The sequence below is a fragment of the Acidovorax sp. 56 genome (assembly GCF_002749705.1).
In the GTDB taxonomy this organism is placed as follows: Bacteria; Pseudomonadota; Gammaproteobacteria; order Burkholderiales; family Burkholderiaceae_C; genus Acidovorax.
This window is the reverse complement of the sequence record NZ_PEEV01000001.1, coordinates 799,583-857,253: the sequence shown is the minus strand read 5'-3', so window position 1 is coordinate 857,253 and position 57,671 is coordinate 799,583. Positions and strand designations below refer to the sequence as shown.

At 62.4% G+C, this 57,671-nt stretch carries 48 protein-coding genes, 2 tRNA genes and 1 pseudogene (2 of these 51 running past the window's edge); 16 read left to right on the top strand and 35 right to left on the bottom strand.

Annotated features, from left to right (window positions below):
* A protein-coding gene (locus CLU88_RS03660) for a DeoR/GlpR family DNA-binding transcription regulator (protein ID WP_099655434.1) crosses the window boundary here: on the top strand, nt 1–594 show its 3' portion. It extends 168 nt beyond the left edge of the window; the window shows 594 of its 762 coding nt (coding positions 169–762); the start codon falls outside the window, past its left edge; it ends in the stop codon at nt 592–594.
* On the opposite strand, the gene CLU88_RS03655 is transcribed toward CLU88_RS03660, so the two are convergent.
* Entirely contained in the window at nt 595–1,497 is a 903-nt protein-coding gene (locus CLU88_RS03655) for a LysR family transcriptional regulator (protein WP_099658626.1), read from the bottom strand.
* A gap of 184 nt (nt 1,498–1,681) precedes the next feature.
* Between CLU88_RS03655 and CLU88_RS03650 the strand changes: the two genes are divergently transcribed.
* Nucleotides 1,682–2,659 carry a DMT family transporter gene (locus CLU88_RS03650; RefSeq protein WP_099655433.1) on the top strand — a complete coding sequence of 326 codons (978 nt, stop codon included), beginning with the start codon at nt 1,682–1,684 and terminating at the stop codon, nt 2,657–2,659.
* A 99-nt stretch (nt 2,660–2,758) separates the two neighbouring features.
* On the opposite strand, the gene CLU88_RS03645 is transcribed toward CLU88_RS03650, so the two are convergent.
* The 7 genes from CLU88_RS03645 to aceE form a co-directional block, all read right to left on the bottom strand.
* Nucleotides 2,759–3,907, bottom strand: a complete 1,149-nt coding sequence (locus CLU88_RS03645; protein WP_099655432.1) for an ATP-binding protein — start codon at nt 3,905–3,907, stop codon at nt 2,759–2,761.
* 151 nt (nt 3,908–4,058) lie between these two features.
* The gene (locus CLU88_RS03640; protein WP_099655431.1) at nt 4,059–5,480 is read right to left on the bottom strand and encodes an aspartate kinase; all 1,422 of its coding nucleotides are present in this window, start codon (nt 5,478–5,480) and stop codon (nt 4,059–4,061) included.
* Between the two features lie 152 nt (nt 5,481–5,632).
* Nucleotides 5,633–9,190, bottom strand: a complete 3,558-nt coding sequence (locus tag CLU88_RS03635; RefSeq protein WP_158235573.1) for a M48 family metallopeptidase — start codon at nt 9,188–9,190, stop codon at nt 5,633–5,635.
* Nucleotides 9,191–9,624: 434 nt separating this feature from the next.
* Nucleotides 9,625–9,852 carry a DUF3079 domain-containing protein gene (locus tag CLU88_RS03630; protein ID WP_099655429.1) on the bottom strand — a complete coding sequence of 76 codons (228 nt, stop codon included), beginning with the start codon at nt 9,850–9,852 and terminating at the stop codon, nt 9,625–9,627.
* A gap of 56 nt (nt 9,853–9,908) precedes the next feature.
* Nucleotides 9,909–11,768 (bottom strand): dihydrolipoyl dehydrogenase, encoded by a 1,860-nt coding sequence (gene lpdA, locus CLU88_RS03625; protein ID WP_099655428.1) that lies wholly within the window; start codon nt 11,766–11,768, stop codon nt 9,909–9,911.
* Between the two features lie 16 nt (nt 11,769–11,784).
* Nucleotides 11,785–13,464: a dihydrolipoyllysine-residue acetyltransferase gene (gene aceF, locus CLU88_RS03620; protein WP_099655427.1), complete on the bottom strand. Its 1,680-nt coding sequence runs from the start codon at nt 13,462–13,464 to the stop codon at nt 11,785–11,787.
* An 18-nt stretch (nt 13,465–13,482) separates the two neighbouring features.
* On the bottom strand, nt 13,483–16,191 hold the full coding sequence (aceE, locus tag CLU88_RS03615) for a pyruvate dehydrogenase (acetyl-transferring), homodimeric type (RefSeq protein ID WP_099655426.1): 2,709 nt from the start codon (nt 16,189–16,191) through the stop codon (nt 13,483–13,485).
* Nucleotides 16,192–16,354: 163 nt separating this feature from the next.
* On the opposite strand from aceE, the gene CLU88_RS03610 reads away from it, so the two are divergent.
* From CLU88_RS03610 to CLU88_RS03590, 5 genes are all read left to right on the top strand, one after another.
* A complete protein-coding gene (locus tag CLU88_RS03610; RefSeq protein ID WP_099658625.1) occupies nt 16,355–18,913 on the top strand; it encodes a PAS domain S-box protein in 2,559 nt (852 codons plus the stop codon).
* Nucleotides 18,910–19,536: a response regulator transcription factor gene (locus CLU88_RS03605; protein ID WP_099655425.1), complete on the top strand. Its 627-nt coding sequence runs from the start codon at nt 18,910–18,912 to the stop codon at nt 19,534–19,536. Before CLU88_RS03610 ends, CLU88_RS03605 begins: the two co-directional genes overlap by 4 nt.
* A 71-nt stretch (nt 19,537–19,607) precedes the next feature.
* Nucleotides 19,608–20,459: a bifunctional methylenetetrahydrofolate dehydrogenase/methenyltetrahydrofolate cyclohydrolase FolD gene (gene folD / locus CLU88_RS03600; RefSeq protein ID WP_099655424.1), complete on the top strand. Its 852-nt coding sequence runs from the start codon at nt 19,608–19,610 to the stop codon at nt 20,457–20,459.
* Nucleotides 20,460–20,531: 72 nt separating this feature from the next.
* Nucleotides 20,532–22,595 (top strand): M3 family metallopeptidase, encoded by a 2,064-nt coding sequence (locus CLU88_RS03595; RefSeq protein WP_099655423.1) that lies wholly within the window; start codon nt 20,532–20,534, stop codon nt 22,593–22,595.
* Nucleotides 22,596–22,642: 47 nt separating this feature from the next.
* Complete coding sequence (locus CLU88_RS03590; RefSeq protein ID WP_099655422.1) at nt 22,643–23,296, top strand: glutaredoxin family protein; 654 nt, start codon at nt 22,643–22,645, stop codon at nt 23,294–23,296.
* 64 nt (nt 23,297–23,360) lie between these two features.
* On the opposite strand, the gene rpiA is transcribed toward CLU88_RS03590, so the two are convergent.
* Nucleotides 23,361–24,050 carry a ribose-5-phosphate isomerase RpiA gene (gene rpiA, locus CLU88_RS03585; protein ID WP_099655421.1) on the bottom strand — a complete coding sequence of 230 codons (690 nt, stop codon included), beginning with the start codon at nt 24,048–24,050 and terminating at the stop codon, nt 23,361–23,363.
* A gap of 37 nt (nt 24,051–24,087) precedes the next feature.
* Here rpiA and CLU88_RS03580 point away from each other — a divergent pair, with 37 nt between their 5' ends.
* Entirely contained in the window at nt 24,088–25,179 is a 1,092-nt protein-coding gene (locus tag CLU88_RS03580) for a quinone-dependent dihydroorotate dehydrogenase (RefSeq protein WP_099655420.1), read from the top strand.
* A gap of 73 nt (nt 25,180–25,252) precedes the next feature.
* On the opposite strand, the gene CLU88_RS03575 is transcribed toward CLU88_RS03580, so the two are convergent.
* The 16 genes from CLU88_RS03575 to uvrB form a co-directional block, all read right to left on the bottom strand.
* Nucleotides 25,253–25,585, bottom strand: a complete 333-nt coding sequence (locus CLU88_RS03575) for a hypothetical protein (protein WP_099655419.1) — start codon at nt 25,583–25,585, stop codon at nt 25,253–25,255.
* Complete coding sequence (locus CLU88_RS03570; protein WP_099655418.1) at nt 25,582–25,977, bottom strand: phage holin family protein; 396 nt, start codon at nt 25,975–25,977, stop codon at nt 25,582–25,584. The genes CLU88_RS03575 and CLU88_RS03570 overlap by 4 nt, the downstream gene beginning before the upstream one ends.
* A 39-nt stretch (nt 25,978–26,016) precedes the next feature.
* The gene (locus tag CLU88_RS03565; RefSeq protein ID WP_099655417.1) at nt 26,017–26,319 is read right to left on the bottom strand and encodes a DUF883 family protein; all 303 of its coding nucleotides are present in this window, start codon (nt 26,317–26,319) and stop codon (nt 26,017–26,019) included.
* Nucleotides 26,320–26,462: 143 nt separating this feature from the next.
* Complete coding sequence (locus tag CLU88_RS03560; RefSeq protein ID WP_099658624.1) at nt 26,463–27,581, bottom strand: NAD(P)/FAD-dependent oxidoreductase; 1,119 nt, start codon at nt 27,579–27,581, stop codon at nt 26,463–26,465.
* A gap of 35 nt (nt 27,582–27,616) precedes the next feature.
* Nucleotides 27,617–28,660 carry a histone deacetylase family protein gene (locus tag CLU88_RS03555; RefSeq protein ID WP_099655416.1) on the bottom strand — a complete coding sequence of 348 codons (1,044 nt, stop codon included), beginning with the start codon at nt 28,658–28,660 and terminating at the stop codon, nt 27,617–27,619.
* Nucleotides 28,661–28,851: 191 nt separating this feature from the next.
* Nucleotides 28,852–28,926 (bottom strand) — tRNA-Val (locus CLU88_RS03550).
* A 41-nt stretch (nt 28,927–28,967) separates the two neighbouring features.
* Nucleotides 28,968–29,042, bottom strand: a tRNA-Val gene (locus tag CLU88_RS03545).
* Between the two features lie 31 nt (nt 29,043–29,073).
* Entirely contained in the window at nt 29,074–29,790 is a 717-nt protein-coding gene (gene dnaQ / locus CLU88_RS03540; protein ID WP_099655415.1) for a DNA polymerase III subunit epsilon, read from the bottom strand.
* Nucleotides 29,790–30,128: an ISC system 2Fe-2S type ferredoxin gene (gene fdx / locus CLU88_RS03535; protein WP_099655414.1), complete on the bottom strand. Its 339-nt coding sequence runs from the start codon at nt 30,126–30,128 to the stop codon at nt 29,790–29,792. The genes dnaQ and fdx overlap by 1 nt, the downstream gene beginning before the upstream one ends.
* Nucleotides 30,129–30,174: 46 nt before the next feature.
* The gene (gene hscA, locus CLU88_RS03530) at nt 30,175–32,046 is read right to left on the bottom strand and encodes a Fe-S protein assembly chaperone HscA (protein WP_099655413.1); all 1,872 of its coding nucleotides are present in this window, start codon (nt 32,044–32,046) and stop codon (nt 30,175–30,177) included.
* A gap of 67 nt (nt 32,047–32,113) precedes the next feature.
* Nucleotides 32,114–32,632: a Fe-S protein assembly co-chaperone HscB gene (hscB, locus tag CLU88_RS03525; RefSeq protein WP_099655412.1), complete on the bottom strand. Its 519-nt coding sequence runs from the start codon at nt 32,630–32,632 to the stop codon at nt 32,114–32,116.
* A gap of 103 nt (nt 32,633–32,735) precedes the next feature.
* Complete coding sequence (iscA, locus tag CLU88_RS03520) at nt 32,736–33,059, bottom strand: iron-sulfur cluster assembly protein IscA (RefSeq protein WP_099655411.1); 324 nt, start codon at nt 33,057–33,059, stop codon at nt 32,736–32,738.
* A 4-nt stretch (nt 33,060–33,063) separates the two neighbouring features.
* Nucleotides 33,064–33,459 (bottom strand): Fe-S cluster assembly scaffold IscU, encoded by a 396-nt coding sequence (gene iscU, locus CLU88_RS03515; RefSeq protein WP_099655410.1) that lies wholly within the window; start codon nt 33,457–33,459, stop codon nt 33,064–33,066.
* A gap of 27 nt (nt 33,460–33,486) precedes the next feature.
* Nucleotides 33,487–34,707 (bottom strand): IscS subfamily cysteine desulfurase, encoded by a 1,221-nt coding sequence (locus CLU88_RS03510; RefSeq protein WP_099655409.1) that lies wholly within the window; start codon nt 34,705–34,707, stop codon nt 33,487–33,489.
* A 112-nt stretch (nt 34,708–34,819) separates the two neighbouring features.
* On the bottom strand, nt 34,820–35,356 hold the full coding sequence (gene iscR, locus CLU88_RS03505; protein WP_099655408.1) for a Fe-S cluster assembly transcriptional regulator IscR: 537 nt from the start codon (nt 35,354–35,356) through the stop codon (nt 34,820–34,822).
* Nucleotides 35,357–35,601: 245 nt separating this feature from the next.
* The gene (gene uvrB, locus CLU88_RS03500) at nt 35,602–37,692 is read right to left on the bottom strand and encodes an excinuclease ABC subunit UvrB (RefSeq protein WP_099655407.1); all 2,091 of its coding nucleotides are present in this window, start codon (nt 37,690–37,692) and stop codon (nt 35,602–35,604) included.
* Between the two features lie 105 nt (nt 37,693–37,797).
* Between uvrB and CLU88_RS03495 the strand changes: the two genes are divergently transcribed.
* Together CLU88_RS03495 and CLU88_RS03490 are read left to right on the top strand one after the other, a co-directional pair.
* A complete protein-coding gene (locus CLU88_RS03495; protein ID WP_099655406.1) occupies nt 37,798–39,006 on the top strand; it encodes an amino acid aminotransferase in 1,209 nt (402 codons plus the stop codon).
* Entirely contained in the window at nt 38,990–39,625 is a 636-nt protein-coding gene (locus tag CLU88_RS03490; protein WP_099655405.1) for a nucleotidyltransferase family protein, read from the top strand. The genes CLU88_RS03495 and CLU88_RS03490 overlap by 17 nt, the downstream gene beginning before the upstream one ends.
* 66 nt (nt 39,626–39,691) lie before the next feature.
* On the opposite strand, the gene ygiD is transcribed toward CLU88_RS03490, so the two are convergent.
* Nucleotides 39,692–40,594: a 4,5-DOPA dioxygenase extradiol gene (gene ygiD, locus CLU88_RS03485; protein ID WP_099655404.1), complete on the bottom strand. Its 903-nt coding sequence runs from the start codon at nt 40,592–40,594 to the stop codon at nt 39,692–39,694.
* A gap of 148 nt (nt 40,595–40,742) precedes the next feature.
* Here ygiD and CLU88_RS03480 point away from each other — a divergent pair, with 148 nt between their 5' ends.
* The 4 genes from CLU88_RS03480 (at nt 40,743) to CLU88_RS03465 (ending at nt 45,521) form a co-directional block, all read left to right on the top strand.
* On the top strand, nt 40,743–41,633 hold the full coding sequence (locus CLU88_RS03480; RefSeq protein ID WP_099655403.1) for a CoA transferase: 891 nt from the start codon (nt 40,743–40,745) through the stop codon (nt 41,631–41,633).
* Between the two features lie 323 nt (nt 41,634–41,956).
* Nucleotides 41,957–43,816 carry a hypothetical protein gene (locus tag CLU88_RS03475; protein WP_099655402.1) on the top strand — a complete coding sequence of 620 codons (1,860 nt, stop codon included), beginning with the start codon at nt 41,957–41,959 and terminating at the stop codon, nt 43,814–43,816.
* Nucleotides 43,817–44,079: 263 nt separating this feature from the next.
* Nucleotides 44,080–44,682 carry a DUF1294 domain-containing protein gene (locus CLU88_RS03470; RefSeq protein ID WP_233205362.1) on the top strand — a complete coding sequence of 201 codons (603 nt, stop codon included), beginning with the start codon at nt 44,080–44,082 and terminating at the stop codon, nt 44,680–44,682.
* Between the two features lie 392 nt (nt 44,683–45,074).
* The gene (locus CLU88_RS03465) at nt 45,075–45,521 is read left to right on the top strand and encodes a hypothetical protein (RefSeq protein ID WP_099655401.1); all 447 of its coding nucleotides are present in this window, start codon (nt 45,075–45,077) and stop codon (nt 45,519–45,521) included.
* Nucleotides 45,522–45,659: 138 nt separating this feature from the next.
* On the opposite strand, the gene CLU88_RS03460 is transcribed toward CLU88_RS03465, so the two are convergent.
* The gene (locus CLU88_RS03460; protein ID WP_099655400.1) at nt 45,660–48,065 is read right to left on the bottom strand and encodes a YgiQ family radical SAM protein; all 2,406 of its coding nucleotides are present in this window, start codon (nt 48,063–48,065) and stop codon (nt 45,660–45,662) included.
* A gap of 197 nt (nt 48,066–48,262) precedes the next feature.
* Here CLU88_RS03460 and CLU88_RS03455 point away from each other — a divergent pair.
* Both CLU88_RS03455 and CLU88_RS03450 read left to right on the top strand, forming a co-directional pair.
* Nucleotides 48,263–48,730: pseudogene (locus CLU88_RS03455) on the top strand (GNAT family N-acetyltransferase); the annotation flags it as partial.
* An 18-nt stretch (nt 48,731–48,748) separates the two neighbouring features.
* Nucleotides 48,749–49,261 (top strand): GNAT family N-acetyltransferase, encoded by a 513-nt coding sequence (locus CLU88_RS03450; RefSeq protein WP_099658623.1) that lies wholly within the window; start codon nt 48,749–48,751, stop codon nt 49,259–49,261.
* Nucleotides 49,262–49,310: 49 nt separating this feature from the next.
* Here the strand turns inward: CLU88_RS03450 and CLU88_RS03445 are convergent, their stop codons facing one another.
* From CLU88_RS03445 to CLU88_RS03410, 8 genes are all read right to left on the bottom strand, one after another.
* Nucleotides 49,311–49,499: a hypothetical protein gene (locus CLU88_RS03445; RefSeq protein ID WP_143225937.1), complete on the bottom strand. Its 189-nt coding sequence runs from the start codon at nt 49,497–49,499 to the stop codon at nt 49,311–49,313.
* 473 nt (nt 49,500–49,972) lie between these two features.
* Nucleotides 49,973–51,178, bottom strand: a complete 1,206-nt coding sequence (locus tag CLU88_RS03440) for a peroxidase-related enzyme (RefSeq protein ID WP_099658622.1) — start codon at nt 51,176–51,178, stop codon at nt 49,973–49,975.
* Nucleotides 51,179–51,235: 57 nt separating this feature from the next.
* A complete protein-coding gene (locus tag CLU88_RS03435) occupies nt 51,236–52,555 on the bottom strand; it encodes an acyl-CoA thioesterase/bile acid-CoA:amino acid N-acyltransferase family protein (protein ID WP_099655398.1) in 1,320 nt (439 codons plus the stop codon).
* 40 nt (nt 52,556–52,595) lie between these two features.
* The gene (locus CLU88_RS03430; RefSeq protein ID WP_099658621.1) at nt 52,596–54,164 is read right to left on the bottom strand and encodes an ABC transporter substrate-binding protein; all 1,569 of its coding nucleotides are present in this window, start codon (nt 54,162–54,164) and stop codon (nt 52,596–52,598) included.
* Nucleotides 54,165–54,228: 64 nt separating this feature from the next.
* Nucleotides 54,229–55,239: an ABC transporter ATP-binding protein gene (locus tag CLU88_RS03425; RefSeq protein ID WP_099655397.1), complete on the bottom strand. Its 1,011-nt coding sequence runs from the start codon at nt 55,237–55,239 to the stop codon at nt 54,229–54,231.
* Nucleotides 55,236–56,255, bottom strand: a complete 1,020-nt coding sequence (locus tag CLU88_RS03420) for an ABC transporter ATP-binding protein (protein WP_099655396.1) — start codon at nt 56,253–56,255, stop codon at nt 55,236–55,238. Before CLU88_RS03420 ends, CLU88_RS03425 begins: the two co-directional genes overlap by 4 nt.
* Complete coding sequence (locus tag CLU88_RS03415) at nt 56,252–57,160, bottom strand: ABC transporter permease (RefSeq protein WP_099655395.1); 909 nt, start codon at nt 57,158–57,160, stop codon at nt 56,252–56,254. Before CLU88_RS03415 ends, CLU88_RS03420 begins: the two co-directional genes overlap by 4 nt.
* On the bottom strand, nt 57,157–57,671 hold the 3' portion of the coding sequence (locus CLU88_RS03410) for an ABC transporter permease (protein WP_099655394.1). It continues 463 nt past the right edge of the window; 515 of the gene's 978 nt are visible here — the last part of the coding sequence; the start codon falls outside the window, past its right edge; the stop codon is at nt 57,157–57,159. Before CLU88_RS03410 ends, CLU88_RS03415 begins: the two co-directional genes overlap by 4 nt.

Here is a 57,671-nt window from a genome sequence, read left to right as displayed (position 1 = left end):
CTGCCCGCTTCTGCCGCCATCGGTGATATGCAGGTGCGCGCTGCTTTGGCCCCCGACGAAAAACGGGCCCTGGGCCGCGCTGGCGCAGCGCTGGTGCAACCAGGCCAGGTGGTGATCCTGGACGGCGGCACCACGTCGCTGCAAGTGGTGCAGCACCTGCCGCTCACCCTGCGCGCCACGGTGGTCACCCACAGCCCCACCATTGCGGTAGCACTGGCTGGCCATGCGCAGATCGAGGTGCTGATGTTGGGCGGCCGCTTGTTTCGGCATTCCATGGTGAACGTGGGCGCCAGCGTGGTGGAAGCCGCCGCCCGGCTTCGCGCGGATCTGTACCTCATGGGGGTGACTGGCGTGCACGCCCAGGCAGGGTTGACCACGGGCGATTTTGAAGAGGCCGCCGTCAAGCGGGCACTGCACGAGCGCGCGGCCGAGACCGTGGTGCTGGCCTCTGCGGACAAGCTGGGCGCGGCGTCACCCTTCACGATTGCCCCCCTCAGCGAACTTGCGGCCCTGGTGGTGCCCGCCTCCACCCCAGCCCCCTTGCGCAAAAAGCTTCAGGCGGGCGGCGTGAAGGTCAGCACCGCCATGGCCTGATCAGCTGGCAGACGCTGCGCTCTGGCGCAAATGGGCCACCAGCGCTTGTGCAAAGCCGGACAACACCGCGCCCTTGCGCACGCAAATCTGCAGATCGCGCTGTGCCCAGGGCTCGTTCATCTCCAGCACCACGGGCGGCTCGCTCAAGCCCGCCACCTGCAAGGCGGCACCCCGTGGCACCAGGCCAATGCCCACGCCTGCCCCAACCATGCGGCACACGGCCTCAAAACTGCGCACCTGGATGCGTACATCGAGGTGGCGCCCCAGTGCGGCTGCGGCGTTCATCGTGAAAGTGTGGATGGCAGAGCCCGCGTGCAACATGACGAAGGCATGGTCGATCACCTCGGCAAACCCCACCTGCGAGCGCCCTGCCAGCCCATGGCCTGCAGGCACGATGAGCACCAGACGGTCCTGCCGGTACGGAACCAGCTCCACCCCCACGCCCGAGCCGCTGTCTGCCAGCACGCCCACTTCAATCTCACCACCGGCCACCGCCACCACAATTTCTGCGCTGGTGCGCTCCTCCAGCGTCACGCTCACCTGCGGGTTCTGCTTCAAAAAACCAGCCAGATCGTCGGGCAAAAAGGTGTGCGTGGCGTGCGTGTTGGCCCACAGGCTGACATGGCCGCGAATGCCCGATGCAAACGGCTGCAGGTTGGCGTGCATTTGCTCGATGCGCGCAAACACCTCGCGGGCGTTGCGCAGCAGGGCCTCGCCCGCAGGCGTGAGGGCCAGGCCCCGGGTCTGGCGTTCAAACAGCGGCGTGTTCAGGGCATCTTCCAGCCGCCGTAGCCGGTGGCTGGCCGACGAAGGTGCGAGGCAAGCCCGCGCGGCGCCGCGCGTGAGGTTGCGCTCCTCGGCCATGGCCACAAACAGGCGCAAATCCACAAGGTCGTAGTTCACAAACGGGCTCCTGGCTGGGGTGGCAGACTGTGCGCTGCGTTCGTATTTAACGAACGCATGCTTGGGGAATGGGCAATTGTGCCGCCAGTGCACCTCAGGGATCATCGCCCATCGTTGAACCCTTGCCACGGCAAGCGTTCGCCCTGTTCGCATCACTTACCCATTCTGGACGCTACCCCTTCCCATGCCCTGGAAACACTGGTCCGCCGAACGCCTCGGCATTGTTCTGGCCGTTTTGGCTGCCCTGGGCTTTTCCTTTAAAGCCATTTTTGTGAAGCTGGCCTACGCGGTGCCGCAAGCCGTGCCGGTGGATTCGGTCACCCTGCTGGCCCTGCGCATGGCGTTTTCCGTGCCCGTGTTTGCCTGGGTGGGTTGGCGCGCCAGCCGCGCCCTGTCCCCGCTGCCCCGGCGCGACTGGTTGGCGGTCATCGCGCTGGGCTTGCTGGGGTACTACGGCTCCAGCATCCTCGACTTCATGGGCCTGCAGTACATCACCGCTAGCCTGGAGCGGCTGATTTTGTTCACCTACCCCACCCTCACCATCCTGATTGGCGTGTTGTTCATGGGCAAGCGGGCCTCACGGCGCGAGGTGGGGGCGCTGCTGCTGTCCTATGCGGGCATTGGCCTGGCCTTTGCGCACGACCTGCACATTGCGGGCGACACGCGCGCCGTGCTCATCGGCGCGGGCTTTGTGTTTGGCTCGGCGGTGTCTTACGCGTTCTACCAAGCGGGCAGCGAGCCCGCCATCCGCAGGTTGGGCGCAGCGCGCTTCACCGCCTTGGCCATGTTGGTCTCCACGGGTGCCACGCTGCTGCACTTTGGGGTGTCGCAGCCTGTGGACGCGTTTGTGCAGCCCACCCCGGTCTATTTGCACGCGCTGGGCATGGCCCTTTTCTCGACCGTGCTGCCCGTGTTCATGACCTCGGCCGCCATCCGTCGCATCGGCGCCGCCAAAACCGCGCTGATCGGCACGCTGGGGCCGGTGCTCACGATCTTTTTTGGCTGCTGGTTGCTGGACGAGCCCTTGTCCTGGCCGCAGATGGCAGGGGCCGCGCTGGTGCTGGCGGGGGTGTTGTTGATCAGCAAGCGGGGGGCCTCTGCGGTGAGCCCATCCCCGAGTGTTGCTCATCCTTCAGCCAAACCGCACACGACATCAGCCTGAGCTTGTGCTGCAATATTGAAGAGAAAATAGCTGCTAGCGCTTACCAAGAAAGCGCTAGCAGCTATTAATTTTGAAGCAAGGCAGGTGTCGCCAGCGGTATCAACGCTGCAGCAACCGCCGCCGCTCCAGCCACACTTTGCGCACAAACGGGTCGGCCACGGTGTAGATGCCGTGGCCGGGGCGGGCGATCAGGTTGGCGCTGATCATCTTTTCGGCCAGCTTTTGCACCTGCGATGTGGGCACCTTGCCCCCCGTGCGGGCGGTGTAGCTGGCCATGGCTTCTTCGCCAAACAGGCCCGATACGCCGGTCTCGCTGCCCTGAGCGATGTAGTCGAAAACCGCCTGGCCCAGCTCGCCAAATTCTTCGATGGCGCGCAGCTCTACATCGGCAGCGGCCGATGCCAGCGTGGCGCAGATGATGGGGAACGCCTGGTCTGCCGGGGCCTGGGCGCTTTGCAGTTGCACCAGGGCTTTGAGCATTTCTTCAGGGCGGTGGCCCAGCGACTGAAAGCCTGCCCAAGCCACTTCGGTGCTGGGCAGCACCACGCCTGGGCTGCCTGCAATGCGCTGCAGTTGCCATTGCACAAAGTCTTGCCCCAGCGGCTCGTAGGCCGTGGTCAGGGCGCCCGTAAAGGGCTGCGAGTGGCGCGTGGCCATATCGGTGATGAGCGACTTGTGCGAGCCCGTGCCCAGAAACAAAAAGTACCCCGGCGTACCCGGCTGGGCGTTGACGGCATCCCGCGCCGCTTTGAGGGCGTGCAGCAAGCTGGTGCCGTCTTCGGTGCCCAGGGCTTGCTGCACTTCGTCCACGATCAGCACCACATCCACCTTGGCCTTGGCCACCAGCTCTGAAAACGCCTGCGCCAGTGTGGTGCCGCCCGGCGCGCCCAAATGCTCCACCTGAAAACCCAGCGTAATGCCCGCCGCGCCCAGGTTCAGCCCCTTGAAGCGCTGCAGCAAGCCCGAGCCTGGGGTTTGCATTTGCAACAGCGTGGCGCGCACAGCATCGAGCACCAGCACGGCCGGGCTTTTGCTGCGGTCGGCCCACAGGTCCACGTAAATCACCAGCGCCCCCCGCGCCTCCAGCGCAGGCACCAGGTCCTGGCGCAAAAAGGTGGTTTTGCCTACGCGGCGTATGCCCGACAGCAGCACGCCCGAGCGCACGTTCATGTGCAAGGGCGATGGCTGCAGCAACTGCTGGGCCATCTGCTCTGCGTAGGCGGTGCGGTGGAACACATCGGGGGCCATGGTTATCTCCACTTATCTGAATATGGTTAATTATCTGATTTTGATAAAAAAAGATAAAGACCTGCAAAACCCGCTAAGGCCACATCTGCGTGGCTCACCCTGCCCACAAAAAAGCCCGCACGGGGCGGGCTTTTTGAAAGGCGGCTTCGTGTCAGACGCGGGGCACGGGCGTGCCGGAGTTGACGCACAAGGCCATGTTCAGTGCCTTGATGGCGGTCTTGTAGTCTTCGCGCTCAATCACGAATTGCATGTTCACCTGGCGCAAAGTCTGCGACACGCAGTTCACGTTGACTTGCGCGTCGGCCAGTGCCTGGGCCGCCTTGGCCAGCACACCGGGGATGCCGATGTTGGAGCCGATGGTGCACACGATGGCGCTGGGCTTGATGGTGACGACCTGGTAAGCCTCTTGCAGCTCTGCCACCAAGTCAGGGGTTACCTGGTTGTCCCACACCAGATGGGCGATGGAGTTGGCGTTGGTGGCCTTCAGGATGTAGCTCACGTCGTGCTTGCAGAACACTTCCATCAGCCCTGCATCAAAGCCCACGGTGCCCACCATGCTCGGGTCGTGGATCTCGATCAGGGTGACCTTGTCGGTGCCGGTCACGATCTCCACGCGGGCGCGCTCACCCACAAAGTCCTTCGTGATGAGCGTGCCGGGGTGGTCAGGCTCAAACGTGTTTTTCAGGCGGATGGGGATCCCCGCCAACTCCATGGGCTTGGCGGCCTTGGGATGGATGGCTTCCATGCCCACGTCGGCCAGCTGGTCGGCCACGTCGTAGTTGGTGGCACCCACCACGATGGCGTTTTCCAGGCCCACCAGATTGGGGTCTGCTGACGAGAGGTGGAATTCCTTGTGGATCACGGCCTCGGCGGGGCGCACTTCCACGGCGATCTTGCTGAAGGTGACTTCGGAGTAACCTCGGTCAAACTCGCGCATGATGCCTTCGGTGCCCTTGGTGTAGCCCGTGGCCACCACCACTTTGTCGCTCAGGTCGATGCCCTTGAAGCTGTGGGCAATGCGCTCGTCAATCGTCCAGGCTTCGTTGTCGTCAAAACCGGCCAGATCCATCAGGATGGCATTGACGCCATTGGCCTTGAGGATCTCGACCGAGTTGAACGCGCTGTGCGACTCGCCAATCGAGGCCAGAACTTCGCGCGCGGCCAACAGCACATCCTTGCGGCTCAAGTAGCCGCTGGCCAGCACATGGTGCATGGCGCCCAGGTACTCACGCGCCTGGCCAATGCGCTGGTCGATAAAGGCATCGGCCACAGCCAGCGGCAGGCCGATGTCGGCATAACCTGCGTTGAGCTTTTTCAGGCTGGCAGCCAGGCCCGTCAAGGCATCCTGGTAACCCTTGCCTTCTGCAAACAAGGCATAGATGCCGCGCTCGCCCGTCTTCTTGTGCTCCAGCAACTGGTTCGTCACGCCCGAGTAGGCAGACACCACGTAAATGCGGCCGTAAATGCGTTTGGGGTCGTGCAGCACGATATGGCGCAGCACATCGCCAAAAGCGGTCATGGAAGTGCCGCCGATTTTCTCGACAGAGATCTTGGAGGAGTTGACGTCTGACATGGACAGGCTCAGGGGAGCAAAAGGGTTAGAAGGCCAAGTGGGCTTCTTGTCGTGATTGTCGACAGAAAGCCCTCCATTTTCTCTCACTTTGGCGATGCCTCGGCTCTGGGACCGATTCTGATGCGCCAGCGTGATGCAAGGCCGCTTTGGAGTTACCCCAGATAGGGGCGTTCAGTGACCAGCAAGGCCCGCTTGGCAAATTCGCGCCACGCAGGCGGCGCCTGCTTGCCCAGCACGATCAAGCCGACGACGTAGGCTTGCGCGCGACGTTGTGGCGGCTCGTTTTGCAGCGCCTTCTCGGCCTGCGCGGCATTGCGCGTCGTCTGCATGATGGCAACGAATTTGCGCAGCGCAAGGGACTCGTCACTGCTGCTGGCATTGAGCTTGGCCAGCAACGGTTCGACATTGCGCTGGTGGCGCAATGCCAACCCCAGGGCGCTCCAATACACGTCGCTGTCAATGCCTTGGTCGGGCGACAGCTTCAAGCTGCGTTCGATGATTTCGGCGGGAGCACCATCCGATGCCGCAATCAGTCGCAAGGCACGCTCGCCACCCTTGTTGGCGTTCCAGCGCCTGGCGGCAGACTCCACCTGACCCCGATGGAGATCAAAATAGATTTTTGCTTGCGCGCTGTCGGAGATGTCTTTGCCTGTTTCAAGGCTGTAATTGCTGCGCAAAGTCTCTGACTTGGGCAACAAGTCTTGCACGTTGGCGTCTACGCCCTGCATCAGGCGCCGCATGCGGGCCATGTCAACCACGACAAACTCTCTCAATGCAGGGTGATTGCTGGCCACACCATAGGCGGTGTATGCATTCCCCCATCGGCCCGCCACAGCGGCATCGTAAGCACTGACCAAGGCGAACCAAGGGTTGTTCGGGTACTTTTTGTACCCTGCTGCAAACGCGGCATCGCGCGCAGCGCCCTCTTCCATGCAGCGCACTGCCAGGTACTGCATGTCGGGGTTGCTCGCATTCTGGGCGAGCAGTGTTGCCTGCCGTTTGCACACCACCTGCCGGTTAGGGGCCACATCTTGCTCGATGCGCAGTGTCATGACATCCAGCGGGTTGATCTCCAATCGGCGCTGCAAGACCGTCGGGTACTCCGGCAAATCAGATGCCTGCATCAACCAGTCCCTCAGACTGACGGAGTCAGCCGTGTCCCACTGGGCGTGTGCAAGCACCACGGCCTTTCGGGTGCTGTCTTTTTCAGCCATCCCCAGATTGGATCGCCATGAGTTGGCCTGCGCCGCGCTGAGCACCGACCGCGTACCGCCGCCACCTTTGGTTTGAATGTTGGCTGGCGGCTCAGACAGCACATGGTCAACCGATGTCGAAACCCACCGACTGCCCGCAACTTCGTGCGGAGGCGATCCATTCTGGTTTCCGTACCCCGCGCTCCACTCTACCAAGGGGCTGGCCTGGGCGATGTTGTAGATGTACTGGCCGCTGATGACATCCGGCGTTTCCTCAAACGACTCGATCTGTTGGCCTTCCACCGTGCGGGCGCCCAGCCGCAACGGCTTGTCGAGGTCCACACCCATGCTCTGCGTTGCGCCCGGCGCGAGGGTGATGGTTTTGCTCCCTACTTGAGAAACCACCTTGCGATCCAACCCGTTGTGCACCCACAGCGTGGCGGTGCCCACGGTGGCGCCAATGCCCAAAATGCTTCCGATAATGCCCCCGGCCACAACCAATCGGGCGGCGCCTGGGCCCCACCCATCCGCCACTTGAAAGCGTGACCACCAATCGAGCTTTTTTTGCAGAGGCCGCTCTTGACCTGTTGTGAAGCTGCTATAGCTTTTGGGCACATTGGGCGCCGCTGGTGCGTCCCCCATCGCATCCGCATTGCCTGCGGTTTCTCGCAAGCGGCGCTCGGTCTCCAGCAACTGGTCCAGCGCAGTGCGACGCAGTTGTCCCAGCGCGCCAGCAACGGGCCGCATCCAGCTGTCGATCACATTCAACCAATCGCCAATGTTGCCCAACCCCGGCGCCACCAGATTGAACTCGCCCAGCAGTGCGCTCCAACTGGCCGATCCCAAGCGCTGCAGCGTCGCGTCGTCCAACGTCAATGATCCGCGCGCAGCATTCACCTCTTGCAGCAGGCGGTACAGTTCCATCGCGTGGCTTTGCAAGCGGTTGCGCTCGTCGTCATTGACCTTGCGCTTGGCAGTCACCATAGACACCACATTGGCCAGAGCGCTGTGTGCGTCGGCGATGTTGGCCTGCATGTGCTCGGCGTAGTGAACGAGCGACAGCAAGCCCAGCCAGTAACTCTCCCACCCCGAACGTGCTGTGCGTGCGAGTGCCAGGGCCGTCGAACGGCAGAGGCGGTCGTGCGCGACGATGCGCGTGTCCAGCGCTTTCATCTCGCTTTCGACCGTCTGCAAGGCGGCCCCCACGTCTTTGCGCTTCAGCGCGCGACCGCGAAAACGAATGACCCCATCAACGGCCTTGGCCACACCGTCTTGAATGGCCAGCAGCTGGCTCTTCTCCTCACCAAGCCGGTCCATTTGCTGCAGATCGGCACGCAGCGAATCGGGGTACAGCTCTGTACCTGTCGTTGTTGCATCCGGCGCGCCAGCTTCTGCGGCATAGAGTTCGCTCGCTACATGTGCGTACCGGGTTACGGGGCGCGCCAGATAGCGGCCCTTATAAACGCGCTGATAAGACTCCCTGCCGTATTCCGCATCCAGTGCCGCAAGCGACTCCTCTCGACTCGCCACGGGCAGGGGCGGATCAATGGCCGCAACCATTTCAGCGCAGGTCTTGAGCTTGAGCGATTCGGCGTCCCTGAACAATGTCCATGCCGAGCAGGCCTCCAGCGGCACTGGCAGGTAAATCTGCTTGGCGTTGAATTCCCGTTCGTGATTGAGTGGATGGCTCGCCCACATGCGGGAGGGTTGCACCATCTGCTGCTGGAAAACGCGGTGCTGGCTGGGGTCACCTTGCGGCTGCGCAGGCTCACCGAAGGTAGGGTCATCCAGAATTTCGCGCAATTTGGCGATGATCAGCGACTGGATTTCAAACAAGTCGGCCGTTACGCGCCCGGCGCGCACCTCTGCATTGGCAAACGAGAGCGTTCGGTCCCAGGCCATATCGGCGGACTGGCAGCGGTACAGCGCATGGATGAGTGCGTCGCTGCCCGTCAAGCTGACAGACACCTTGTCTGCCTGAAACTCCATCTCGCGAGACAGCGCGCGTTCTGCCGCCAGAACGAGTTTGAAAAACGTGTCCACCACGGACCGGATCGCCCACACCACGAGCGAAAGAATCCAGCCGACCCAGGCAACGCGAATATCGAAAGACGAAAGACTGCGCAGAAACCCGTCCAGGCTGTCGCGTTTGGCGACCACATGCCCCGCGATTTGCTGAGCGACATACACCCACCGCCCCACAGCCATGGACCGCTGCGCAAAATGCCCGAATTCATGGGCCAGAACGGCCTTGAATTCAGAGGCGTTCAGCACGTTGACGAGGGGTAACCCAATCTCAAGGTTCTTTCGAGATGGGAATATCAGGTTCAGCAGCGACAAATCATAAAAAACGGCCGCATTCACCCGTGCGGAAAGAAAGACCTTGCGTGGTCGCGGTGCACGCGCTTCATCGGCCAAGCGGTACAGAAATGCAAAAAGCTCCGGTTGTTCGTCTTTCGTGATCTCGGTGAGATCGGACATATTGCTGCGTTTGACGAACCAAATGGCTTTGAGCATGAACAGCGCGACAAAGCCCGACGCCACCCCGCCCAAGAAAAGCCACAGGGCTTGGTGCGGAGCCTGCAAACTTGCGCGTATCAGCGCATAGGCCTTCCAGGCAAACCAGCCTGACAGCGAAAAGTAAAAAGCGACAAAACCCAGTAGCGCCAACAGCGCAATCCACGCGTGGCGCTTGTAAGACGAAGTGGCTTTGATCAATTCCTCTGGGTAAGCCTGCGGCCCAGCTGGATACTTCAGCTCCATGTATTCCTCCCTGAATCTCTCTTAATAAGTATTCAAGGAAGTTTATCTTCGACGGCCATGGAGACGGGTGCAGATGCAGTCTTTTACCAAAGCTGCACGCCGCCCAACATGGGGCGCCTGTTTTGAAGGATGTGGGCCGCCGTTTGTGTCCATTGACCCGCCTCGGGCGGCGCGGCCATGGCCTGGCTTTAGGTGTTTGGCTCGCGGGGACTGGCACTGAGGCTATTGGCCGACTTTTCCTCAGCGTCAGCATCAAGCCCCCACTGATCCCAGTCGTCCCCAAACAATTCCGCAGGGTGTTGCGTGCGGTCGGAGCCATTGCCACAGCGCATGTCTTTGGCGGGGCAGTAGAGGTTGCAGCCCCAGCACACCCGCTCGGGGTGGGCGGGGGCTTTGGGAAACTTCTTGACTGCCATGGCTCGTCTCCAGACTGGGTACCGGGCTCCCGCCAAACCTGCGCTGTGTGGGCGCCTTACTTGCGTGCGGGCGGCACGTCCGTGCAGCTGCCGTGCGCAATCTCCGCCGCCATGCCGATGCTTTCGCCCAGCGTGGGGTGCGGGTGGATGGTCTTGCCGATGTCCACCGCGTCGGCGCCCATCTCAATGGCCAGCGCGATTTCGCCGATCATGTCGCCAGCGTGGGTGCCCACGATGCCGCCGCCCAGGATCTTGCCGTGGCCATGGGCCTCGGGCGAGTCGTCGAACAGCAGCTTGGTGACGCCTTCGTCGCGGCCGTTGGCAATGGCGCGGCCGGAGGCTGTCCAGGGGAACAGGCCTTTCTTGACCTTGATGCCTTGGGCCTTGGCCTGGTCTTCCGTCAGGCCGACCCATGCCACTTCGGGGTCGGTGTAGGCCACCGACGGAATCACCCGGGCATTGAAGGCAGCGGCTGCCAGTTCCTTGTTGCCCTGCAGTTCACCGGCGATGACTTCAGCCGCCACGTGTGCCTCATGCACCGCCTTGTGCGCCAGCATGGGCTGGCCCACGATGTCGCCGATGGCGAAGATGTGCGGCACGTTGGTGCGCATCTGGATATCGACGTTGATGAAGCCACGGTCTGTGACGGCCACGCCGGCCTTATCGGCGGCGATCTTCTTGCCGTTGGGCGTGCGGCCCACAGCCTGCAGGACCAGGTCGTAGACCTGGGGCGCGGGGGCGGTGCCGCCCTCTTCCGCTGCGGCAAACGTCACTTCAATGCCTTCGGGCGTGGCCTTGGCCCCCACCGTCTTGGTCTTGAGCATGATGTTGTCGAAGCGCGGGGCGTTCATCTTCTGCCAGATCTTGACGAGGTCGCGGTCGGCGCCCTGCATCAGGCCGTCCATCATTTCGACCACGTCCAGGCGCGCGCCCAGGGTGCTGTACACGGTGCCCATTTCCAGGCCGATGATGCCGCCGCCCAGGATGAGCATGCGCTTGGGGACTTCCTTGAGCGCCAGGGCGCCGGTGGAGTCGACCACGCGTGGATCGTCGGGCATGAAGGGCAGGCGCACGGCTTGGCTGCCGGCGGCGATGATGGCCTTCTTGAAGGCAATGACCTTCTTGGTGCCCGTCTTCTCCTGGCCCGTGCCGGTGGTTTCTTCGACCTCGACATGGTTGGCGCCCACAAAGGCTCCGTAGCCACGCACGGTAGTGACCTTGCGCATTTTGGCCATGGCGGCCAGGCCACCGGTCAGCTTGCCGATGACCTTTTCCTTGTGGCCGCGCAGCATGTCGACGTTGACCTTGGGGGCGCCAAAGTCAATGCCTGCGGCGGACAGATGGGTGACCTCGTCCATGACGGCGGCCACGTGCAGCAGCGCCTTGGACGGGATGCAGCCCACGTTCAGGCACACGCCACCGAGCGTTGCGTAACGTTCGACGATGACGACCTTGAGGCCCAGATCGGCCGCGCGGAAGGCCGCGCTGTAGCCGCCAGGGCCACCGCCCAGCACGAGCACGTCGCACTCCAGGTCGGCCGTGCCAGCAAAGCCGGATGCTACTGGATTGATAGCTGCTTGCGCTTGCGGGGCGGGCGCTGGAGCCGATTTTGGCTCAGATGCCGCAGCCACAGGTGCCGCTGGTGCGGGGGCCGCAACAGGGGCTGCAGCGGCAGCGCCCTGCACTTCCAGCGTCAGCACCACGGCGCCTTCGGCGATTTTGTCGCCCAGCTTCACTTTCAGCTCTTTGACCACGCCAGCGTGGCTGGAGGGGATCTCCATGGAGGCCTTGTCAGACTCCACGGTGATAAGGCTTTGCTCGGCCTTGATGGTGTCGCCGGGTTTAACCAGCACTTCGATGATGGCCACTTCGGCGAAGTCGCCGATGTCGGGCACCTTGATGTCGATGATTGCCATGTGTCGCTCCCTCGCGTTACATCACGATGCGGCGGAAGTCCGCCAGCAGCGAGGCAAAGTACACGTTAAAACGTGCAGCGGCAGCGCCGTCGATCACGCGATGGTCCCAGCTCAGGCTCAGGGGCAACATCAGGCGCGGTGCGAATTGCTTGCCGTCCCACTTGGGCTCCAAGCTGCTCTTGCACACGCCCATGATGGCGACTTCGGGGGCGTTGATGATGGGCGTGAAGTAACGACCACCAATACCACCCAGCGAGCTGATGGAGAAGCAGCCACCGGTCATGTCGGCCGGGCCGAGCTTGCCGTCGCGCGCCTTCTTGGCCAGGTCGCCCATCTCTTGCGAGATTTGGACGATGCCCTTCTTGTCAGCATCGCGGATGACGGGCACAACGAGGCCGTTGGGCGTGTCGGCCGCAAAGCCGATGTGGAAGTAGTTCTTGAGCACCAGTTGGTCGCCGTCGAGCGAACTGTTGAACTCGGGGAACTTCTTGAGCGCGGCCACGGCGGCCTTGATCATGAAGGCGAGCATGGTGACCTTGACGCCACTCTTCTCGTTTTCCTTGTTGAACTGCACGCGGAAGGCTTCGAGGTCGGTGATGTCCGCGTCGTCATGGTTGGTGACGTGCGGGATGACGACCCAATTGCGGTGCAGGTTGGCACCGCTGATCTTCTTGATGCGCGAGAGGTCCTTGCGCTCCACCGGGCCGAACTTGGCGAAGTCGACCTTGGGCCAGGGCAGCAGGTCCAGACCGACGCCGGAGCCACCGCTGGCAGCGGGTGCCTTGGCGGCCTGGGCCTTGGTTTGCGCAGCGCCGCTCATCACTTGCTTGGTAAAGCTCTGGATGTCGTCTTGCGTGATGCGACCCTTGGGGCCGGTGCCCTTGACTTCTTCGAGTGGCACACCCAGCTCGCGGGCGAACTTGCGCACCGAGGGGCTGGCGTGGGGCAAGCCCAGTGTGCCTGCGCCTGGCTGATGCGCCGCTGGCGCAGCCACGGTGGCCACGGCCACAGAGGGAGCTGCGGCAGCAATGGCTGGGGCTGCTGCCACGGCAGGCGCCGGTGCCGCAGCGACGGGCGCGGCAGGGGCTGCCGCCGCAGTGCTGGCCACACCTTCGAGGATGGCCATCAGATCACCGATGTTCACGGTGTCACCGATCTTGACCTTGAGCTCCTTGAGCACGCCTGCGGCGGGCGAAGGGATCTCCATGGAGGCCTTGTCGGATTCGACGGTGAAGAGCGATTGCTCCAGAGCGATGGTGTCGCCCACCTTGACCAGCAACTCAATGACGGCCACGTCCTTGAAGTCGCCAATGTCAGGCACGCGCACTTCCACGGGACCTGCAGCCACCGCCGCGGCGGGGGCCGCAACGGGCGCTGCCGGTGCCGCAGCTGCCGTCACTGGCGCCGGTGCATGGGCGGCGACCGCAGGCGCTGCGGGTGCTGGCGCAGCAGCCACACCAGCGGCTTCGACCACAGCAATTACTGAGCCTTGCTTGACCTTGTCACCCAGCACCACCTTGAGTTCCTTGACCACGCCAGCGTGGCTGGAGGGAATCTCCATGGAGGCCTTGTCGGACTCCACTGTGATGAGCGATTGCTCGGCCTTCACGGTGTCGCCCACTTTCACGAGCAACTCGATCACGCCGACTTCATCGAAATCCCCGATGTCCGGGACTTGAATGTTGACCAATGCCATTGTTGTCTCCGGTAGGGGTTACGCGTACAGCGGGTTGATCTTGTCAGCGTTGATGCCGTACTTGGCAATCGCTTCGGCCACCTTGGCCAGGGGCATCACGCCGTCGTCGGCCAGCGCCTTCAGGGCGGCGACCGCGATGTAGTGGCGGTTCACCTCGAAGTGCTCGCGCAGCTTGCTGCGGAAGTCGCTGCGGCCAAAGCCGTCGGTGCCCAGCACGCGGTAGGTACGGCCCTTGGGAACGAAGGGGCGAATCTGCTCAGCGTAGGCCTTCATGTAGTCGGTCGACGCCACCATGGGGCCGCTGCGGCTGCCCAGTTGCTGCGTGACGAATGGCACGCGTGGGGTTTCCAGCGGGTGCAGCAGGTTCCAGCGGTCAGCGTCCTGGCCTTCGCGGGTCAGTTCGTTGAAGCTTGGGCAGCTCCACACGTCGGCTTGCACGCCCCAGTCGGCGGCCAGCAGGGTCTGGGCTTCCAGCGATTCACGCAGGATGGTGCCCGAGCCCAGCAGTTGCACGCGCTTGTTGCCGTCTGCACCGGGCTTGCACAGGTACATGCCCTTGATGATCTGCTCTTCCGTGCCGGGCTGCAGGCCAGGCATGGGGTAGTTTTCGTTCAGCAGCGTCAGGTAGTAGAAGACGTTTTCCTGGCGCTCAACCATGCGCTTGAGGCCATGGTGCATGATCACGCCGACTTCGTGGGCGAAGGTGGGGTCGTAGCTCACGCAGTTGGGGATGGTGTTGGCCAGGATGTGGCTGTGACCGTCTTCGTGCTGCAGGCCTTCGCCGTTGAGCGTGGTGCGGCCCGAGGTGCCGCCCAGCAAGAAGCCACGCGCCTGCATGTCGCCCGCTGCCCAGGCCAGGTCGCCAATGCGCTGGAAGCCGAACATCGAGTAGTACACGTAGAACGGGATCATGATCCGGTTGTTCGTGCTGTAGCTGGTCGCGGCCGCGATCCAGCTGGCCATGCCGCCGGCTTCGTTGATGCCCTCTTGCAGGATCTGGCCAGCCTTGTCTTCGCGGTAGTACATCACCTGGTCGCGGTCCACCGGGGTGTACAGCTGGCCCTTAGGGTTGTAGATACCGATCTGGCGGAACAGGCCTTCCATGCCAAACGTGCGGGCCTCGTCCACCAAGATGGGCACCACGCGTGGGCCCAAGGCCTGGTCGCGCAGCAGTTGCGTCAGGAAACGCACGTAGGCCTGGGTGGTGGAGATTTCACGGCCTTCGGCGGTGGGCTCCAGCACGGCCTTGAAGGTGTCCAGCGATGGAACGGTGAAGTGCTCGTCGGCCTTGGGCAGGCGCTTGGGCAGGTAGCCGCCCAGGGCCTTGCGGCGCTCTTGCAGGTAGCGCATTTCCGGCGTGTCGTCGGCCGGCTTGTAGTAAGGGATGTCGGCCAGTTGGCTGTCCGGGATCGGGATCGCGAAGCGGTCGCGGATGTACTTGATGTCTTCGTCCGACAGCTTCTTGGTCTGGTGCACGGTGTTCTTGCCTTCACCGGCCTTGCCCATGCCATAGCCCTTGACGGTCTTGACCAGCAGCACGGTGGGCTGGTTCTTGTGCGCGTTGGCAGCGTGGAAGGCGGCGTACACCTTGGCGGGCTCATGGCCGCCGCGGCGCAGCTCGAAGATCTCTTCGTCGGTCATGTGCTCGACGAGCTTGGCGGTCTCGGGGTACTTGCCAAAGAAGTTCTTGCGAACGAAGGCACCGTCATTAGCCTTCATGGCCTGGTAGTCGCCGTCCAGGGTTTCCATCATCAGCTGCTTGAGCTTGCCAGTCTTGTCGCGGGCCAGCAAGGTATCCCAACCATTGCCCCACAGCAGCTTGATGACGTTCCAGCCAGCGCCACGGAACTCGCCTTCGAGCTCTTGCACAATTTTGCCGTTGCCGCGCACCGGGCCGTCCAGGCGCTGCAGGTTGCAGTTGATGACGAAGACCAGGTTGTCGAGGTTTTCGCGCGCGGCCAGGCCGATGGCGCCCAGCGATTCGGGCTCGTCCATCTCGCCGTCGCCGCAGAACACCCAGACCTTGCGGTTTTCGGTGTTGGCAATGCCACGGGCGTGCAGGTACTTGAGGAAGCGGGCCTGGTAGATGGCCATCAGCGGGCCCAGGCCCATGGACACCGTGGGGAACTGCCAGAACTCAGGCATCAGCTTGGGGTGCGGATAGCTGGACAGGCCCTTGCCGTCCACTTCCTGGCGGAAGCTGTCGAGCTGCTCTTCGCTCAGGCGGCCTTCCAAGTAGGCGCGGGCATAGATGCCGGGCGCGCTGTGGCCCTGGATGTATAGCAGGTCACCGCCGTGGTCTTCGCTGGCGGCATGCCAGAAGTGGTTGAAGCCTGCACCGAACATGCTGGCCACCGAGGCGAAGGAGCCGATGTGGCCACCCAGATCACCACCGTCGGCGGGGTTCAGGCGGTTGGCGCGCACCACCATGGCCATGGCGTTCCAGCGCATGTAGGCGCGCAGGCGTTTTTCGATGGCGATGTTGCCGGGGCAGTGGGCCTCTTTGTGAGGCTCAATGGTGTTCACATAGCCGGTGTTGGCAGAGAACGGCATGTCAATGCTGCTCTGGCGGGCGTGTTCCAGCAGTTGTTCGAGCAGGGAGTGGGCACGCTCAGCGCCCTCTTTTTCAATGACGGCGGACAGGGCATCCATCCATTCGCGGGTTTCCTGCTGGTCTGCGTCGGTGCCGATACCGAGGCCGGCCTTTGGGTCGGGCTGAGCTGACATGCTTTGTCTCCTGTGAAGTGCAGCGGGCAAAAATCGGGCGTAGTTTCGCACATTTTTTCATCATTTCAAATCGTGCTTTTGAATTTCATATTAAGAAAAAATGCTGCAAACGCACATAATTTCAGCTGCTGAAAAGTGCACGCCCGTCCTCTACACTTCGGCCATGGATACAAGCTCAGAGCCCATCGCAGCCCCCTCTGCCATTGCCGCGCCGGCGCGCTGGTGGCGCAAATGGTGGCGTAGCCTTTCGCCCACGCGGCAAGACCGGTTTGCCGCCCTGGCGCCCTTGGCGGCGGTGATGATGTTCCTGGCCGCCATCGTGGCCGCGTTCTGGTATTTGAGGGCCGAGGAGGCGGAGCGCGAACAAGAAGCCTTGCGCCGCGACGTGGAATATGCCCAACAGCGGGTGCGCCTGCGGTTGCTGGAGCGGCAAGAGCAGCTCATGCGCATCGCGCGCGACCTGTCCAATCAGGAGCTGGAGCGCGCGGAATTCGTGAACCGGGCCGAGGCCCTCATCAGCCAGTACCCCGAGCTGCAGGCCATCACCTGGATTGACGAGCGCCGAAAGATCCGTGCCAGCCATGCTGCGCCCACCCTGTCGAGCCCGCAGCTTCGGGTTGCGGGCGAAGTGCTCAAGCCGGGGGACACGGCCGATACCTATGGCCTGGCGCGCGACCTGCAGCAGCCCGTGTATGCACAGCCCGCAGCGGCCAAGGGCGATGTGTCGCCCCTGCTGCAGCTGCAGGTGCCATTGAATAACCAGGGCAAATTCGCTGGCGTGGTGCTGGGCGAGTATTCGATTGACAGTCTGCTGCGCTATGGCACCCCCACCGAGGTGCTGGCGCGCTACGCCGTGACCCTGCTCGATGGGCGCAGCCAGGTGCTGGCGGGCACCCCGCTGCCAGCACGCAACCCCGCCAGCCACTTGCTGCCCTGGACGCCCAAGGCCAACGAATACGAAGTGCCCGTATCGCCCGTAGGCAACGGGCTGGTGCTGCGTGCGCAGGCCTACCGCACATCACTTGGGGTGGTGGGCAGCGGGCTCTTCTGGTTGGTGGGCACCCTGAGCGCCATGACGGCGTGGATGCTGATTGCCACCTGGCGCCATACCCGCCGCCGTTTGCAGGCCCAGCAGGCGCTGGTGGCCGAGACCAATTTCCGCCGAGCGATGGAGAACTCCATCCTGACGGGCATGCGCGCCCTGGACATGGAGGGGCGCATTACTTATGTGAACGCCGCGCTGTGCCAGATGACGGGCTGGAGCGAAGCCGAGCTGGTGGGCTTGCTGCCCCCCTACCCTTATTGGCCCAAGGAAGACCATGAAGCCTTGCACGCCAAGCTGCGGGACGAAATCAGTGGCCGCAGTGTGGCGGGCGGGTTTCAGGTGCGCGTGCAGCGCAAGAACGGCAGCCTGTTCGATGCACGGTTGTATGTGTCGCCGCTGATCGACGCGCACGGGCAGCAAACCGGCTGGATGACCTCGATGACCGACATCACCGAGCCCAACCGTGTGCGCCAGCAGCTGACGGCCGCACATGAGCGCTTCACGATCGTGCTGGAGTCTCTGGATGCATCCGTGTCCGTCGCACCATTGGGCAGCCAGGAGCTGCTGTTTGCCAACAAGCTGTACCGCCAGTGGTTTGGCTCCCAAACAGCGGGCCACCTGCAACTGGTGGCCCAGGCGGGCGTGTTGCCGGTGGCCAGCAGCACCAGCAGCGGCGTGGACGATGAAGATGGCCTGATGGGCCTGCCCACCGACCCGTTGACCAGCGCCCGCTCGGAAAACGCCGAGATCTACCTGCCCGATCTGGGCAAGTGGCTGGAGGTGCGCTCGCGCTACCTGAACTGGGTGGATGGACGACTGGCTCAGATGGTGATTGCCACCGACATCACGCCCCGGCGTCTTGCCGAGGAGCAGGCGGACCGGCAGGCAGAGCGGGCGCAGTCGGTCAGCCGCCTCATCACCATGGGCGAGATGGCGTCCAGCGTGGCGCACGAGCTGAACCAGCCGCTCACCGCCATCAACAACTACTGCAGCGGCATGGTCTCGCGCATTCAAAGCGGCCAACTGACCGAAGAGGCCCTGCTGACGGCCCTGCAAAAGACGGCCCACCAAGCCCAACGCGCGGGGCAGATCATTCAGCGCATACGCGCCTTCGTGAAAAAGAGCGAGCCCAACCGCACGCTGGCCGACGTGCACCACATGGTGTCTGAAGCGGTTGAGCTGGCCGACATCGAACTGCGGCGGCACAACGTGCGCCTCACGCACTACATCGCAGCCCGCTTGCCCCCCGTGATGGCCGACACCATCCTCATCGAGCAAGTGCTGGTGAACCTCATGAAGAACGGCGCCGAATCGATCCAGCATGCCGAGCGCCCAGCATCGGGCCGCAGTGTGGAGTTGCGCGTGGTGCCCAAGCAGGTGGATGAGCGCGAGGTGGTGGAGTTCTCGGTGCAAGACACTGGCAAGGGCTTGGCCCCTGAGGTGCTGGAGCGCCTGTTTGAAGCGTTCTTTTCTACCAAGCAAGAAGGCATGGGCATGGGCCTGAACCTGTGCCGCAGCATCGTCGAGTCGCACCAGGGGCGGATGCAGGCGCAGAACATCTACAATGGATCAGAGGTCACGGGCTGCCGATTCTCCTTCTGGCTGCCGCTGGCAAAGCCTGCCGATGACACTACAAACTCTGTAGCAAACGAACAAACTCCAAGGACCATCGCATGAGCTTGATTCCGAAAAAAGGCACCGTATACGTTGTTGATGATGATGAGGCCGTCCGCGACTCTTTGCAGTGGCTGCTAGAGGGCAAGGACTATCGGGTGCGCTGCTTTGATTCGGCTGAGACCTTCCTGTCCCGTTATGACCCCCGCGAAGTGGCCTGCCTGATCGTGGACATTCGCATGGGCGGCATGACCGGCCTGGAATTGCAAGACCGCTTGATCGAACGCAAGTCGCCCCTGCCCATCGTTTTCATCACCGGCCACGGCGATGTGCCCATGGCGGTGAACACCATGAAGAAGGGCGCGCTGGATTTCATCCAGAAACCCTTCAACGAAGAAGAACTGCTGGGCCTGGTCGAGCGCATGCTCGACCATGCCCGTGAGGCCTTCGCCGGCTTTCAACAGGCAGCCAGCCGCGACGCTCTGCTCTCCAAGCTCACCAGCCGCGAGGCTCAGGTGCTGGAGCGCATCGTGGCCGGCCGCTTGAACAAGCAGATCGCCGACGACCTGGGCATCAGCATCAAGACCGTGGAAGCGCACCGCGCCAACATCATGGAAAAGCTCAACGCCAACACCGTGGCCGACCTGCTGAAGATTGCCCTGGGGCAAAACGCACCCAAGGGCTGATTGCTCCTTTTTTCATAGCTGCTAGCGCTTATCTAAATTGCGCTAGCGGCTGTTTTTATTTGAAGATCAGAATGACTGCTCAACCCATTGACGGCAACGCACTTTCCCGCCAACTGCGCACCGAAGTCGCCGAACGTGCTGCGGCCCTGAAAGCGCGTGGCGTCACCCCCGGCCTGGCTGTAGTGCTAGTGGGCGACAACCCTGCCAGCCAGGTGTATGTGCGCAACAAGGTCAAGGCCTGTGAAGACAGCGGCCTGCATTCGGTGCTGGAAAAGTACGACGCCAGCATGAGCGAGGCCGAGCTGCTGGCCCGCGTGGAGGCCCTGAACAACGACCCCAGCATCCACGGCATCCTGGTGCAGTTGCCCCTGCCAGCCCATATCGACGCCCAAAAAGTGATCGAAGCCATCTCGCCCGCCAAGGACGTGGACGGCTTTCACATCGCCAGCGCCGGGGCACTGATGACCGGCATGCCCGGTTTTTGGCCCTGCACACCCTATGGCTGCATGAAAATGCTGGAGAGCATTGGCTATGACCTCAAGGGCAAGCATGCGGTAGTGATTGGCCGCAGCAACATCGTGGGCAAGCCCATGGCGCTGATGCTGCTGCAAAAGGATGCCACGGTCACCGTTTGCCATTCGCGCACCGCTGACTTGAAAGCACTCACCCTGCAGGCCGACGTGATCGTGGCCGCCGTGGGCAAGCGCAACGTGCTCACGGCAGACATGGTCAAACCCGGCGCCGTGGTGCTGGATGTGGGCATGAACCGCAACGACGAAGGCAAGCTCTGCGGCGACGTGGACTTTGAAGGTGTCAAGGCCGTGGCCAGCCACATCACCCCCGTGCCAGGCGGCGTGGGCCCCATGACCATCACCATGCTGCTGGTCAACACCCTGGAGGCCGCTGAACGCGCCGCCGGGTAAACCTTCGGTAAAAAGCCGCTTGCGGCCGCTTGGCAACTTGAACCTGCGCACTGCGCCGTTATCTACATCCGCATGAGCAACGCCCTCCTCGACTTCTCCGCCCTGCCCGCGTTCGATCGCATCCAACCCGCCGACGTAGCCCCCGCTGTCGACGCCCTGCTGGAGCGCGCCAACGCCGCACTAGATACGGTGACCGCCGCAGACTTCCCAGCCCGCTGGGATGCGATTGCCAAGGTGCTGGACGTGGCCACGGAACAACTGGGTATTGCGTGGGGGGCCGTCAGCCACCTCAACAGCGTGGCCGATACCGCCGAGCTGCGCGCCGCCTACAACGCCGCCCTGCCCCAGGTCACCGAGTTCTGGACCCGCCTGGGTGCCGATGAGCGCCTGTATGCAAAGTACAAGGCCATTGACCCAGGCACCTTGAATGCCGAGCAACGCCAGGCGCACCAGAATGCGGTTCGCAACTTTGTGCTCAGCGGTGCTGAGCTGGTTGGGGCGGCCAAGGAACGGTTTGCCAAGATTCAGGAGCGCCAGGCGGAGCTGAGCCAGAAGTTCAGCGAAAACGCCCTGGATGCCACTGATGCGTTTGCCTACTACGCTACCGAGCCCGAGCTGCAAGGCGCGCCCGCGGATGTGCAGCAAGCCGCCCTGGCGGCCGCCCAGGCCGAGGGCAAAGAGGGCTACAAGCTCACTCTCAAGATGCCTTGCTACCTGCCGGTGATGCAGTTTGCCGCGCAGGCTGCGCTGCGCGAAAAGATGTACCGCGCTTACGTGACCCGGGCATCTGACCAGGCCGAGGGGGATGCGCGCAAGTTTGACAACACCGCGCTGATGGGCGAGATCCTCGCCTTGCGCAAGGAAGAAGCCCAGTTGCTGGGCTACGCCAACTTTGGCGAAGTCTCCGTGGTGCCCAAGATGGCCAAGTCGCCCGCCGAAGTGACGCACTTTTTGCGCGACTTGGCCCAACGTGCCCGCCCTTACGCAGAGAAAGACGTGGCCGATCTGCGCGAGTTTGCCCGCACCGAGCTGGGTCTGGAGTCCCCCCAGGCGTGGGACTGGCCCTATGTGGCCGAAAAGCTCAAAGAGGCGCGCTATGCGTTCAGCGAGCAGGAAGTCAAACAGTACTTCACCGCGCCCAAGGTCCTGGCAGGCCTGTTCAAAATCATCGAAACCCTGTTTGAAGTTGCCATTCGGCGCGACAGCGCCCCAGTCTGGCACCCCTCGGTCGAGTTCTATCGCATTGAACGCACGCACCCGGAGGGAGCTCACATGGGCACGCAGCTGGTAGGCCAGTTCTATCTGGACCAGCCCGCCCGCACCGGCAAGCGTGGCGGCGCCTGGATGGACGATGTGCGCACCCGCTGGCTGCGCCCGGACACGGGCGCGGTGCAAACGCCGGTGGCCCATCTGGTGTGCAACTTTGCAGACAGCGTGGACGGCAAGCCCGCGCTGCTCACGCACGATGATGTCATCACCCTCTTCCACGAGTTCGGTCACGGCCTGCACCACATGCTCACCCAGGTGAATGAGCGTGATGTGTCCGGCATTGGCGGTGTGGAGTGGGATGCGGTGGAGTTGCCCAGCCAGTTCATGGAGAACTTCTGCTGGGAATGGGACGTGCTCAAGCACATGACCGCCCATGTAGACACGGGCGAGTCGCTGCCACGTGCGTTGTTTGACAAGATGACGGCGGCCAAGAACTTCCAGAGCGGCATGCAAACGCTGCGGCAAATCGAATTTGCCTTGTTTGACATGCTGCTGCACACCGAGCACGACCCAGCCAACGATGTGATGCCCCTGCTGAGGCAGGTCCGCAATGAAGTGGCTGTGCTGCAGCCCCCGGAATTCAGCCGCACTGCGCACACCTTCAGCCATATTTTTGCTGGCGGCTACGCAGCGGGTTACTACAGCTACAAATGGGCAGAAGTGCTCAGTGCCGACGCTTACGCTGCTTTCGAGGAAACCATGGGGGCCGATGGCCTGCCCAGCATCGAAACCGGACGCAAGTACCGCAAGGCCATCCTGGAGGCTGGGGGCAGCCGCCCTGCCATGGAGTCGTTCAAGGCCTTCCGCGGCCGCGAGCCGCAGCTTGATGCGTTGCTGCGACACCAGGGTATGGCCCAGGCCTCGTAGCCTCTATGATGCGCCGTTGTCCCAAGTACCCCACGAGGAAATTCACCATGCAGCTCAAAGCCCTGACCTTGCCATTGATGTTGGCGCTGCTTACCGTCGGTGCACAGGCCCAGACGGTGTATCGTATTGTTGGCCCAGATGGCAAAGTCACGTTTTCTGACAAGGCCCCAGAGACGCCGTCCAAAAACAGCCCGGCAGTTGTCACCACTTCAGGCGGAGGTGACAGTGCTGGCGCTGGCCTGCCTTACGAGCTGGGCAAAGTGGCCGCACGGTTTCCTGTGACAATTTTCACTGGCCAGAATTGCCCCCCCTGCGACAGCGGAAGGCGCTTGCTGGTGTCCCGTGGTGTTCCGTTTACCGAGCGCACTATCAACACCAACGAAGACCTGCAAGCATTGACCAATCTGGGCAGCGACTCCAGCCTGCCTTTTGCCAAAATCGGAGGCCAAAACCTTTCGGGCTTCTCGGAGTCGGAGTGGACGCAGTATCTGGATGCGGCGGGGTATCCCAAAACATCGCAGCTCCCTACCAACTATCGGCGTCCAGCGGCAACGCCTTTGACCCAACCCGCCAAGGCCGCGCCAGCCGCCTCGGCATCAGATGCCGCCACCGCCGAGACTGGGCGCCGCGTGCGGCCCCCCGCTCCACCGGCAGACCCCAATGCCCCCAACCCCAATAACCCGGCGGGCTTGAAGTTCTGAGCACCCGCTTGCGGTCTTCCTATCAAAAAAGGCGCATTCATTGAATGCGCCTTTTTTGTTTGATTCAATAAACCAGCGTTTTCACACCCTGCGCTGTACCCAGCAAGCACACCGCCGCCTTCTGGTGTGCAAACACGCCCACGGTTACCACCCCGGGCCATTGGTTCACTTCTGACTCGAACTGCAGCGGCTCGGCAATCGACAGGCCCGTCACGTCCAGAATGTGCTGGCCGTTGTCGGTCACCAGTGGCTTGCCGTCTTTTTGGCGAACGGTGGCCACACCGCCCATGGCCGCAAAACGGCGAGCGATGTGCTGGGTCGCCATGGGGATCACCTCCACTGGCAGCGGGAATTTGCCCAGGACTTCGACACGCTTGGTTTCATCTGCAATGCAGACGAAACGCTGGGCCAGGGCCGCAACGATTTTTTCGCGGGTCAGTGCCGCGCCGCCGCCCTTGACCATGTGGCCCTGCCCATCAATCTCGTCAGCGCCATCGATGTAGACCGACAGGGAGTCCACTTCATTGGCATCCAGCACAGGTATGCCAAGCGCCAGCAGGCGTTCGGTGCTGGCCACAGAGCTGGACACTGCGCCTTTGATGTCGCCCTTGATGCTGGCCAGCGCATCGATGAACTTGTTGACCGTGGAGCCTGTGCCCACGCCCACGATATCGCCGGGCATCACATAGTGCAAAGCGGCCTGGCCCACCAGGGCTTTGAGTTCGTCTTGGGTCAGTGAGGAAGGTGTCGTCATGAGAGAAAATCGGAGGTAATCCTTCAATTATCGTCCCATGTCCCTCATTCCCTACGCTCTCACCCGCCCCTTTCTGTTCGGCATGGACCCCGAGGCCGCACACGACCTCACCATGAACCTTCTGGCCAAGGGGCAGCGCACCCCACTGCAGTGGGCTTGGTGTCAAAGCCGGGTGGAAGACCCCGTGGAGCTGGCTGGACTGCGGTTCCCTAACCGGGTGGGGATGGCAGCGGGCCTGGACAAAAATGCACGCTGCATTGATGCCCTGGGCGCCATGGGGTTCGGTTTTGTCGAGGTGGGCACCGTGACACCCAAAGGCCAGCCGGGCAACCCCAAACCGCGCATGTTTCGCTTGCCGCAGGCCAAGGCCCTGATCAATCGCCTGGGCTTCAATAATGAAGGGCTGGACGCCTTTGTGCGCAATGTGCAGCAAGCGCAATTTCGCCAGGTTCGTGGTGTCACCCCCATGCTGCTGGGCTTGAACATTGGCAAGAACGCTGCAACACCGATCGAAAATGCCACCAGCGATTACCTGACGTGCCTGGATGGCGTCTATCCGCATGCGGACTATGTGACGGTGAATATCAGCTCGCCCAACACACAAAACCTGCGCGCACTGCAAAGCGATGAAGCCCTGGACAACTTGCTGGCAGCCATCGCTGAACGCCGCGAGTGGCTGGCTTCGCAAGACGCTCCTTCGGGCAGTGCAACGGCTGCGGGCAAGCGGCGCGTTCCTATCTTCGTAAAAATTGCCCCAGACCTGAACGAAGCCCAGGTGGCTGTGATTGCTGCCACTTTGAAGCGACATGGCATGGACGGTGTCATCGCCACCAACACCACCATCGCCCGTGATGCGGTCCAAGGGCTAGCCCATGCCACGGAGACCGGTGGGCTCAGCGGCTCACCGGTATTGCAGGCCAGCAACCGGGTCATCCGGCAACTGCGGGCTGAGCTGGGCGCCCAATTTCCCATCATCGGTGTGGGCGGCATCATGAGCGCCAGCGATGCCGTGAGCAAGATCGAGGCTGGCGCTGATGTGGTGCAAATCTACACAGGGCTGATCTACGAAGGGCCAGGCTTGGTGTCCGCTGCAGCGGCAGCGATCAAAGCGGCGGCCGTGCACCGCTGAGCATGTGAGCTGAAACAAAAAGGGCCGGGGGGCGACAAAACCACCGGCCCTGAGGCAACCTAGCCATGTGCCACTAACGCCGCAATCGCACAATCCAAGGCAAGGCGACGCCCATCCAGCGAATGAGGCGCCGTGGCCCCAAGGCCATCGCCGCCGCAGCAACGACCGCCACGGCGGCAGGGTGCTGCTTGGCAAAAGCCACCCCTTGCAGAATCAGTGAGTCGCCCGCGCCTGGGTTACCCGCATCCAGCGTTTGCTGCTGGGCCAGAAAACGTGCGGCTCGGCGCTCCCGAATGCGTTCGCGTTGCGCAGAGATGCGCAGCAGCACCTTTTGCTGCTCCAAGGTCGGGACGATGACAGGTAAAGCTGCGCGCACCGATTGTCCGTGGCTGCCATCTGGGCTCATAGCTGCTCCTTGATATCGCGCCAGTCCTGGGCCAGCTCTTGCCGCGTCAGGGCAAAACCATTGCCCGCCCGCCGCGCCGCGCGCAGCAGCCCAATCAAAGCCAATACCCACAGCACCAGCCAAACAGCGCTGACCAGCCAGCCTGCCAGGCCCCGGTGCGGCGTATCCCAAAAATGCACGACGACGGCAATGGAGAGCACCACCATGCTCACCACCGTGAGCCCGATGACAGCCACCGCCAAAATCAGAAGTTGCAGCAGGCTGCGCTTTTGGTCCTGCCATTCCAGGCGCGCCAAATCCAGGCGATCCTCCGCAGCGATGGCCCCTTCAATGGCGACCACGCGAACGCGCGCCAGCAGGTGGTCCAGTCCGAGCAGGGATATCCAGTTCATGCGTGGCCTTGCTGCGCGCCAGTGGGTGGGTGCACAGCCTTAGCGGCGTGCAAGCAAAAAGCCCACCAAAGCGCCCACAGCCAGGGCCGCACCGGCAACACGCCAGGGCTCATCGTGGGCGTAGCGGTCGGCAGCCAGGGCTGCGTCCTTGGCTTGGCGGGCCGCATCTTGCGCGGCACGAATGGCCGATTCGCGGGCCGAATGGATTCCATCGTCCAGGCGCTGGCGCAGCAGCTTGATCTCTGGCACCGCATCCAGGTCCTTGTTGGCCAGCAGGCCGCGCAGGTCAGACACCAATTTTTCCAGTTCACCTTGGGTGGAGGAAGTTTCAGAGGCACTCATACAAACCCTTTCAAAAACAAGTCAAACCAAAAAGGATGAAACCATGGGGGTGGCTGCTGGTGCATCTTAGCGTTGCCATGCAGCGGCGGGCTGTAGGACACTGACGCATAGGGTTACAACGTCTGCGCTGGCTCAGTGGGGCGCTACAAATTGGCAGTGGGCTGCACCAACATTTGCGCCACATGTTCGCCAATGGCCAGAGCGCTGGTCAAGCCGGGGGATTCAATGCCAAACAGATTGACCAGGCCTGGGATGCCGTGGGTGGCTTGCCCCTGGATGCAGAAGTCGGCTGCAGGATCATGCGGGCCGTGGATTTTGGGGCGCATGCCTGCGTAGCCAGGAGCCAACGCACCGTCGGGCAAGGCCGGCCAGTACTTGCGCACCTCCGCATAAAAAGCGTCGCCACGGCGTGGATCGACCAGCAGATCTTCAGCAGAGTCCACCCATTGCACATCGGGCCCAAACTTGGCCTGCCCGCCCAAATCCAGCGTCAGGTGCACGCCCAGTCCGGCGGCTTCGGGCGCCGGGTAAATCAAATGCTTGAAAGGGGCTTGGCCTGCCAACGTGAAGTAGCTGCCTTTGGCAAAGCGCGCCACAGGAATGTGGGCTGGGTCCAACCCTTCAAAGGCGTGCGCCAGTCGGGGGGCTTGAAGCCCTGCAGCATTGATCAAATACTGTGCGTGGAGCTGGGTGCCATCGAATGCTATCAATTCAATAGCTTCTTGCGCAATGCGTGCGTGCGCCAGAGGCGAATTGAGTACTACAAGACCGCCTGCGTTTTCAAGATCGCCTTGCAGGGCCAGCATGAGCCCGTGGCTGTCAATGATGCCGGTGCTGGGGGAATGCAAGGCCGCAATGCACTCCAGTGCGGGCTCCAGCGCTCGGGCTTGGTCACGGTCAAGCCAGCGCAGGTCCGTGACGCCGTTGGCCTGTGCCCGTTCGTAAATGCTTTGCAGACCCGCGCGTTGCTCCTCTGCCGTGGCTACCAGCAACTTGCCGCAGCGCTGGTGGCCTATGCCCCGTTCACTGGCATAGGCGTAGAGCATGTTGCGCCCCTCGACACACAGGCGGGCCTTGAGCGAGCCTGGAGGGTAGTACAGGCCTGCGTGTATGACTTCACTGTTGCGAGAGCTGGTGCCGGTGCCAATGGCATCGGCTGCCTCCAGCACCATCACTTCCATGCCTCGCAACGCCAGCGCTCGGGCCACAGCCAAGCCCACGACACCAGCGCCCACCACAACGCATTGCACTTGATCCGTCATTCCTTGCTCCCGCGTCTTTTTCATCCGCGCCCAACTTACGACCTAACGGCTTCAAAGCCGCGAATCACCTGCACCGCATTGGCCCCCAGTTCTGAAGCGGCATAACCCCCCTCAAGTACCAGCGCCGTGGGCAAGTGCAGGGCTGCCAGCCGTTGCCCCATGGTGAAAAAGTCATCGGTGGTCAAGGCGAAATGCGAGATGGGGTCGCCCACAAAGGTGTCCAGGCCGAGGGACACCACCAGGGCATCAGCGCCATACTGCGCGATGCGCGAGCTTGCAGCCTCCAGCGCGGCAAACCAGGCGGCCACCGATGAACCTGCTGGCAATGGAAGATTGAGGTTGAAGCCCGCGCCATCGCCCTCGCCCTGCTCATCGGCTTGGCCCAGGTAAAAGGGGTACTCGGTGAGCGGATCACCGTGGATGCTGATGAACAGCACGTCCGAGCGGCCATAAAAAATGCTCTGCGTGCCATTGCCGTGGTGGTAGTCCACGTCCAGTACCACCACCCGTTTAGCCCCCTGGTCCAACAAGGTTTGGGCTGCTACCGCTGCGTTGTTCAAAAAGCAGTATCCCCCCATGAAATCAGGGCCCGCGTGGTGACCTGGGGGACGGGTACAGCAAAACGCCGCGGATGCCCCTTGCGCCACCCGCATGGCAGCACTGGCGGCTGCATCCGCGCCGGCCTTGGAGGCGCCCCAGGTGCCTGCGGCCATGGGGGTGCCGTTGTCCATGGAGTACAGCCCCAGTTTGGCGATGAAGTTGACGGGCTCCACATCACTGCGAAGGGTGCGCACAGGCCACACCGATGGGAACGGCTGGGTTTGCGCATTCTCTGGCGCCAGTTGCACCCACTGCTGCCAGGCCGTCTGCAAAAAAGCAAGGTAGCGGGCATCGTGCACTTTGTGGAGCACGCTGACAGAGTCTGTATCGGGTGCCAACAGGGTGTATCCGCCCTGCTGCAGCGCCTGCTCCACAAATTCAGCCCGCAAAGGCTTTTCAAAACAATCGACCCGCGCGCCCCTGAAGAACTCGTGCTGCGGTGCGTGCAAGTGGTGCAATGGGTTGTGAAAGCTGATCATGGCAATGCAGATAAATTCTGAGGGGCTGCCTGACGGGCCGGCCTGTTCACGATGAATCGGATGCGGGCCCGACTGATGTAGGCGGACAGTGGGGAGCCATTGTGCCCTCAGAGAATGAGGCCATGCGCGGTGAGCGAAGCACGACGCCAAAGAAAAAAGCGCCTTGCATTGCTGCAAGGCGCTTTCAAATTTGGTGGGTGATACATGGATCGAACATGTGACCCCTGCCGTGTGAAGGCAGTGCTCTACCGCTGAGCTAATCACCCAAAGTGACACCCTGAAATTTGGGCATCGTCATAACAGCAAATGGTGGGTGATACATGGATCGAACATGTGACCCCTGCCGTGTGAAGGCAGTGCTCTACCGCTGAGCTAATCACCCCTTTGCGTCAAGCCTTAGATTATGGCACAAATTAAACGGCGGCCTGTAATTTTCGCCAAATTGTTTTGCCGCCGCTCGATTTGTCGATCTGCACCATCACCTCTTCGTGCGTACCCAGCTCTTGCTCATTGGCAGCCACCACCTGCAGTGCAAAGCGGCTCAAATCTATCGAAGGGACCACGACACCGTCTGCGTTCTCCTGCGGCTCGTCCGCCATCAGTAAGGCGTCTTGCCCACGGGTCAGGTTGATGTAGACATCCGCCAGCAACTCCGCATCCAGCAAAGCCCCGTGCAGCGTACGACCTGAGTTGTCCACTTCCAGGCGGTCACACAAAGCGTCCAGAGAATTGCGCTTGCCCGGGAACATTTCCTTGGCCATCGCCAAGGTGTCGGTCACGCTTTCTACATAGGTTTTGAACGGCGGGCGCCCTGTGAGCTCCAGCTCTTTATTCAAGAAGCCGACGTCAAACGCCGCGTTGTGGATGATGATCTCAGCCCCCTGGAGGTACTCCAGGATCTGGGGCGCCATGTCCGCAAACTTGGGCTTGTCTTTGAGGAACTCGTTGGTGATGCCGTGGACCTTCAGGGCATCTTCATGGCTGTCGCGCCCTGGGTTGAAGTACAGGTGCAGGTTGTTACCCGTGAGCTTGCGATTGAGCAGCTCTACGCAACCCAGCTCAATGATGCGATCCCCACCTTCGGCCGAGAGGCCGGTGGTCTCCGTGTCCAGAACGATCTGACGGGTCATCAGTGGTTTTCCTTGGCGTGGTTGATCGTGTATTTTGGAATCTCAATGACCAAGTCCTTTTGGGCGAGGATGGCCTGGCACGACAGGCGCGATTGAGGCTCCAGGCCCCAGGCGCGGTCCAGCAGGTCCTCCTCCTCCTCCTCCGCCTCGTTCAAAGAAGCCAGTCCCTCGCGCACGATCACATGGCAAGTGGTGCAGGCGCAGCTCATGTCGCAAGCGTGCTCGATGTTGATGTGATGTTCCAGCAGGGCTTCACACACCGACGTGCCTGCAGGGGCTGTGATTTCCGCGCCAGCGGGGCAATATTCGGGGTGGGGGAGGATTTTGATGACGGGCATGGCGTCCTGGATTTTGTATCTTGGAAACGGGTAGAAGGGCTTGAATTCAGAGGGACTGGACGTTCTTGCCTGCCAGCGCCTGCTGAATGCCACGGTTCATGCGCTGGGCGGCAAAGGCCTCTGTGCCCTTGGCCAGCGCCTGCGTAGCGGCTTCGATGGTGGCGGCCTCATCGGCACCGCGCTGCTGGCGCAGGGCTTCCATCAGCGCATCAATCGCACTGCGCTCGGTGGCGCTCAGCACGTCGCCATCGGCATCCAACGCGCTTTGTGTGGCCAACAGCATCCGGTCGGCAGCGACACGGGCTTCGACCACAGCGCGGGCCCGCATGTCTTGCGCAGCGGTGGCAAAGCCGTCTTGCAGCATCTGGGCAATCTGGTCGTCCGACAAGCCATAGGACGGCTTCACGTCAATGCGCGCTTCCACCCCACTGCCCTGCTCTTTGGCACTGACTGACAACAGGCCATCAGCGTCCACCGTAAAGGTCACGCGGATACGGGCGGCGCCTGCGGCCATGGCGGGAATGCCGCGCAATTCAAAGCGGGCCAGGCTGCGGCAGTCCGCCACCAGGTCACGCTCACCTTGCACCACATGGATCGCCAGCGCCGTCTGACCATCCTTGTAGGTGGTGAAGTCCTGCGCTTTGGCCGTGGGTATGGTTTCGTTTCGCGCGACGATGCGCTCCACCAAACCTCCCATGGTTTCGATGCCCAAAGACAGGGGGATCACGTCCAGCAGCAGCAGATCGCCTGCTGTGTCGTTGCCTGCCAGTTGATTGGCCTGAATGGCGGCCCCGAGCGCGACCACTTCATCGGGGTTGAGGTTGGTGAGGGGGGCTCGCCCAAAAAAGTCTGCCACCGCTTGCTGCACCTGCGGCATGCGGGTCGAACCACCGACCATGACCACGCCTTGCACTTCGTCCTTGGCGAGTTGGGCGTCGCGCAGGGCGCGGCGCACTGCGGCCATAGAGCGGGCCGTCAGTGCGGATGTAGCTGCCTCAAAATCGGCACGTTTCACATCAAAAAGCACGCTACCGCCCGCCAAATCAGCGGTAAATGCTACTTTTTCTGTAGCAGTCAACGCTTCCTTGCAGGCCCGGGCCGCCATGCGAATGGCTGCTTTGTCGGCTGGTGTTTGCACGGCCGCGCCAGTTTGTTGCAGCACCCAGTCTGCCAAGGCCGCGTCGTAGTCGTCACCGCCCAGAGCAGAATCGCCCCCCGTGGCAATGACCTCAAAAACGCCTTGGGTCAGGCGCAGGATGGAGATGTCAAAAGTGCCCCCGCCCAGGTCATAAACGGCATAGATCCCCTCGCTGGCATTGTCGAGCCCATAGGCAATGGCCGCCGCCGTGGGTTCGTTGATGAGCCGCAGCAAATGGATGCCTGCGAGCTTGGCCGCATCCTTGGTCGCCTGACGCTGTGCATCGTCAAAGTAGGCGGGCACGGTGATGACGGCGCCATAGAGATCGTCGTTGAAGGTGTCTTCGGCGCGGTAGCGCAGCGTAGCCAAGATTTCAGCACTGACTTCCACAGGCGATTTCACCCCATCGGCCGTGGCCAGGCTGACCATGCCGCCGGGCACGTCACCAGCAGGCTGGACGAACTCGTAGGGTAGTTGCCCGGCCTGCGCAACGTCGTGCAGCCCGCGCCCCATGAAGCGCTTGACCGACGCAATCGTGTTGCGTGCATCGCTGGCCTGTGCAGCCACGGCGTCGTAGCCAATTTGGCGCCCGCCCTGCCCCAGGTAACGCACCACCGACGGCAGCAATACACGGCCTTGCGCATCGGGCAGGCATTCGGCAGCGCCGCTGCGCACCGCAGCCACCAGCGAGTGCGTGGTCCCCAGGTCAATGCCAACCGCGATGCGGCGCTGATGGGGATCGGGGGACTGTCCAGGCTCGGAAATCTGCAAAAGCGCCATGAGATTTTGGGGGTCTACGTGAAGAAACCTGGCGCACTGGCCGGGTGTTCAAAAAAAGAGGCAAACGCTATTGTCCCAGTTGCTCGCGGCGGCGCTCGATGTCGTCTGCAAATCGCGCAATGAACATGAGGGCTCTCACCTGTTGCGCAGCGCTGGCATAGTCTTGCTGCTGGTCTATCAGCACCTCGCACCGCGCCAGTCCCGCTTTGCGGGCCTGCATGACTTCATCGTCCAGGGCATCCATCGCCGCAACCGTCTGGGCATCTTCCAGGGCTTCACGCCACTCCATTTGCTGCATCAAGAATGCTGCGGGCATGGCCGTGTTGTCTTCCGCCCGTATGGGCGTGCCACGCAATTCGCACAAGTAGGCAGCGCGGCGCAGTGGTTCTTTAAGGCGCTGGTAGGCCTCATTGATACGCACCGACCATTGCATGGCCACCCGTTGCGCAGCGGCACCTTGGGCTGCGAACTTGTCTGGGTGGGCCTGGCGCTGCAGTTCCTTCCAGCGCGCGTCCAGAGCGGGACGGTCTTGTGCAAAGCGCTCCGCGATGCCAAAAAGTTCGAAATCGTTGGACTGCAGGTTCATGCCATGCCTGGGTAGGAAGATCGGTACGCATCAAGAAAAAACCGCCAGCACAGAGCGCGGTGGCGGTTTCACACGGAAGGCCTTCGCGAGAAGGCTGCCTGGCTCAGACGCGGAAGCTTTCTCCGCAGCCGCACCGGTCGCGCTCGTTGGGGTTGTTGAACTTGAAGCCTTCGTTCAGGCCTTCGCGCACAAAGTCCAACTCGGTTCCGTCGATGTACGCCAGGCTTTTGGGGTCGATCAAGACCTTGACGCCATGGTTTTCAAAGACGATGTCTTCTGGCTCGGTATCGTCCACATACTCCAGCTTGTAAGCCAAGCCGGAGCAGCCTGTCGTCTTGACGCCCAGGCGCACACCCACGCCCTTACCACGGCGGGCAAGGTACCGGCTCACGTGTCGCGCTGCAGCTTCTGTCAGGGTGATAGCCATCGCGTCAGGCTGCGGCACCCGCGTGCTTGGCCTTGTAGTCGTTCACTGCGGCCTTGATGGCGTCTTCCGCCAGGATGGAGCAGTGGATCTTGACCGGAGGCAGTGCCAGCTCTTCGGCAATCACGCTGTTTTTGAGAGCTGCCGCTTCGTCCAGCGTTTTGCCCTTGACCCACTCGGTCACCAGTGACGACGAGGCAATGGCGGAGCCGCAGCCATAGGTTTTGAAGCGTGCGTCTTCGATCACGCCGGTCTGGGGGTTCACCTTGATCTGCAGCTTCATCACGTCACCGCAGGCTGGAGCGCCCACCATGCCGGTGCCCACAGATTCATCACCCTTGTCGAAAGAGCCCACATTGCGGGGGTTTTCGTAATGGTCAACCACTTTGTCAGAATAAGCCATGGCAAGTCCTTTGGTCGGTTTGGGCGCTCAGTGCGCGGCCCATTGAATGGTGCTCAGATCCACGCCATCCTTGAACATTTCCCACAGGGGGCTGAGTTCACGCAGCCGGGCCACGTTCTCGCGGATGGTGGAAATCGCGTAGTCAATCTCTTCTTCGGTCGTGAAGCGGCCGATGGTCATGCGCAAGCTGCTGTGCGCCAATTCGTCGCTGCGGCCCAGGGCGCGCAACACATAGCTGGGCTCCAGGCTGGCGGATGTGCAAGCCGAGCCCGACGACACGGCCAAGCCTTTGATGCCCATGATGAGCGATTCGCCTTCGACGAAGTTGAAGCTCATGTTGAGGTTTTGCGGCACACGGCGTTCCATGCTGCCGTTGATGAACACCTGCTCGATGTCCTTCAGGCCGTCCAGCAGGCGCTGCTGCAATGCGCGCGCCTTGGCATTGCCTTCGACCATTTCTTCCTTGGCAATGCGGAAGGCCTCGCCCATGCCCACGATCTGGTGCGTGGGCAAGGTGCCCGAACGCATGCCGCGCTCGTGACCGCCGCCATGCATCTGGGCTTCGAGGCGCACGCGGGGCTTGCGGCGCACGTACAAAGCGCCAATGCCTTTGGGGCCGTATGTTTTGTGGGCTGTCATGCTCATCAGGTCAACCGGCAGCGTGGCCATGTCGATCTCCACACGCCCTGTCGCCTGCGCAGCATCGACGTGCAGCAGGATGCCTTTTTCGCGGCACAGAGTGCCGATGGCCGGAATATCCTGGATCACGCCGATTTCGTTGTTCACGAACAGGATGCTGATCAGAATAGTGTCTGGGCGAATGGCCGCTTTCAGCGCGTCCATGTTGACCAGGCCGTCTTCCTGCACATCCAGGTAAGTCACGTCAAAACCTTGGCGTTCCAGCTCACGCATGGTGTCGAGCACGGCTTTGTGTTCGGTCTTGAGCGTGATGAGGTGCTTGCCCTTGCCTTTGTAGAACTGGGCTGCGCCCTTGAGGGCCAGATTGATCGACTCCGTGGCGCCGCTGGTCCAGACGATCTCTCGGGGGTCGGCACCAATCAAGTCGGCCACCTGGACGCGTGCGTTTTCCACGGCCTCTTCCGCTTCCCAGCCCCAGGCGTGGCTGCGGGAAGCCGGGTTGCCGAAATGCTCACGCAACCAGGGAATCATCGCATCCACTACGCGTGGGTCTACAGGGGTGGTCGCACCGTAGTCGAGATAAATAGGAAAGTGAGGAGTCATGTGGATCGCTGGCTCAGTTGGCGTTTCTGGCTGGCAGCAAAAAACGGTTGGCGTTGAGAAAACAGTGAAAAACGTTCAAGGCGCTGCTGGCCCCAAGGCCCTGTTCAGCGCAGCCCCATCAGGACTTGGCGAAAACGTTGCCGAGTGCAAACACCGAGTTGGGGGCGTTCACACGGATGGGTTTGACCACGGGCGTGGTGGAAATAGCGCGGCGCACCACCGGCTTGTCTTCAATCTGCACGCCCTTGGCCAGTTGCTCATCAACCAGCTTTTGGAGGGTGACCGAATCCAAAAACTCCACCATGCGCTGGTTCAGCGATGCCCACAGCTCGTGGGTCATGCAGCGACCGGCTTCGCCCAGGCAGTTTTCTTTGCCGCCGCATTGGGTGGCATCAATGGGCTCATCCACCGAGACAATGATGTCGGCGACAGTGATTTCGCCCGCCTTGCGGGCCAGTGTGTATCCACCGCCAGGGCCACGGGTGGATTCCACCAATTCATGGCGACGCAGCTTGCCGAACAGCTGTTCAAGGTAAGACAGGGAAATTTGTTGGCGCTGGCTGATGGCTGCCAGTGTGACGGGGCCGTTGTTCTGGCGCAGGGCCAAGTCGATCATGGCGGTGACTGCAAACCGGCCTTTGGTGGTGAGACGCATGGAAAGCTCCTTGTGCTGAGGCTCGTTCGTTAAAGAAACTGCCTGCGCTGGCGAGTGGTCAGCACGGGCACCGTCTCCGCCCCTTACTCCGCACAGCTTTGCCTGCCACGGAGCCCTTCATCGTTGGGCTTTGTTCTTGAGTATTTTGTAAGAGTATACCACAAATCCCTATCGAATTGGTCGGATTAAGAAACCAACGGGTCACGAATTCGCCAGCCACGTATTGACCTGGACAAGACCGGGACTCACAGCGCCACGGAGTCTCCGCCATGCGCCCCGAAAGCGCGGTCCTTGAGTTGGCTCAATTGGTCGCGCACGCGGGCTGCCTGCTCAAATTCCAGGTTCCGCGCATGCTCCAGCATCAGCTTTTCCAGGCGCTTGATTTCTTTGGCAATGTCTTTCTCTGACATCTCTTCCACTTGGGCGCGCTGCATGGCTTCTTGCTCCAGCCGCTCGGCATCCTTGCCCGCTTTTTCGCTGTAAACCCCGTCAATCAGGTCTCTTACCCTCTTGACAATGCTGCGCGGTGTGATGCCGTGGGCTTCGTTGTGCGCAATCTGCTTGACGCGTCGGCGCTCCGTCTCCCCCATGGCCTTTTTCATCGACTCGGTGATGCGGTCTGCGTACAGAATCGCCCGGCCGTTAAGGTTGCGCGCCGCCCGGCCGATGGTCTGGATCAGGCTGCGCTCGGCGCGCAAAAAGCCTTCTTTGTCGGCGTCCAGAATCGCCACGAGCGATACCTCTGGAATGTCCAGCCCCTCGCGCAGCAAATTGATGCCCACCAGCACATCAAAGGCCCCAAGACGCAGGTCGCGGATGATTTCTACCCGTTCCACCGTGTCCACATCGCTGTGCAGGTAGCGCACCTTCACCCCGTTGTCGGTAAGGTAGTCCGTCAGCTGCTCGGCCATGCGCTTGGTCAGCGTGGTGATGAGCACACGCTCGTGCTTTTCAACGCGAATGCGGATTTCCTGCAGCACATCGTCCACCTGGTGTGTGGCGGGGCGCACCTCCACAATCGGGTCAACCAACCCGGTGGGACGCACCACCTGGTCCACGACCTGGCCGGAGTGCGTCTTTTCATAGTCGGCCGGGGTGGCCGTCACAAAGATGGCCTGCCGCATGCGCTGCTCAAACTCTTCAAACTTGAGCGGCCGGTTGTCCATGGCCGAAGGCAGGCGAAATCCGTACTCGACCAACGTGGTCTTGCGCGCCCGGTCGCCGTTGTACATGGCCGAGAGCTGCCCGATCATCTGGTGGCTTTCGTCCAGGAACATCAGAGAGTTTTTGGGCATGTAGTCGGTCAGCGTGCTCGGTGGGTCGCCCGGCGCTGCGCCCGACAGGTGGCGCGTGTAGTTTTCAATGCCCTTGCAGTGCCCTACTTCACTGAGCATCTCCAGATCAAACCGGGTGCGCTGCTCCAGGCGCTGGGCCTCCACCAGTTTGCCGTCAGCCACCAGTTGCTGCAGGCGCTCGGCCAGCTCGATCTTGATGGTCTCCACCGCCGCCAGCACCTTGTCGCGTGGCGTCACGTAGTGGCTGCTGGGGTAGACGGTGAAGCGCGGGATCTTTTGTTTGACGCGGCCCGTGAGCGGGTCAAACAGCTGCAGACTCTCGATCTCGTCATCAAACAACTCGATGCGGATGGCCAGCTCGGAATGTTCGGCCGGAAACACATCGATGGTGTCGCCCCGCACGCGGAACTTGCCGCGCGAAAAATCCGCCTCATTGCGCTGGTACTGCATGCGGATCAGCTGGGCGATCACATCGCGCTGGCCCAGCTTGTCACCGCTGCGCAGCGTCATCACCATGCGGTGGTAACTCTCTGGCTCGCCAATACCGTAGATGGCAGACACCGTGGCCACAATGACCACGTCTTTGCGCTCCATCAGGCTCTTGGTGCACGACAGGCGCATCTGCTCAATGTGCTCGTTGATGGCGCTGTCTTTCTCAATGAAAAGATCGCGCTGCGGCACATAGGCCTCGGGCTGGTAGTAGTCGTAGTAACTCACGAAGTACTCGACAGCGTTCTTGGGGAAGAACTCGCGAAACTCGCTGTACAACTGCGCCGCCAGTGTTTTGTTGGGCGCAAACACAATGGCGGGGCGGCCCATGCGCGCGATCACATTGGCCATGGTGAAGGTCTTGCCCGAGCCCGTCACACCCAGCAGCGTCTGAAACGCCTCCCCATCCCGCAACCCCTCTACCAGCTTGGCAATGGCCTCGGGCTGGTCGCCCGCAGGGGGGTACGGCTGAAACAGCTCAAAAGGCGAATCAGGAAAGCGAACGAACTCGCCCTCTTGCGCGGGCGGTATGGATTCAGTCAATTCCAGCATGGATGTCGTCAACGGTTGGTGTGGGCAGGCCGTTAAAATCGGCGGAACCCGGCACAGTACACCACGCCCGGATTCTTCGCTACTGACAACCTTTCAAGGATTTTCATGTCTCTGTTCACCGCCGTCGAAATGGCCCCCCGCGACCCCATCCTGGGTCTGAACGAACAATTCAACGCAGACACCAACCCCAACAAGGTCAACCTGGGCGTGGGCGTGTATTTCGACGACAACGGCAAGCTGCCCCTGCTGCAATGCGTGCAAGCCGCTGAAAAAGCCATGATGGACAAGCCCACCGCCCGTGGCTACCTGCCCATCGACGGTATTGCTGCCTACGATGCCGCCGTGAAGGGCCTGGTGTTCGGCGCTGAGTCCGACGTCGTCAAGAGCGGCCGCGTGGCCACCGTGCAAGCCATTGGCGGCACCGGCGGCCTGAAGATCGGCGCCGACTTCCTCAAGAAGATCAGCCCCAACGCCACCGTGCTGATTTCTGACCCCAGCTGGGAAAACCACCGCGCGCTGTTCACCAACGCCGGCTTCCCGGTGGACACCTACCCCTACTTCGACCAAAGCGCCAACGGCGGCCTCGGTGGCATCAACTTCGAAGGCATGCTGGCCAAGCTGAAGGCCGCTGCGGCGGGCACCATCGTGCTGCTGCACGCTTGCTGCCACAACCCCACCGGCTACGACATCACCGCTGCCCAATGGGAGCAAGTCATTGCCGTGGTGAAGGAACGCAACCTCACTGCCTTCCTGGACATGGCCTACCAAGGTTTTGGCTACGGCATCGCTGAAGACGGCGCCGTGATCGCCAAGTTCGTGGCCGCTGGCCTGAATATCTTCGTGTCGACCAGCTTCTCCAAGAGCTTCAGCCTGTACGGCGAGCGCGTGGGGGCCCTGAGCGTGGTCGGCAGCAGCAAGGAAGAAACCGACCGCGTGCTGAGCCAACTGAAGATCGCCATCCGCACCAACTACTCCAACCCACCCACCCACGGTGGCGCCATCGTGGCCGCTGTGCTGGGCAAGCCCGAACTGCGCACCCTGTGGGAAAAGGAACTGGGCGAAATGCGCGTGCGCATCAAGGCCATGCGCCAAAAGCTGGTTGATGGCCTGAAGGCCGCTGGCGTGACCAAGGATATGTCCTTCATCACCACCCAGATCGGCATGTTCAGCTACTCCGGCCTGTCCAAAGACCAAATGGTGCGCCTGCGCAGCGAGTTCGGCGTGTACGGCACGGACACAGGCCGCATGTGCGTCGCAGCCCTGAACAGCAAGAACATCGACTACGTCTGCCAGGCCATTGCCAAGGTCATCTGATCTGACTGAAGAAGCGGCGCTTCGGCGCCGATTCACGAGCGAAGCGCTCCAGAACCCGCACAACGCGGCCATTCTGGAGCGTTTGCCGTTTCTGGACCTGCCGGATGCGTGGTTGGTGGCTGGCTGCCTCTTTCAGACGGTGTGGAACCTGCATTCCGACTTTGCACCCACAGCGCATATCAAGGACTACGACCTGTTCTACTTTGATGCGTCAGATATGTCTGAAGCGGCAGAGCAGCAGGTGCAAGCCCGTGTCTCCGCCCTCTTTGCCGACCTTCCCATCACCGTGGAGGCCAAGAACCAGGCCCGCGTGCACCTTTGGTACGAACAGTGGTTCGGCTACCCCTACGAAGCGTTGCAGTCTGCCCGCCAGGGGATTGAGCGGTTTCTGGTGCCCTGCACCTGCGTAGGCTTGCAACCTGCAGCGCGGGCCGCAGCGCCCGCCCTGTATGCGCCCTATGGTCTGCAGGAGCTGTACGGCGGCATTTTGCGGCCCAACCCACAGTGCCCGCACTTGCCGTTGTTCAAGGCCAAGGCGCAAAGCTACCAAGAGCGCTGGACCTGGCTGGACATTCAGGAGACGCTGGCTGATGAGCGGCCAGCCGCCCATAGAATTTAAGCTTTTCAGGCCACTAGCGCTTTAAATACAAGCGCTAGCAGCTATCAAAAGAAGAGCAATTTACCCTCACCCCCACAGCACCGACCGCATCGAAATCGATGCCGACTGGTAGCCTGTATTGAAAAACCGTGGCATCTCCGTGGGCTGCACAGCGCCTGCGGCGTACAGAAGAGGCAGGTAGTGCTCGTGCGTGGGGTGCGCCTGTTTGGCGACGGCACCCAGGCCCAGAAAGTCCTGCAGCGCGCCCAGCTGGCCTTTCTTGATCTGCTCTTGCACCACGGTGTCGAACTCGGCAGCCCAGTCATAAGCCTCGTTGGCGGCGCTGCCCCGGCGCGTAACGCGCAGGTTGTGCACGATGTTGCCGCTGCCCACAATCAGCACCCCGCGCTCGCGCAGGCGTTGAAGCTGCTGGCCCAGCGCGTAATGCTCGGCAGGCGGGCGGCTGTAGTCCATGCTCAGTTGCAGCACCGGGATGTGCGCCTTGGGGAACATGGGCTTGAGCACCGACCAAGTCCCATGGTCCAGACCCCACTCGCTCTCGTCCACGCCCAGTGCCGTGCCGGTGGCAGGAGACTTCAGCTCAGCCGCTAGGCCACGGGCCACGGCAGGGGCACCGGGGGCTGGGTACTGCTGGTCAAACAATTCCTGAGGAAAGCCACCAAAATCGTGAATGGTCTTGGGGCTGGCCATGCCCGTGAGCTGCCAGCCGCCGCGCGTAAGCCAGTGGGCCGATACGCACAAGATCAACTGCGGCTGCACGGCGCGGGCCAGCAGCTCGCTGCCCACGGCCTGCCAGCTGCGGCGCCACGCGTTGTCTTCAATGGCATTCATGGGGCTGCCATGGCCCACAAACAGCACCGGCATGCGGGGCGATGGCTTGAGGGCTTGCAGCAGCGGCAAGCCCGCTGCGCTGGACAAAGAGGTCATGAAGGCTCCCGAGGAAGCGGCCAGCCCTGCCAGGGCGGCCAAAGTGGTTCTGCGTTGCATAGGGCAAAGGCGAAGGGAGCTACCGTAACAAATTATGTATAACCCGGTGAAGGACGCTGCGCCCCAGGCAAAGTTCCTTCTTTCACTGGGTTCTCAGCCCCTTCAATCGCCCGCCATTCCCCCATTTGCCATGCCCACCCTGCCCCTCCAGCCGCTGCGCGGCACCCGCATCCTGAGCCTGGCGCTCAACCTGCCCGGCCCCGCCGCCTTGCAGCGCTGTGCACGCATGGGCGCCACCTGCACCAAGCTCGAAGCACCCGCCACCCCGCCCCACCTCAGCGCAGACCCCATGGCGCTGTACAGCCCCCAGGCCTACAGCGACATGCACCAGGGCGTCGCCGTGCTGCAAGCCCACCTCAAGACGGACGACGGCCAGGCCAGGCTGCATGCCGAGCTGGCGCGCACCGACGTGCTGATCACCTCCTTTCGCCCATCGGCCCTGGCCAAGCTGGGCCTGGGCTGGGCGGCATTGCATGCGCGCTACCCCCGCTTATCGGTGGTGCAGATCGTGGGGGCCGCAGGCACGCGTGCCGAAGAGCCCGGCCACGACCTCACCTACCTGGCCGACGCAGGCTTGTTGGCAGGCACCGACATGCCCCCCACGCTCTACGCCGACATGGGCGGCGCCCTGATGGCCAGCGAGGCCGTGCTACAAGCCCTGCTGGGCCGTGCCCAGACCGGCAAAGGCCAACAGCTGGAAGTGGCCCTGGCCGACGCTGCAGCCTGGCTGGCCCAGCCACACCACTGGGGGCTGACCACCCCAGACGGTGACGTGGGCGGGGCGCATGCGGGCTACCGCATCTACCCCTGCGCCAATGGCCGCGTGGCCGTGGCTGCGCTGGAACCCCACTTCGCCGCCCGCCTGTGCGCCGCCGCAGGCCTGCCCGCACAGGGCGATGCCGCCATCTTGCGCGCCCCAGCCACCCGTGTGGCGGTGGCCGCATTCATCGCCACCCAGACACGCGCCCAACTGGATGCGCTGGCGCAAACGCAGGACATTCCGCTGCACACGCTGCCTTGATCATGGAAGTCCTGATGGCAAGTACCTAGCCTTGACTCAGCGAGGCCTCAAGCAGCTGTCGGTGATATTGCTCGGAGAATTTGGAACGCCAATAGAGCGCGATAGGATCACAGCGTCTTCCCCTGGGATCCTCTGCGCGAATTGAGCGGTAAGTGCGCGCAGCGGATCGGGATGGGACGCTAAGGGCTTGAAAATATGCACCCTATCTAGAAGGTGAGATTTATTCCCTGCCGGAATAGAAGATATAAAATTATTAAAAATAGCAACCGAAATCAATGCTTTAAAAAGCATTGATCTCCAGTTGCCTTAAATAATCAAAGACCATGATGAATAACAATTACGAAGATCAATGCAAAACTGCGGAGCAGCAGTTGGCACAAGGTGATGCAGTGAAGGCGATTGAAACGGCGCACCATGCTTGTAGTAGCGCACCCAGCCAAGGTCGGGCGTACAAGATCATCGCCACAGCGCTCCTCGCCCAAAATGAGTGGCTGAGTGCCCTCGAGACATACGAATTAGCATGGCTTTTGGACCCAATGGATGCAGATGCAAACATCGGCGTGAGCAAGGCACTGGTTCATTTGCGTGCTGTCTCAGACGCAACCCATATCGTTAGACCTTTGCCGGAGCTTTCCAAATTTGGCTACTACAGCAAAGCATGCCGTCGTTTCCTGCGAATCAAATTACTGGCAGCAGCCCAACGCGCAGGTGATTTGGCGCAGGGTGAAAAAACAGATGTTTTGCTGAAAACTGCCATCATTGACATTGATGCGGCTTTGTGCAATTGGAGTCACTTCCAAGAACATGTGCATTATTTTTATGAGTATGCACATCCGCAAAAATATCTTCCACCTACATCTCCGTGGCTTTCATTGTGTTTCAAAGATGATCCTGAGCTACATTTGGCTGTTGCTCAAAAATTTGTCAATGACCACGCCGGACATCAAGCGGTTACCTCTCGAAAACTGCGCCCTCTTGGCAAACTTAAAAGTCGGCCGTGCGTTGGATATTTGTCTGCTGATTTTCACGATCATGCTACATCACGCTTGATGGTCGGAATGCTAGAGGCTCATAACCGCAATGAATGGGAAATAGTGGGCCTTTCTTATGGTCCAGATGACGGCAGTGCCATGCGAAAAAGAGTGGGAGATGCCTTTGAGAATTTTGTTGACCTGAGAGGCAGTGCCGTTGCAGATAACATCAAAAAAATAAAATCGCTTAATTTGGATATATTGGTAGATACAAAAGGGTTTACTGGCGACTTTGAAATGGCCTACTCCGCAAGCCGGCCAGCTCCAGTAGTTGTCAATTTTTTGGCATACCCGGGATCGATGGGCAGCACCGCCTACGATTACATCATTGGTGATCGAATTGTTACCCCATTCAATCATCAAAAATATTTCTCAGAGTGCATTGTGCAAATGCCCCATGCATATCAGCCCAATGATCCTCATCGGGTTTTTACAGAAGAAGCCCAAAGTCGATCCAAAGAGGGCTTGCCAGAAAATGCATTTGTTTTGGCTGCCTTCAACAACACAAGAAAAATCACCCCCAGTCTCTTTCAGAGTTGGATGCGAATTCTTCATGACTTACCTCAAGCGGTTTTGTGGCTGTATTGCGATGATATAGCCGCAGCAAATAATTTGCATGCTAGCGCTCAGCAATCAGGAATTTCCATTGAGCGAATCGTGTTCGCAAAGCATCTGCCAGAAGTTAAGCATTTGGCACGCCATCAATTGGCGGATATTTTTCTGGATACATTTCCCTGTAATGCGCACACAACGGCCAGTGATGCACTATGGATGGGGTTGCCCATAGTAACCATGCAGGGGCAGTGCTTCGCATCACGTGTGGCGGGAAGTCTATTGGAAGCGATGAAATTACCGGAATTGATCACACAAAATCAAAGTGAATATGAACAACTCATCAAAAAATTAGCGGCCGAGCCTGAGCAGCTTAAAGCTTATAGAAATCATTTGAAAAGCTATCGCAAAGACTCAACACTATATAGCGCAGAGGCTTATGCAAAAAATATTGAGCAAGTATATTCTTTTATGATCGAACGCAGTCGAAAAGGAAAGGCGCCGCACCCATTTGAAGTTCGCGATATCAATGAGGGTGGAGGTTTTAGGCTGGCCGGTAGCACAGAGTTCAAACCTGTTCAAAGCTATGTGAAAGCATAATTTCAATCTTTCAAAGAAATTGCAAGCGAGCAGTGTCCTTAAGCTTGCTGTCCAGCGTTCGGGATAGATACTGCCTTGTGCACAGATTGCGCCCCCTTCCACCCTGTTCACCGCATTTTCGGCATGCAAAAGCAAGGCACCATCACCCGCTGGGACAGCGCCCGCGCATTCGGCTTCATTCGCAGCCCCGGCGGCACGGCCGACGTGTTTTTTCACCTGAAGGACTTTCGCAGCCCCCCCCCCCGCGCGAAGGGATGGCGGTGGTGTATGACGACGTGCATGTGGGCGGCAAAGGCCCGCGTGCCGTGGCGGTGCAGCCCGCAGGGGCTATGGCCACTGCGGCGCGCAGCCCCCGTTCGCCGGGTGCTGCGCGTAACGGGCAACGCCCACGCCCCAACGCCAGCAAAGCATTGCCCCACCCCGATACCGCCCGTGCCCCTCGCTCGGCAGCGCGCCCGTTGCACCCATCGGCCCGAGCCCGTGCGGGCGGCGGCCGACCCGCGGCGGGCGCTGGGCTGGCTTACGCCCTCATGCTGCTGTGGGCGGGCATGCTCGCTTGGGGTCTGTGGACGCAGCGCTTGCCCCTGTGGGTGCTCGGCGCCCTGGTGGCCCTGAATGCGCTGACCCTGTGGGTATACGCCGTAGACAAAAATGCGGCCCAGAGCGGCGGCTGGCGCACCTCAGAGAAAAACCTGCACACCCTCGGCCTGTTGGGCGGCTGGCCCGCGGCCTGGCTCGCGCAACAAAGCATGCGCCACAAATCCAGCAAGGCAGAGTTCCGCGCCATGTACTGGCTCACCATCGTGTTGCACTGCGCGGCCCTGGGGGCGTGGGTGAGTGGCTGGCTGGGTTCACAGCTGGGCTAAGCCGCCACCCCGGCGGCGTGCACTGGGCAGTGCTAGCCTATTTTTAAAATTGATAGCTGCCAGCGCTTATTGCATAAGCCCTAGAGGCAAATATTGGCAGTATTTGCCCACATGCAGTGCTGAAGGCGCTAGTGTCCTGAGTTGGAAGTTAGTTGATGAAATAAAGAGGTCGAAATCGTCGTCAGGCAAGGCGCAAACCGCAGCGATAGCCGCAGCTATCGCGAGGATTTGCAACGCAGCATGGCGGCGATTCTCGGCATCTTTATGAAACGAATCTCCCACTCAGGACACTAGGTGCCTGCCGCTGACAAGCGTCCAGCCTCTCGGCCTACATAGCCCGGCGCCCTCCCACGATCCAATCCAAGGTTCTGAAACCTTTACGGGAGACGCCCATGAAACCCCTCGTCATCGATTCCACCCTGACCCAGGCTGGCGGCATGTTCTACCCCACAGGCCATGTGTTTGCCCTCTTTCCGGACGAAGGCTGTGTGCGCCAGGTGGCGGCAGAGCTGGAAGCCCTGCCCAACACCGGCGAGACCGCCTACGCCCGCCCAGAAGTCATCTTGCAAGACCTGGTGCGCACCGAGGGGGCAGCGGGCGGCACCTTGCCCACCACGGGGCTGGAGGGCGAACACCTGCGCCGCATGGGCGCCCTGGCACGCCAGGGGCACCATGGTCTGCTCATCACCGTGAGCGATGCCGAGGCCGACACCCAGGCCCTGGCCAACGTGCTGCAAGCTGCTGGTGCCACAGCCGCATTCCATTACCTGAGCTTTCGCATTGCCAACCTGCTAGCCGATGCCAGTGCCGATGCCACCCCGCAGGTAGCGGTGGCCTAAACCGCACGGCGCAGCCCTGTAGCGCGACGCCCCACAAGCGATTGCCAGGCTCAGCGGGGTTTAAGCAAAAGAAGCTGCCAGCGCTTATGAAATAAGCGCTGGCAGCTTCTTTTTTGATAGCAAACGCCGCGTGTGCGATCAGCGGGGCTTGCGTGCCGACGGCTTGCCGCCACCGGTGACACGGGGCGGCAGGCCAGTGTGCTGCGTGAGCAAGCGGCCCTTTTGGGGCTGGCCTGACGGGCTGGGCTTTGCAGCTTTGCCTTGCACAGCTGCCACAGCGGGCTTGCCCACAGGCGTGGAGTTTTTGCGCCGTGCGCTTTGGTAGCCACCGTCCGTCAAGGGCTGGAAGGTCGGGATCAGGTGGTGCTTGCCGTTACCAATCAAGTCCGCCCGGCCCATGGCCTTGAGCGCATCGCGCAGCAGAGGCCAGTTGTTGGGGTCGTGGTAGCGCAGGAAGGCCTTGTGCAGGCGGCGGCGCTTTTCACCGCGCACGATGTCCACTGACTCTTCGGCCGCGTCGCGCATCTGGCGGCGCACGCGGGTCAGCGTGTTGCGGCCCGAGTGGTACATGGCCGTGGCCGTGGCCATGGGGCTGGGGTAGAAGGTCTGCACCTGGTCGGCGCGGAAACCGTTCTTCTTGAGCCAGATGGCGAGGTTCATCATGTCCTCGTCGCTGGTGCCCGGGTGCGCGGCGATGAAATACGGGATCAGGAACTGCTTCTTGCCCGCCTCTTCGCTGAACTTTTCAAACAGCTGCTTGAACTTGTCGTAGCTGCCGATGCCCGGCTTCATCATCTTGGTCAGCGGGCCCTGCTCGGTGTGCTCGGGCGCGATCTTCAGATACCCGCCCACGTGGTGCTGCACCAGCTCCTTCACGTACTCGGGCGATTTCACGGCCAGGTCGTAGCGCAGGCCCGATCCGATCAGGATCTTCTTGATGCCCTTGAGCGCGCGGCCACGGCGGTAGATCTTGATGAGCGGGCCGTGGTCGGTGGTGAGGTTTTGGCAGATGCCGGGGTACACGCAGCTGGGCTTGCGGCAGGCGGCTTCGATCTCGGGGCTGCGGCAGCCCAGGCGGTACATGTTGGCCGTGGGGCCACCCAGGTCGCTGATGGTGCCGGTGAAGCCCTTGACCTTGTCGCGGATGTCCTCGATCTCCTGGATGATGGAATCCTCGGACCGGCTCTGGATGATGCGGCCTTCGTGCTCGGTGATGGAGCAGAAGGTGCAGCCGCCGAAGCAGCCGCGCATGATGTTGATGGAGAACCGGATCATCTCCCACGCGGGGATCTTGGTGCCGTGGTCGTGGCTGCCGTTCTCGTCGGCATAGCTCGGGTGCGGGCCCCGTGCATAGGGCAAATCAAACACGTAGTCCATCTCGGCCGTGGTCAGCGGGATGGGGGGCGGGTTGAGCCACACGTCGCGCGCCGTGACCCCTTCGCCATGCGCCTGCACCATGGCACGGGCGTTGCCGGGGTTGGTTTCCAGGTGCATCACGCGGTTGGCGTGGGCGTAGAGCACGGGGTCGCTTTTCACCTGCTCGTAGCTGGGCAGGCGGATCACGGTCTTCTCGCGCGGGGGCACCTTCAGCTTGGCCCGCAGTGCCGGGTTGGGCACAAACTGGATGGGCTGGATCGCCGGATTGGCATCAATTTGGCCGCTAGTGCCCGTCTTACCAGCGCTGGCAGCTCCTGAATCAGGAGCATCTTCTTTGCTGCAAGTGCTCCCTTGCGAGGCGGCTTGCTCGCTGGTGGTCATGTAGGGGTTGATGTGCGCTTCTACGGGGCCGGGCTCGTCCACGGTGGTGGAATCGATCTCAAACCAGCCCTTGCCGCTTTCGTCGTCGGGGCGGCGCACAAAGGCCGTGCCGCGCACGTCGGTGATTTGCTCCACGGGTTCACGCGCTGCCAGGCGGTGGGCCACCTCCACCAGGGCGCGTTCGGCGTTGCCGTACAGCAGCAGGTCGCACTTGGCATCCACCACAATAGAGCGGCGCACCTTGTCGCTCCAGTAGTCGTAGTGGGCGATGCGGCGCAGGCTGCCTTCGATGCCGCCCAGAATGATGGGCACGTCCTTGAACGCCTCGCGGCAGCGCTGGCTGTAGACGATGGCCGCGCGGTCGGGGCGCTTGCCGCCCACATCGCCGGGGGTGTAAGCATCGTCGCTGCGGATCTTGCGGTCAGCGGTGTACCGGTTGATCATCGAATCCATGTTGCCCGCTGTCACGCCCCAGAACAGGTTGGGTTTGCCCAGCACCTTGAAAGGGTCGGCACTTTGCCAGTCGGGCTGGGCGATGATGCCCACGCGAAAGCCCTGGGCTTCGAGCGTGCGGCCGATCACGGCCATGCCAAAGCTGGGGTGGTCCACATAGGCGTCGCCGGTGACCAGGATGATGTCGCAGCTGTCCCAGCCCAGTTTCTCCATCTCGGCGCGGCTCATTGGCAAGAACGGGGCCGTGCCAAAGCGTTTGGCCCAGTACGGACGGTAACTGGTCAAAGGCTTTGCGGCGCGCGCAAAAAAGGAGACGTCAACGGGGGCGTTCATGCAAATGGAAATGGCCGCCGAAGAAGCTTGGCGGCCACAGTCATATCGTGGGGAGGCCGCGATTTTACGGTGCCCGCCTGTTTTTGTCGCTGTTCAGGCCGATGGCCCCTCAGGTTGGGGGCCTGTTTCTATACTGATGGACCACCCACACTCTGCCTCCCACCATGACACACCCCACGCCCCCCGGCCCCGTCACCCTGCGCGCGCTGGCCCCCGGCGACCTGGGCTGGGTGGTGCAGCAGCACGGCGAGGTGTACGCCCGCGAGTACGGCTGGAACGGGCAGTTTGAAGCCCTGGTGGCCGATATCGCGGCGCAGTTTGTGAGCAAGTTTCAGCCCGAGTGGGAGCACTGCTGGATCGCTGAACGGGACGGCGAACGCCTGGGCGCCGTGTTTGTAGTGCGCAAAAGCCGCACGGTGGCCCAACTGCGCATGCTGATCCTGGCGCCATCGGCACGCGGACTGGGGCTGGGGTCACGACTCACCGACGAGTGCATTGCCTTCGCCCGCGCCAGAGGTTACAAAAAAATGGTGCTGTGGACCAACAGCTGCCTGACCACCGCCCGCCACATCTACGCGCGGCGCGGCTTTGTCTTGGTCAAGTCCGAGCCGTACGATGGTTTCGGTCAGCATTTGGTGGGTGAGACTTGGGCGTTGAAGCTTTAACCGTCGGTGCAGACCACCATGCCTTTAGATCCATCTCCGTTGATTCGCCCCGTCTGCGCTGAAGACGACCTGACTAGTATCACCGCCCTCATCCACGCAGCCTACGCACCGCATGCGGCACAGGGTTTGCGCTACTGGGGCACCCACCAAACGGTAGAAGACACGGCCAAACGCTTTGCCATGGGCATTGGGCTGGTGATGCTGGAGGATGACGACTATGTGGGCACCGCCACCCTGCGGCGGCCCCAGCCCGAGTCTGCCGTGGTGCTGTACCGCGACCCGCAGGTCTGGTCGCTCAGCCAGTTCTGCATTGCCCCCAGTGCCAAAGGCAAGGGCTACGGCAAGCTGCTGCACACCCACTTGTTGGACGCAGCGCGGCAAGCAGGCGCCACCACCTTGGCACTGGACACCGCCCAGCCGGCGACCGCGCTGATTGCCATGTACGCGTCCTGGGGCTACCGCGTGGTGGGTGAGTGTGACTGGAGACCCTTCACCAACTACCCCAGCGTGGTGATGGCGCAACCGCTGTAACGCGGCGGCTGGCTATGCCACGCCGCTGCTGCCGATGGGCATCAGCGGGCTACCACTCGCCCACATCCCGTACCCGCTGCGCCAGGTCAGGGGCTTCATCCCCTGCCCGGTCGACGGCCACCGCCGCGGCGGCAGGAACGGGCGCTGGCGCCGGGCTAGCGGGCTGGGGGTCTCCACGCCCAAAGGCGTGGTTGGTGAGAGCATGGTGCAGGGTGTTGACAAAAGGCAGGGCGAACATGGCGTCTCCTTCGGTGGGGTTTGGGATGTCCGGCATCACTCCCTGCGGTCTGTGGCAGCGCGGGCTCGGGCGGTTCGCTGCGTTGCTTTTCTTGCCAATAGCCCTGCTATTGGCTGCCAAAAGACGCCTTGCGCCCCATCCCGACCCGCACTACCACCGCCTCGCGAGGGTGATGCAGGACATCCCTGGACCTTTTCTTTGAACAAGTTCTCAGGCCTTTATCGGCACATGCCACCGCAAACTGCAGCAGGCGCGTGCTGTGCCGAAACTATGAACCGAAAGCGCCGCCCTGCCTATCACCCAAATGCGTTAGCTCAGCCTGTGTAGCGTTCACGCCAATGCACACCTGCCGCCACCTCTTAGAGTGGCTAACAAAACTCAGCGTAGCGGCCCTGGCTAGGCGTTTCGCCGCAGGCAGTACAAGTAGTACGACAAGGCGAGACAACGACGCCAGGGAGTTTTGTTAGCCGCTCTTAGCCACCGGGCACCACCGCCTCGCCCAGGTTCAGCATCAGCCGGTTGGCCCAGGCAAAGATGGCCACGGCGTGGATGAGGTCTAGCACCTCCAGCGCCGACAAGCCCGCCGCCTGCAAGGCTTGCAGCTGGGCTGCGCCGAACTGGCCGGGGTTCAGCGTGAGGTCGATCGATGCCTGCACGATCGCGCGCTCGCGGGCATTGGTGCCTGCGCCGTGGGGTTCGGTGAACACCTGGTAGATCACATCGTTGCGCTTGGCCAGTTGCTCAAACCGCTGGGCGTGGACGGAGGCGCAATACACGCAGCCGTTGATGCGCGAGACCACGGCGCTGGCCAGCTCGCGCTCGGCCCGCGAGAGCCCACCGGGCGCGTACATGATGGCGTTGAAGGCCACCGAGCGCTCTTGCAGGATGCGCGGCTGGTGCACCAGCGTGAGGTAGTAATCCGATGTCTTGGCGGCCGGGTGGCTGGCTTCGAGCACCGCCAGTTGCTCGGGCGAAGCCTGCTCCAGCGCCAGCACGGGCAACCAGGCCTTCCAGCCCAGGGTCTCGCTGGTGTAGCCATTCACGCGCACGGGCTCGCCGGGCTTGGGCAGATGGGCGGGGTGCACAAAGGGGGCTTCAGCGGCCGCCGGCGCCGTTTGCCCTGCCTCACCGCCAACGGGCAAGGCAGCCAGCGCCTGCAGGCCCGCCACCACGCGCACCTGGTAGGCCACAAACGCGATGAGCTGCGCCAGCGCGACCACCTCGGGGGTGGTCAGGCCTGCGGCGGGCAGGCGCAGCAGCGCCGCCTTGTCGCCCTCCACCGGGCGCAGGGCCAGGGTGCGGGCAAAGGTCAGGATGGCGTGCAGCCGCGTGTCTGCCTGCACGCCATCCTGGGGCTGCCCCTCCAGCGCAGCCTGCTGCGCAGGCGTGAGCGGTGCCGTAGCCGCCAGCGTTTGTAGTTGCACGCGGTAGTGCGCCACCAGCACCGCACTGCCCGAGAGCTCGGCAATGCTCAGCGCCACCAGAAGCCGCTCGGCCAGGCTGGGACCCGGTAGTGCCGCATCGAACAGCCCGTCGTAACTGCCCTGCGTGGCCACCACCACTTTGTCGCGCTGGTGCCGCACGGCCAGGGTGGCGTGGCCTGCGGGCCATTGCAGCAAGCGGTCGATCACGTCCTCAGAAGTCTGTACTGGAGTGGTTAAAGGGACAGGGGTGGACATGGGTTCGGTCTCCAAAATCAATCAAAAAATTCAAACAAAATCGGGCCACAGCGCAAGTCAGACGCCGAAAGATTGCTTCAAAAACGAGAGCGCCCCAGCCCACGACTGCTGGTCGGCCAGGGCATTGGGCGCGGGCGAGCCGCCCGTGGTGCTGAGCCGCCTCGACACCGGATGGGCGTACACCAGCTGCGTGGTGGGCACAAACGGGAACAGGATGGAGTGCCCTGCCCCCTCAAAGTCCAGGTGCTGCACGGCATGGGGGTGCCCGTGGCGGGCCAGCCGGTCAGCCACCATGCGGCTGTACAGGCTCGATGGCCAAGAACCGTCGTCGCTGGCCGACAGCAGCAGCACCGGGCCTGCAATGCGCTCCACCGCGATGGCAGCACGCTGCACCGCATCGGCATCCTGCAGCGCTGTGAGCAAGGCGTTGGCATGGCGGCGCGGCTCGGGGCCTTCGTCCCATGGCTGCCAGGTGGCCGTGCGGTTGGCTTGCCACAGATGCGGCAGGGGCTGGCCCCGGTACAGCCAGGCGGGGCCGTTGCGGCTGTCGGGCCCCAGGGCTGGGTCGCAGGCGTTTTGTGCGCTGTGCACCACCGCGCCGGGCACGTAGGCAATGACGGCAGACACCCATTGCGGAAACATCGATCCCAGCAGCAGCACCAGCTCGCCACCGCGCGACTGCCCGCTGAGCGCCACCTGCCCCCGGTGGGGTTTCAGATGCCTATGCACCCATTGCAGGGCGTTTTCAAAATACTCCAGCGGTATGTTGGAGATGTAGTCGGGCAAGCCCGGCGCCTTGAAGTAGCCCAGCGCCAGGGCTGCATAGCCGTGCGATGCATACAGCGCAGCACGCGGCTCGTTGAGCCCGCCCCCCGATCCGTTGAGCACCACGATCACTGGCGGCGCTAGGCCATCCACACGCGGTGCGGGGGTGAACAGCGTGGCTACCAAGCCGTCCTCGCGCACCTCGCGCCGCGTCACGCCCTCGCCCACCAGCAGTTGCACCAGGTCAGCTTCAACGATTGAACCTGCGCCAGCGCCTTGGCGTGTGACGCTGATGGTGGTGGTCAGTGCAGCCGAAGGCTCGGCGGCAAACAGCTCACGCGGGGCGCGGCCCCCCTCTGGCACTTGCGACCACACCAGCCCCATGGGCGATACGCCCTCGTAGCTGCCTGCCACAGGCGCATCGCGCTGCAGGTCTACCTGGCCCTGCGCATCGGCCACAAAATCGGCCTGGGCGCGCCAGTGCTCGCCAGGGCCGCGCACCGTGGTGCTGTGCAGGGTGATGCGCTCGCCGGGCACCAGGCCCTGCACGGTGATGTGGCGCGGCACGTCGATCAAGGCGTGCTGCGGCGTGATGGTGAGCAAAGCCGTCATACGGGGTGCCGCCTTGGTGCTGTTCTGTGATGTGGGCCGATTACTTGGCCGCGCGCGTGACCTGCAGCGCCGTGGTGCGGTCGCTCAGCAGCGGGGTAACCTTCAGCCCCTTTTTGGCGGCCCAGATGTTTTGGTAGTGGAACAACGGGATATGGCCCACGTCGTCCGTCACCAGCTTGGCCGCGTGGCGGAAGATGGCGGAGCGGCGGTCGGCCGAGAACTCCACCGTGGCAGCATCCAGCGCCTTGTCCACCGATTCATTGCTGTAACGCCCCCAGTTGTTGGCGCCCCGGCCGCGTTTGGCGTCGGTGGTGGCCAGGGTTTGCAGCAGGCCATAGCCTGCCTCGCCCGTGCCATTGCCCCAGGCGATCACGCTCACGGCGTAGTCATTTTTGTTGGCGCGGCTGGAGTACGCGGCCCATGGCACCACCTCCACCTTGGTCTTCACGCCCACACGGCTCCAGAACTGGGCCACAGCTTGCACTGTTTCAGGCGCCTGGGGGTAGCGGTCGCCGGGCACGTGGATGGTGATCTGAAAGCCCTGGGCAAACCCCGCATCGGCCAGCAGCTTCTTGGCCTGCTCGGGGTTGTAGGCAATGTCTTTGACCTCGGGGTTGTAGCCAAAGCTGCCCTTGGGCATCCACTGGTTGGCTTCGGTCACGGTGCCTTGCAGCACGCGGTCGGCCAACGCCTTGCGGTTGATGGCCACCGACAGGGCCTGGCGCACGCGCTGGTCGCGCAGTGGGTTCTCGGCCAGCGGCTTGCCCGCGTTGTCGGTGATGAATTCGTTGGCACCGGGCTTGAAGCTGGGCTGCAGCAGCAGCACACGCAGGCCGGGGTAGGTATACACGCTCACGGTGGGCGTCTTGCGCAGCTTCTCCACATCGGTCACGGCCACCTTGTCGATCACGTCTACATCGCCCGCCAGAAGTGCTGCAGTTCGGGCGGCACCGTTGTTGATGAAACGGTAGGTGACCTTCTCCCACTCGGGCTTGGGGCCGTAGTAGCCAGGGTTGCGCTCAAACACCGTGCGGTCGCCCGGCGTGAACGAGACAAACTTGTACGGGCCCGTGCCCACCACAGCGCGGCCTGCGTTGTAGTCCTCGGTCTTGCTCTTCTCCCCCACATGCTTGCTCACGATGTAGATGGAGGCAATCTCCAGCGGCAGCATGGGATTGGGGGTGTTGGTCTTGACGATGACGGTGTGGGCGTCTTTGGCGGTGACGGATTCCACCGTGCGCAGCGCACCGGCATACGACGCGACGGAGCCCGGCACGTTGCGCGCCCGGGTGAACGAATACACGATGTCGTCGGCCGAGAAGGCCTTGCCGTCTTGCCACTGGATGTCGCTGCGCAGCTTGAATTCCCAGGTTTTTTCATCGAGCGATTTCCAGCTCGAAGCCAGCGCGGGCTCCAGCTTGCCGCCGTCGCGCGAGTTGATGATCGAATCCCAGAAGTGCAGCGCCAACGAGCGGTCGCCCGCATGGTTGTTGAGCTGCGGGTCCACCGACGAGATGGGGTCGGCAAAGGCGATAGACAGGTTCTGGGCCTGGGCGCTGGCGGCCAGCAAGGCGGCCGCAGCGATCACGGCAAGACGGAATGGGGTCATGGGGTCAATCTCCGGTTGAATGCGGTCAAGGGCGAAAACGGTGTGGAAGCGGTTTGAAAAATGCTCAGGCGCCGTCATTGAGGTGGCAAGCGCTGGCGTGCTGGATGGCAATGCCGCGCAGCGTGGGCACCTCGGTGGCGCAGCGGGGCATGGCCTGCGGGCAGCGCGGGTGAAAGTGGCAGCCCGAGGGCGGGTGGATGGGGCTGGGAATCTCGCCCCGAATCGCGCCAAAGTGCGTGCCCCGGTTGCCGATGCGCGGAATCTCCGCCAACAGCGCACGGGTGTAGGGGTGGTTGGGGCGGGCAAACAGCTCTTCGACCGGCGCGGTTTCCACCACGCGGCCCAGGTACATCACGACCACCCGGTCGCTCAGGTGCTCGATCACGCCCAGGTCGTGGCTGATGAACAGGTAGGCCAGGCCCAACTGGTCGCGCAGGTCCATGAACAGGTTCAGGATTTGCGCCTGGATGGACACATCCAGCGCGGCCACCGCCTCGTCGCACACCAGCAGTGTGGGCTGCACCGCCAGCGCCCGGGCAATGCCAATGCGCTGGCGCTGGCCGCCGCTGAACTGGTGCGGGTAGCGAAAGCGCAGCGAAGGGTCCAGCCCCGCACGTGCAAGCTGGGCGCACACGTAGTCGTCCTCGCCCGCTGCATCGGTCAGGCCGTGCAGCCGGGCGGCCTCGCCCACAATGCGCGCCACGCGCAGGCGTGGGTTCAAGCTGCCAAACGGGTCTTGAAACACCATTTGCGTGGCCAGGCGCGCCGCTGTGCGCTCTGGCCCTTGCAGGCTGTGCAACGCGCGGCCTTGGGCCAGCACCTCGCCCTCGGTGGGCTGCAGCAGGCCTGCGGCAATGCGCCCCAGGGTGGACTTGCCACAACCGGACTCGCCCACCAGCCCCACGACTTCGCCAGGGTTTACCTGCAGGTCCACACCGTCCACCGCGTGCGTCACCATGGGTGCCTTCGCCAGACCCAGGCGCTGCAGGGCCTGGCCCACCGGGCCTTTAGGCGCCAGCTTGCCAAAACGCTGCGCGACGCCGCGCAGCTCAATCAGAGGGGTGCTTGCGTTCATGCGGCCTCCGCCAGTGGGGGCGCCGTGGCGGCGCCCGGGTGAAAGCAACGCACACGGTGCGCGCTGGCATCGCCCTGGTCCGCTGCCGACGCCACCGCCAACAACTCTGGCTTTTGGCCACAGGCCGCGCTGGCCCGGTCGCACCGGGGGGCAAAGGCGCAGCCTGCGGGCATGTTCAGCAACTGGGGCGCCATGCCCGGGATTTGCCGCAGCCGTGCGCCGCGCCGGTTGGCGCTGGGCAGGCTGCCAATCAGGCCCTGGGTGTAGGGGTGTTGGGGGTGGTCCAGCACTTGGTCCACCGTGCCCTGCTCCACGATGCGGCCGGCGTACATGACGGCAATCTCGTCCGCCAGCCCGGCCACCACCGACAGGTCGTGGCTGATCCAGATCAGCGAGGTGCCGCGCTCGCGCACCAGTTTTTGCACCTCAGACAGGATCTGGGCCTGGATGGTCACGTCCAGCGCCGTGGTGGGCTCGTCGGCAATGATGAGGTCGGGCCCATGCAGCATGGCAATGGCAATGGCCACGCGCTGGCGCATGCCGCCCGAGAGCTGGTGCGGGTAGGCCAGCAGCCGCTCGTGCGGACTGGGGATGCCCATGAGCGCCAGCGTCTGTGCGGCCTGCTCACGCGCCTGGGCTTTGGACACCTTGCGGTGTGCCAGCACCGTCTCCATCATCTGCACATCAATGCGCAGCACGGGGTTGAGGGTGGCCATGGGGTCCTGAAAGATCATGGCCATGCGGTTGCCGCGCAGCGCACGGCGCTCGGCCTCGCTCAGCAGGGTAATGTCTTGCCCGTTCAGCAGCACCTGCCCACCCTCGATGCGCCCCGGCGCATCGACGAGGCCCATGATGGAAAAGCCGGTGACCGACTTGCCAGAGCCCGACTCCCCCACCAGGCCCAGCACCTTGCCGCGCCCAATGGCAAACGACACGCCATCGACCACCGGCAGCACCCCTGCGCGGGTGTGGAAGCGGGTGACCAGATTGCGCACTTCAAGAAGAGAGTCGGTCATTTTTCTAGCCTTGGGTTCAGCACATCGCGCAATTGATCACCCACCAGATTGATGGCCACGATGGTGCCCAGCAGCGCCAGGCCAGGGAAGAAGCTGATCCAGTACTCGTTGGACAGCAGATATTGGTAGCCGTTGGAGATAAGCAGCCCGAGCGATGGCTCGGTGATGGGCACGCCCAGGCCCAGGAAGGACAGCGTGGCCTCCAGCGTGATGGCGCGTGCCACCTGCAGCGCCCCAATCACCAACAGCGGCGGCAGGCAGTTGGGCAGGATGTGCCCGGTGACGATGCGCCAGGGCCCAATGCCCTGCCCCCGAGCGGCTTCGACGTATTCGCGCCGCGCCTCCACCAGGGCCTGGCCCCGGGCGGTGCGGGCGTAGTAGGCCCATTCCAACAGCACCAGCGTGAGCACCACGTTGCCAATGCCCTTGCCCATATAGGCCAGGATCATCAACGCCATGAGGATGGTGGGAAACGACAGCAGCAAGTCCACCAGCCGCATCAGCGCCGCATCGACCTTGCCTCCAGCGTAGGCGGCCAGCAGGCCCACCAGGGTGCCCAGCACCGCCGCAATCAGGGCCGATCCCACGCCCACCAGCAGGCTGATGCGCAGGCCGTAAATGATGGCCGAATACAGGTCACGCCCCTGCCCGTCGGTGCCCAGCACGTAGCGGTAGCCGCCCTCTGCACTGGTGCTGCCGGGGGGCAGGCGCGCGTCCATCACATCCAGCTGCATGAGGTCGTAGGGGTTTTGCGGCGTGATCCAGGGCGCGCACAGGGCGGCGATGGCCACCAGGGCAAGCACCACCAAGCCGCCAAGGGCCACGCGCGATTGCACAAAGTCCGTGCCCACGCGCCACCAGATCGAGCGGTCTCTGACCGCAGGGGTAGGTGTTGCCCCGCTCATGCTGCGCCCTCTAGCCGTACGCGCGGGTCAAGCAGGCGGTAGAGCACATCCACCAGCAAATTGAGTGTCACAAAGATCACAACCACCACCATGAGATAAGCAACCACCACGGGGCGGTCCAGCGAATTGATGCTATCCAAAATGAGCTTGCCCGCGCCCGGCCAGGCAAAGATGGACTCGGTGACCACTGCGTAAGCGATGGTCGATCCCAGCTCCAGGCCCAGCACCGTGACCAGTGGAATCAGCGTGTTGCGCAGCACATGCATGAGCACCACGCGCAGGGGCGAGAGGCCCTTGGCGCGCGCAAACTTCACAAAGTCTTGCGGCAGCACCTCACGCACCCCGGCGCGTGTGAGCCGCAGCACCAGCGAAATCTTGAACAGCGCCAGATTGAACGCGGGCAGCACCAGGTGTTGCAGCCCGTCCCACGTCAGCCAGGACCATGGCACGCCCAGCAGAGAGCGCGTCTCGCCCCGGCCACTGGCGGGCAGCCAGCCCAGTTGCACGCTGA

Coding starts and splice junctions, on each gene's coding strand:
- uvrB (WP_099655407.1), bottom strand. CDS start 37,692: ATGCTGGAATTGACTGAATCCATACCGCCCGCGCAAGAGGGCGAGTTC.
- CLU88_RS03475 (WP_099655402.1), top strand. CDS start 41,957: ATGATGAATAACAATTACGAAGATCAATGCAAAACTGCGGAGCAGCAG.
- iscU (WP_099655410.1), bottom strand. CDS start 33,459: ATGGCTTATTCTGACAAAGTGGTTGACCATTACGAAAACCCCCGCAAT.
- CLU88_RS03445 (WP_143225937.1), bottom strand. CDS start 49,499: ATGTTCGCCCTGCCTTTTGTCAACACCCTGCACCATGCTCTCACCAAC.
- CLU88_RS03555 (WP_099655416.1), bottom strand. CDS start 28,660: ATGATCAGCTTTCACAACCCATTGCACCACTTGCACGCACCGCAGCAC.
- CLU88_RS03640 (WP_099655431.1), bottom strand. CDS start 5,480: ATGTCAGACGTCAACTCCTCCAAGATCTCTGTCGAGAAAATCGGCGGC.
- CLU88_RS03560 (WP_099658624.1), bottom strand. CDS start 27,581: ATGACGGATCAAGTGCAATGCGTTGTGGTGGGCGCTGGTGTCGTGGGC.
- aceF (WP_099655427.1), bottom strand. CDS start 13,464: ATGGCATTGGTCAACATTCAAGTCCCGGACATCGGGGATTTCGATGAA.
- CLU88_RS03575 (WP_099655419.1), bottom strand. CDS start 25,585: ATGAGCCCAGATGGCAGCCACGGACAATCGGTGCGCGCAGCTTTACCT.
- CLU88_RS03610 (WP_099658625.1), top strand. CDS start 16,355: ATGGATACAAGCTCAGAGCCCATCGCAGCCCCCTCTGCCATTGCCGCG.
- CLU88_RS03430 (WP_099658621.1), bottom strand. CDS start 54,164: ATGACCCCATTCCGTCTTGCCGTGATCGCTGCGGCCGCCTTGCTGGCC.
- iscA (WP_099655411.1), bottom strand. CDS start 33,059: ATGGCTATCACCCTGACAGAAGCTGCAGCGCGACACGTGAGCCGGTAC.
- hscB (WP_099655412.1), bottom strand. CDS start 32,632: ATGAACCTGCAGTCCAACGATTTCGAACTTTTTGGCATCGCGGAGCGC.
- CLU88_RS03645 (WP_099655432.1), bottom strand. CDS start 3,907: ATGGCCCCCGATGTGTTCCACCGCACCGCCTACGCAGAGCAGATGGCC.
- CLU88_RS03425 (WP_099655397.1), bottom strand. CDS start 55,239: ATGAACGCAAGCACCCCTCTGATTGAGCTGCGCGGCGTCGCGCAGCGT.
- CLU88_RS03435 (WP_099655398.1), bottom strand. CDS start 52,555: ATGACGGCTTTGCTCACCATCACGCCGCAGCACGCCTTGATCGACGTG.
- fdx (WP_099655414.1), bottom strand. CDS start 30,128: ATGCCCGTCATCAAAATCCTCCCCCACCCCGAATATTGCCCCGCTGGC.
- CLU88_RS03440 (WP_099658622.1), bottom strand. CDS start 51,178: ATGTCCACCCCTGTCCCTTTAACCACTCCAGTACAGACTTCTGAGGAC.
- CLU88_RS03565 (WP_099655417.1), bottom strand. CDS start 26,319: ATGAGTGCCTCTGAAACTTCCTCCACCCAAGGTGAACTGGAAAAATTG.
- CLU88_RS03595 (WP_099655423.1), top strand. CDS start 20,532: ATGAGCAACGCCCTCCTCGACTTCTCCGCCCTGCCCGCGTTCGATCGC.
- CLU88_RS03420 (WP_099655396.1), bottom strand. CDS start 56,255: ATGACCGACTCTCTTCTTGAAGTGCGCAATCTGGTCACCCGCTTCCAC.
- CLU88_RS03605 (WP_099655425.1), top strand. CDS start 18,910: ATGAGCTTGATTCCGAAAAAAGGCACCGTATACGTTGTTGATGATGAT.
- CLU88_RS03495 (WP_099655406.1), top strand. CDS start 37,798: ATGTCTCTGTTCACCGCCGTCGAAATGGCCCCCCGCGACCCCATCCTG.
- iscR (WP_099655408.1), bottom strand. CDS start 35,356: ATGCGTCTCACCACCAAAGGCCGGTTTGCAGTCACCGCCATGATCGAC.
- CLU88_RS03590 (WP_099655422.1), top strand. CDS start 22,643: ATGCAGCTCAAAGCCCTGACCTTGCCATTGATGTTGGCGCTGCTTACC.
- dnaQ (WP_099655415.1), bottom strand. CDS start 29,790: ATGACCCGTCAGATCGTTCTGGACACGGAGACCACCGGCCTCTCGGCC.
- hscA (WP_099655413.1), bottom strand. CDS start 32,046: ATGGCGCTTTTGCAGATTTCCGAGCCTGGACAGTCCCCCGATCCCCAT.
- CLU88_RS03465 (WP_099655401.1), top strand. CDS start 45,075: ATGAAACCCCTCGTCATCGATTCCACCCTGACCCAGGCTGGCGGCATG.
- CLU88_RS03450 (WP_099658623.1), top strand. CDS start 48,749: ATGCCTTTAGATCCATCTCCGTTGATTCGCCCCGTCTGCGCTGAAGAC.
- aceE (WP_099655426.1), bottom strand. CDS start 16,191: ATGTCAGCTCAGCCCGACCCAAAGGCCGGCCTCGGTATCGGCACCGAC.
- folD (WP_099655424.1), top strand. CDS start 19,608: ATGACTGCTCAACCCATTGACGGCAACGCACTTTCCCGCCAACTGCGC.
- rpiA (WP_099655421.1), bottom strand. CDS start 24,050: ATGACGACACCTTCCTCACTGACCCAAGACGAACTCAAAGCCCTGGTG.
- CLU88_RS03630 (WP_099655429.1), bottom strand. CDS start 9,852: ATGGCAGTCAAGAAGTTTCCCAAAGCCCCCGCCCACCCCGAGCGGGTG.
- CLU88_RS03415 (WP_099655395.1), bottom strand. CDS start 57,160: ATGAGCGGGGCAACACCTACCCCTGCGGTCAGAGACCGCTCGATCTGG.
- CLU88_RS03650 (WP_099655433.1), top strand. CDS start 1,682: ATGCCCTGGAAACACTGGTCCGCCGAACGCCTCGGCATTGTTCTGGCC.
- lpdA (WP_099655428.1), bottom strand. CDS start 11,768: ATGGCAATCATCGACATCAAGGTGCCCGACATCGGCGACTTCGCCGAA.
- CLU88_RS03460 (WP_099655400.1), bottom strand. CDS start 48,065: ATGAACGCCCCCGTTGACGTCTCCTTTTTTGCGCGCGCCGCAAAGCCT.
- CLU88_RS03580 (WP_099655420.1), top strand. CDS start 24,088: ATGTCCCTCATTCCCTACGCTCTCACCCGCCCCTTTCTGTTCGGCATG.
- CLU88_RS03635 (WP_158235573.1), bottom strand. CDS start 9,190: ATGCTCAAAGCCATTTGGTTCGTCAAACGCAGCAATATGTCCGATCTC.
- CLU88_RS03480 (WP_099655403.1), top strand. CDS start 40,743: ATGCCCACCCTGCCCCTCCAGCCGCTGCGCGGCACCCGCATCCTGAGC.
- CLU88_RS03570 (WP_099655418.1), bottom strand. CDS start 25,977: ATGAACTGGATATCCCTGCTCGGACTGGACCACCTGCTGGCGCGCGTT.